At 41.5% G+C, this 44,545-nt stretch carries 38 protein-coding genes and 1 pseudogene; 14 read left to right on the top strand and 25 right to left on the bottom strand.

The annotated features are described in order from the left end of the window. Window positions 1-422, bottom strand: a pseudogene (locus VB654_RS00570) (FAD-binding oxidoreductase); the annotation flags it as partial. A 138-nt stretch (window positions 423-560) separates the two neighbouring features. Between VB654_RS00570 and VB654_RS00565 the strand changes: the two are divergent. Together VB654_RS00565 and VB654_RS00560 are read left to right on the top strand one after the other, a co-directional pair. Beyond that, the gene (locus tag VB654_RS00565; RefSeq protein WP_323211302.1) at window positions 561-1,247 is read left to right on the top strand and encodes a Uma2 family endonuclease; all 687 of its coding nucleotides are present in this window, start codon (window positions 561-563) and stop codon (window positions 1,245-1,247) included. Window positions 1,248-1,309: 62 nt separating this feature from the next. Continuing rightward, entirely contained in the window at window positions 1,310-2,017 is a 708-nt protein-coding gene (locus VB654_RS00560) for a Uma2 family endonuclease (RefSeq protein ID WP_323211301.1), read from the top strand. 31 nt (window positions 2,018-2,048) lie between these two features. Here VB654_RS00560 and miaA read toward each other — a convergent pair whose 3' ends face one another. Continuing rightward, window positions 2,049-2,948 (bottom strand): tRNA (adenosine(37)-N6)-dimethylallyltransferase MiaA, encoded by a 900-nt coding sequence (gene miaA, locus VB654_RS00555; protein WP_323211299.1) that lies wholly within the window; start codon window positions 2,946-2,948, stop codon window positions 2,049-2,051. A gap of 404 nt (window positions 2,949-3,352) precedes the next feature. Between miaA and gyrB the strand changes: the two genes are divergently transcribed. Together gyrB and rpoD are read left to right on the top strand one after the other, a co-directional pair. Then, window positions 3,353-5,290, top strand: coding sequence for a DNA topoisomerase (ATP-hydrolyzing) subunit B (gyrB, locus tag VB654_RS00550; RefSeq protein ID WP_323211297.1), 1,938 nt, complete (start codon window positions 3,353-3,355; stop codon window positions 5,288-5,290). A 1,871-nt stretch (window positions 5,291-7,161) separates the two neighbouring features. Then, a complete protein-coding gene (gene rpoD / locus VB654_RS00545) occupies window positions 7,162-8,334 on the top strand; it encodes an RNA polymerase sigma factor RpoD (protein WP_323211296.1) in 1,173 nt (390 codons plus the stop codon). 140 nt (window positions 8,335-8,474) lie between these two features. Here the strand turns inward: rpoD and VB654_RS00540 are convergent, their stop codons facing one another. From VB654_RS00540 to VB654_RS00505, 8 genes are all read right to left on the bottom strand, one after another. Then, window positions 8,475-8,654: a chlorophyll a/b-binding protein gene (locus VB654_RS00540; protein WP_323211294.1), complete on the bottom strand. Its 180-nt coding sequence runs from the start codon at window positions 8,652-8,654 to the stop codon at window positions 8,475-8,477. Window positions 8,655-9,069: 415 nt separating this feature from the next. Then, window positions 9,070-10,287, bottom strand: coding sequence for an ABC transporter permease (locus VB654_RS00535; RefSeq protein ID WP_323211293.1), 1,218 nt, complete (start codon window positions 10,285-10,287; stop codon window positions 9,070-9,072). 48 nt (window positions 10,288-10,335) lie between these two features. Continuing rightward, on the bottom strand, window positions 10,336-11,805 hold the full coding sequence (locus VB654_RS00530; RefSeq protein WP_323211292.1) for an efflux RND transporter periplasmic adaptor subunit: 1,470 nt from the start codon (window positions 11,803-11,805) through the stop codon (window positions 10,336-10,338). Between the two features lie 406 nt (window positions 11,806-12,211). Beyond that, a complete protein-coding gene (locus VB654_RS00525) occupies window positions 12,212-13,630 on the bottom strand; it encodes a TolC family protein (RefSeq protein WP_323211291.1) in 1,419 nt (472 codons plus the stop codon). A gap of 59 nt (window positions 13,631-13,689) precedes the next feature. After that, window positions 13,690-14,361, bottom strand: coding sequence for an ABC transporter ATP-binding protein (locus VB654_RS00520; protein ID WP_323211289.1), 672 nt, complete (start codon window positions 14,359-14,361; stop codon window positions 13,690-13,692). A gap of 118 nt (window positions 14,362-14,479) precedes the next feature. After that, a complete protein-coding gene (locus VB654_RS00515; protein ID WP_323211607.1) occupies window positions 14,480-15,688 on the bottom strand; it encodes an ABC transporter permease in 1,209 nt (402 codons plus the stop codon). A gap of 373 nt (window positions 15,689-16,061) precedes the next feature. Then, window positions 16,062-17,597 (bottom strand): efflux RND transporter periplasmic adaptor subunit, encoded by a 1,536-nt coding sequence (locus VB654_RS00510; protein WP_323211288.1) that lies wholly within the window; start codon window positions 17,595-17,597, stop codon window positions 16,062-16,064. 429 nt (window positions 17,598-18,026) lie between these two features. Beyond that, window positions 18,027-18,374 (bottom strand): hypothetical protein, encoded by a 348-nt coding sequence (locus VB654_RS00505; RefSeq protein WP_323211287.1) that lies wholly within the window; start codon window positions 18,372-18,374, stop codon window positions 18,027-18,029. Window positions 18,375-18,717: 343 nt separating this feature from the next. Here VB654_RS00505 and VB654_RS00500 point away from each other — a divergent pair, with 343 nt between their 5' ends. Then, window positions 18,718-19,560 (top strand): tetratricopeptide repeat protein, encoded by an 843-nt coding sequence (locus VB654_RS00500; protein WP_323211286.1) that lies wholly within the window; start codon window positions 18,718-18,720, stop codon window positions 19,558-19,560. 374 nt (window positions 19,561-19,934) lie between these two features. Here the strand turns inward: VB654_RS00500 and VB654_RS00495 are convergent, their stop codons facing one another. Continuing rightward, window positions 19,935-20,339 carry a response regulator gene (locus VB654_RS00495; protein ID WP_323211284.1) on the bottom strand — a complete coding sequence of 135 codons (405 nt, stop codon included), beginning with the start codon at window positions 20,337-20,339 and terminating at the stop codon, window positions 19,935-19,937. Between the two features lie 351 nt (window positions 20,340-20,690). Here VB654_RS00495 and gyrA point away from each other — a divergent pair, with 351 nt between their 5' ends. Together gyrA and pyrC are read left to right on the top strand one after the other, a co-directional pair. Further along, on the top strand, window positions 20,691-23,201 hold the full coding sequence (gene gyrA / locus VB654_RS00490; protein WP_323211283.1) for a DNA gyrase subunit A: 2,511 nt from the start codon (window positions 20,691-20,693) through the stop codon (window positions 23,199-23,201). Window positions 23,202-23,603: 402 nt separating this feature from the next. Next, the gene (pyrC, locus tag VB654_RS00480; RefSeq protein ID WP_323211281.1) at window positions 23,604-24,686 is read left to right on the top strand and encodes a dihydroorotase; all 1,083 of its coding nucleotides are present in this window, start codon (window positions 23,604-23,606) and stop codon (window positions 24,684-24,686) included. Between the two features lie 109 nt (window positions 24,687-24,795). On the opposite strand, the gene VB654_RS00475 is transcribed toward pyrC, so the two are convergent. From VB654_RS00475 to psaK (VB654_RS00465), 3 genes are all read right to left on the bottom strand, one after another. Further along, window positions 24,796-25,992 (bottom strand): site-2 protease family protein, encoded by a 1,197-nt coding sequence (locus VB654_RS00475; protein ID WP_323211279.1) that lies wholly within the window; start codon window positions 25,990-25,992, stop codon window positions 24,796-24,798. 193 nt (window positions 25,993-26,185) lie between these two features. Next, window positions 26,186-26,452 carry a photosystem I reaction center subunit PsaK gene (gene psaK / locus VB654_RS00470; protein WP_323211606.1) on the bottom strand — a complete coding sequence of 89 codons (267 nt, stop codon included), beginning with the start codon at window positions 26,450-26,452 and terminating at the stop codon, window positions 26,186-26,188. Between the two features lie 302 nt (window positions 26,453-26,754). Continuing rightward, a complete protein-coding gene (gene psaK / locus VB654_RS00465; RefSeq protein ID WP_323211277.1) occupies window positions 26,755-27,003 on the bottom strand; it encodes a photosystem I reaction center subunit PsaK in 249 nt (82 codons plus the stop codon). A 123-nt stretch (window positions 27,004-27,126) separates the two neighbouring features. Here psaK (VB654_RS00465) and VB654_RS00460 point away from each other — a divergent pair, with 123 nt between their 5' ends. Beyond that, window positions 27,127-27,756 carry a phosphoribosylanthranilate isomerase gene (locus VB654_RS00460; RefSeq protein WP_323211276.1) on the top strand — a complete coding sequence of 210 codons (630 nt, stop codon included), beginning with the start codon at window positions 27,127-27,129 and terminating at the stop codon, window positions 27,754-27,756. 99 nt (window positions 27,757-27,855) lie between these two features. Here VB654_RS00460 and folE read toward each other — a convergent pair whose 3' ends face one another. The 6 genes from folE to VB654_RS00430 all read right to left on the bottom strand — a co-directional run bounded on the left by folE (window position 27,856) and on the right by VB654_RS00430 (window position 33,003). Next, complete coding sequence (gene folE, locus VB654_RS00455; protein ID WP_323211275.1) at window positions 27,856-28,563, bottom strand: GTP cyclohydrolase I FolE; 708 nt, start codon at window positions 28,561-28,563, stop codon at window positions 27,856-27,858. Window positions 28,564-28,593: 30 nt separating this feature from the next. Beyond that, window positions 28,594-28,737, bottom strand: coding sequence for a hypothetical protein (locus tag VB654_RS00450; protein WP_323211273.1), 144 nt, complete (start codon window positions 28,735-28,737; stop codon window positions 28,594-28,596). Window positions 28,738-28,775: 38 nt separating this feature from the next. After that, window positions 28,776-29,498 carry an SDR family oxidoreductase gene (locus VB654_RS00445; RefSeq protein WP_323211272.1) on the bottom strand — a complete coding sequence of 241 codons (723 nt, stop codon included), beginning with the start codon at window positions 29,496-29,498 and terminating at the stop codon, window positions 28,776-28,778. Window positions 29,499-29,872: 374 nt separating this feature from the next. Then, window positions 29,873-30,853, bottom strand: coding sequence for an acetyl-CoA carboxylase carboxyltransferase subunit alpha (locus VB654_RS00440; RefSeq protein ID WP_323211271.1), 981 nt, complete (start codon window positions 30,851-30,853; stop codon window positions 29,873-29,875). An 89-nt stretch (window positions 30,854-30,942) separates the two neighbouring features. Next, on the bottom strand, window positions 30,943-31,980 hold the full coding sequence (locus VB654_RS00435; RefSeq protein ID WP_323211270.1) for a long-chain acyl-[acyl-carrier-protein] reductase: 1,038 nt from the start codon (window positions 31,978-31,980) through the stop codon (window positions 30,943-30,945). A 327-nt stretch (window positions 31,981-32,307) separates the two neighbouring features. After that, a complete protein-coding gene (locus VB654_RS00430; protein ID WP_323211269.1) occupies window positions 32,308-33,003 on the bottom strand; it encodes an aldehyde oxygenase (deformylating) in 696 nt (231 codons plus the stop codon). A 176-nt stretch (window positions 33,004-33,179) separates the two neighbouring features. Between VB654_RS00430 and VB654_RS00425 the strand changes: the two genes are divergently transcribed. Further along, entirely contained in the window at window positions 33,180-34,007 is an 828-nt protein-coding gene (locus tag VB654_RS00425) for a carbohydrate ABC transporter permease (protein WP_323211268.1), read from the top strand. A gap of 164 nt (window positions 34,008-34,171) precedes the next feature. Here VB654_RS00425 and VB654_RS00420 read toward each other — a convergent pair whose 3' ends face one another. The 4 genes from VB654_RS00420 to VB654_RS00405 all read right to left on the bottom strand — a co-directional run bounded on the left by VB654_RS00420 (window position 34,172) and on the right by VB654_RS00405 (window position 37,855). Further along, the gene (locus VB654_RS00420; protein WP_323211266.1) at window positions 34,172-35,203 is read right to left on the bottom strand and encodes a hypothetical protein; all 1,032 of its coding nucleotides are present in this window, start codon (window positions 35,201-35,203) and stop codon (window positions 34,172-34,174) included. A 259-nt stretch (window positions 35,204-35,462) separates the two neighbouring features. After that, window positions 35,463-35,939, bottom strand: a complete 477-nt coding sequence (locus tag VB654_RS00415) for a tetratricopeptide repeat protein (protein WP_323211265.1) — start codon at window positions 35,937-35,939, stop codon at window positions 35,463-35,465. 4 nt (window positions 35,940-35,943) lie between these two features. Next, window positions 35,944-36,882, bottom strand: coding sequence for a homogentisate phytyltransferase (locus VB654_RS00410; protein WP_323211264.1), 939 nt, complete (start codon window positions 36,880-36,882; stop codon window positions 35,944-35,946). Window positions 36,883-37,012: 130 nt separating this feature from the next. Beyond that, entirely contained in the window at window positions 37,013-37,855 is an 843-nt protein-coding gene (locus tag VB654_RS00405) for a methyltransferase domain-containing protein (protein WP_323211262.1), read from the bottom strand. Between the two features lie 222 nt (window positions 37,856-38,077). Here VB654_RS00405 and VB654_RS00400 point away from each other — a divergent pair, with 222 nt between their 5' ends. From VB654_RS00400 to VB654_RS00390, 3 genes are all read left to right on the top strand, one after another. Then, window positions 38,078-39,412 carry a TrkH family potassium uptake protein gene (locus VB654_RS00400; RefSeq protein ID WP_323211260.1) on the top strand — a complete coding sequence of 445 codons (1,335 nt, stop codon included), beginning with the start codon at window positions 38,078-38,080 and terminating at the stop codon, window positions 39,410-39,412. A 173-nt stretch (window positions 39,413-39,585) separates the two neighbouring features. Beyond that, the gene (locus tag VB654_RS00395) at window positions 39,586-40,281 is read left to right on the top strand and encodes a TrkA family potassium uptake protein (protein WP_323211259.1); all 696 of its coding nucleotides are present in this window, start codon (window positions 39,586-39,588) and stop codon (window positions 40,279-40,281) included. Between the two features lie 81 nt (window positions 40,282-40,362). Next, window positions 40,363-40,746 carry a DUF4346 domain-containing protein gene (locus VB654_RS00390; protein WP_323211257.1) on the top strand — a complete coding sequence of 128 codons (384 nt, stop codon included), beginning with the start codon at window positions 40,363-40,365 and terminating at the stop codon, window positions 40,744-40,746. 75 nt (window positions 40,747-40,821) lie between these two features. Here VB654_RS00390 and psb32 read toward each other — a convergent pair whose 3' ends face one another. Then, window positions 40,822-41,553 carry a photosystem II repair protein Psb32 gene (gene psb32, locus VB654_RS00385; RefSeq protein ID WP_323211255.1) on the bottom strand — a complete coding sequence of 244 codons (732 nt, stop codon included), beginning with the start codon at window positions 41,551-41,553 and terminating at the stop codon, window positions 40,822-40,824. A 517-nt stretch (window positions 41,554-42,070) separates the two neighbouring features. Here psb32 and VB654_RS00380 point away from each other — a divergent pair. Further along, window positions 42,071-43,441 (top strand): DNA cytosine methyltransferase, encoded by a 1,371-nt coding sequence (locus VB654_RS00380; protein ID WP_323211253.1) that lies wholly within the window; start codon window positions 42,071-42,073, stop codon window positions 43,439-43,441. A 14-nt stretch (window positions 43,442-43,455) separates the two neighbouring features. After that, window positions 43,456-44,295, top strand: a complete 840-nt coding sequence (locus tag VB654_RS00375; RefSeq protein WP_323211251.1) for a TdeIII family type II restriction endonuclease — start codon at window positions 43,456-43,458, stop codon at window positions 44,293-44,295. Window positions 44,296-44,545 lie beyond the last annotated feature (250 nt).

Below are 44,545 nucleotides of genomic sequence, written 5' to 3'. Positions count from 1 at the left end.
GGGTCTGGTGCATAATAAAATCCCGCCCCACTAACAGTTTGCGTTACCCAGCTATTAATGACTCCTGGCTGTACGACAATGCGCTGATTATCTAAATCAACGTTGAGAATTTGCCGCATTAAGGAAGTGACTATCAACACCGAATCTTCTGAAGGTAAAGCACCACCAGATAAACCAGTACCAGAACCACGGGCGATAAAGGTTACAGAGTACTTATTGCATATCTTCACCAGTTCGGCAATTTGTTCTGTAGTTCTGGGCAAAACTACCACAGCCGGACGTTGACGATAACTAGTTAAGCCATCGCACTCATAGGTGATGAGTTCTTCCCGACGTTGCACTACACCATTTTTTCCAACTACAGCCTCAAATGCTTTAATAATAGGTTTCCAGTTGTATTGCTTTTTCTCTTGGATAAGCATAGTTTTTTATAGTTAGAGGTAGATATATCACCATTGTGACAAGAATACTGCTTTAGGGGAAGGCATAGCTATGCTGACCGCAGCAACATCACAAATCAATTAACCTAGAAATAACGCTCTCAAATAGTGGATAAAATTATGGTTGAGCAAATTCTCATCGATACAGATGATTTTTATGTGCCAGATGCCAACCTACTAGTTACCGAAGATGATACACCTGTGGACAATTTCGCATCTGCCAAACAACAACGCTTATTAGTCGGTTCTCTTTTTAGTTCTTTACAAAATCAAACTTTTTTAGCTGAGGCTAATGTGGGTGTTTACTACACAGACCTTCAGCCCCCCATTGTACCAGACGTTTTTCTGAGCTTAGATGTCCAAATTCCAGAAAAGTGGTGGGAAAAACACAATCGTTGTTATATGGTTTGGCGTTTTGGTAAACCTCCAGAAGTGGTAATGGAAATTGTCTCTAATAAAGAAGGTGATGAATTAGGCAAAAAGTTAGAAATTTATGAACAAATGCGGGCGAGTTACTATATTGTCTATGACCCAAATCGGCAATTAGGAGAACAAGCATTACGAATTTATGAACTCAGGGGAAGGCGTTATTTTGAAACTTCAGAAACTTGGCTAGAACAAGTAGGTTTGGGTTTAACTCTGTGGTCAGGTGCATTTGAAGGTAGACAAGATAACTGGTTGCGCTGGTGCTACCAAGATGGAACTATTCTACCTACTGGAGATGAACGGGCTGAACAAGCCGAACAACGCGCCCAATTGTTAGCAGAAAGACTCAGGGCTATGGGCATAGATCCTGATACTGTTTAGAAACGGTATCTAACTTTAATCAATTAAGCTAGAAATAACGCTCTTAAATAGTGGATAAAATTATGGTTGAGCAAATTCTCATCGATACAGATGATTTTTATGTGCCAGATGCCAACCAGCTAGTTACCGAAGATGATACACCTGTGGACAATTTCGCATCTGAAAAACAACAACGCCTCTTGGTTGGCTCTCTTTACAGTTCTTTACAAAATCAGACTTTTTTAGCAGCCGCTAATGTGGGTGTTTATTATGCCTACAGAAAGCCTCCCATTGTCCCTGATGTTTTATTTAGCTTAGATGTCCAAATTCCTGAAAAATGGTGGGACAAGCAAAATCGTTGTTATATGGTTTGGGAGTTTGAAAAACCTCCAGAAGTTGTAATGGAAATTGTCTCTAATAAAGAAGGTGATGAATTAGGCAAAAAGTTAGAAATTTATGAGCAAATGCGGGCGAGTTACTATATTGTCTATGACCCCAATCAGCAATTAGGAGAACAGGTAATACGGATTTATGAACTCAGGGGAAGGCGTTATTTTGAAACTTCAGAAACTTGGCTAGAACAAGTAGGTTTGGGTTTAACTCTGTGGTCAGGGGAATTTGAAGGTAGACAAGATAATTGGTTGCGCTGGTGTTACCAAGATGGAACTATTTTACCTACTGGAGATGAACGGGCTGAACAAGAAAAGCAACGGGCTGAACAAGCTGAACAACGCGCCCAATTATTAGCAGAAAAACTCCGGGCTATGGGTGTAGATCCTGATACTGTTTAGAGGCTTTGTAGAGATGTTTTATCAAATGTCTCTACACATTCTTGGTAAATTCTTCCACTCGTCGCCAAACCTTTTCTAACAAATCAGGATCATCTGCATCAAACCACTCAATTTTGGGATATGCTTTAAACCAAGTTCGTTGTCGCTTGGCAAATTGTCGCGTATGCAAAACCGTTAATTCTTTGGCTGAATCCAAAGAAATTTCACCTGCTAAATATTGCCTGATTTCTTGATATCCTAAAGTGTTTAACAAAGGTAAATCAGCACCATATTTTTCACAAAGATACTCGACCTCAGCCACTAAACCATCCGCTATCATTTGTTCTGTGCGTTTGTGAATGCGTAGTCTTAATTTATCTACCTCACAATCTAAACCTATTTGCAAAATCGGATAATCTGGGGGGTTTTCTCCTTGCTGCTGGGAGATTGGGCAACCAGTAATATAAAATACTTCTAATGCTCGTAAAGTTCGCACAGTGTCATGAGAATGAATCTTCTGGGCTGCGATCGCATCAACTTGTTGTAGTATTCCATACAGCGTCGTTTGTCCTAAAGATTGCAGTTGCGATCGCAATTCCTGATTTGGTGCAACTCTAGGAATTTTCATCCCTTGTACAATAGAACGTATGTATAAACCCGTACCACCGACTAACAATAATGGTGCAACAGGAAGAGTCTGAATGAGATTTTGCGTTTGTTCCTGATAGTCTGCTACCGTCATGATATCTGTGGGATTGCAGATATCTATTAAATAATGTGGGACTAATCTTTGCTCTGCTAATGTTGGTTTAGCTGTACCAATATCAAATTCTCGGTACACCTGACGAGAATCGGCACTAAGAATGACAGAACTTAGCTGTGTAGCCAAATTCAATGCCAAGCCTGATTTACCGGTTGCCGTCGCCCCACAAATTACAATCAATTTAGTCATTAGTTATTGGTCATTGGTCATTGGTCAACACTTCCCACACTCTTGGCTCTCTCGTAAAGCTTTTGTGATAAAATCTTAAGGCTTTTATCTGGTTTTTGCTTAGGGGCAATTACACCCCTGCTATTAAGTTAATTTTTATGACAAGTATTTGATGCAGAAGTGTTGTTTAATTGAACTTTACTCTTCGGTTCTCTTATACAAAACAGATATAGTACCGAAGCAATCTATAAGAATTTGAAATTTTTAGGCAATCAATTCAAAAAACTTATGGGGTTACATCCCCTATATAAACTTCTCACAAAATTGCTCTACAGTCGCCAGTAAGCCTTTTGTGTTAGAATTTTGGTGTGTTTTGACTTTTTTGTTTTTGGGCGACTTTAAACCCACGCATCAGGAGAATTTTCATGACGAGCAGTTACAGTGCCGATCAGATTCAAGTTCTGGAAGGTCTGGAAGCCGTCCGCAAACGGCCAGGGATGTACATCGGGACTACCGGGCCGCGAGGACTCCACCATTTAGTCTATGAGGTGGTAGATAACTCTATTGATGAAGCTTTAGCGGGTCACTGTACTCACATAGAAGTGGATATCAATGCTGATGGTTCGGTGACTGTCACAGATGATGGTCGGGGTATTCCTACCGATACTCACTCACGGACTGGTAAATCGGCTTTAGAAACCGTGTTAACAGTACTACACGCCGGTGGTAAGTTTGGCGGTGGTGGTTATAAGGTTTCAGGAGGATTACACGGGGTCGGTCTTTCTGTGGTTAACGCCTTGTCAGATGTCCTGGAAGTAACAGTTTGGCGAGATAATAAGGTTCATGTCCAGCGCTATGAACGCGGTGTACCAGTGACTGAACTGCAAACCAAGCCGGAAAAAGGGAACAGAACTGGAACCTCTATCAAGTTCAAGCCAGATAGCCAAATTTTTATCAATAGCGTTGAGTTTGATTACATCACAATCGCGGGTCGCCTGCGGGAGTTGGCTTATCTGAATGCAGGTGTCAAAATTATCTTTGGCGACCACCGTTTAGAATTGCTGAAAAGCGATACACCCAGAATCGAAACCTACGAATATAAGGGTGGGATTAAAGAATATATCGCTTACATGAACCGTGAGAAGCAACCACTGCACGAAGAAATTATTTATGTGCATGGGGAACGCAATAATGTACAAGTGGAAGTTTCTTTACAATGGTGTACTGATGCTTACACAGATAACGTGCTGGGTTTTGCGAATAATATTCGTACCGTTGACGGTGGTACTCACCTCGAAGGTTTGAAGGCGGTTCTGACTCGGACTTTAAATGCGATCGCCCGTAAGCGCAATAAAATTAAAGAGCATGAATCTAACCTCAGTGGTGAACACGTCCGAGAAGGTTTAACAGCCGTCATTTCCGTTAAAGTCCCAGACCCAGAATTTGAAGGACAAACCAAAACCAAACTCGGTAATACTGAAGTTCGCGGTATTGTTGATTCCTTAGTGGGAGAGGTTCTCAGCGAATACTTAGAATTTCATCCAGGAATCGCTGACTCGATTTTAGATAAAGCTATTCAAGCTTTTAAAGCCGCAGAAGCCGCCCGTCACGCACGGGAGTTAGTCCGACGCAAATCTGTACTGGAATCTTCGCCATTACCCGGTAAGTTAGCAGATTGTAGTTCTCGTGACCCTGGTGAGTCAGAAATCTTTATTGTGGAAGGTGACTCCGCAGGTGGAAGTGCGAAACAAGGACGCGATCGCCGCACCCAAGCTATCCTCCCCCTCCGTGGTAAAATCCTCAACATCGAGAAGACCGACGACGCGAAAATCTACAAAAATAATGAAGTCCAATCCTTAATCACCGCCCTGGGCTTAGGCGTGAAAGGCGACGAATTCGACTCTACACAACTGCGTTATCACCGCATCGTGATTATGACTGACGCTGACGTAGATGGCGCGCATATTCGGACACTGTTGTTAACTTTCTTCTATCGATATCAGCGCGCACTGATTGAACAGGGTTTCATATATATTGCTTGTCCTCCACTATTTAAAGTAGAACGAGGAAAGAATCATGAATACTGCTATAGCGAACGTGAATTGCAACAGTACCTGGGGACACTTCCTAGCAATGCCAACTACAACATTCAACGCTTCAAAGGTTTGGGGGAAATGATGCCTCAACAACTCTGGGATACTACTATGAATCCAGAATCTCGGAAAATGAAGCAAGTAGAAATTGAAGATGCTGCCGAAGCTGATCGTATTTTTACCATTTTAATGGGCGATCGCGTTGCACCTAGACGTGAATTCATCGAAACCTATGGTTCTAAACTCAATTTCACAGACTTAGATATCTAATATCAAGCTAACAAATAGCTATCTTCTATTAGGGAACAGTAAACAGGAATTTAAATAACACACAAATCTAGATTTTGACCCCACCCCACCCCATACTTTTTGGTTAAGGAGTGTGAAAATGTTCCAAATCCTTTAAAGAGTTTTGGGGTGAGGTTCTGTCTTTTAGAGAACTGTTATGGAAATTTGAGAATGATAGTTTATTGCCTTTGGCTGATGAATTTTGCCAAAACATGAAGCCATTGACCCATCAAATTACTCACCAAAAATTGCTTCAATCCTTATCACATATTTAGAAAAAAAACAATATCCTCCCCGGTGTGATTTATGAGTAGGCAATTACAAAAATCGGGGAAATTTTCTTTGCGCTTTTTACTCAGCGTAATTTGTTTGATAAAATACATAAGAAAGAAATTGACATCACAATTAATTTTTGACTATGGACTAAACCACAAAAACAAATTCTTGTCAAGATTCATCCCAAATTGATCAAGTATTTACTAGTCATTAGTTGGGTGGGGCGCATACCTCGCCGCTTGTAGATTTGGTTAACTAATTACTCTGCATAGCAGGTTAATCAGTATTCTTGAGATATCGTCAGCGTATTAACACTTCAGTAAGAATTAAAAGCACCTTTCAACTTTTGGTTTAATTTCTCCCACAAGTTAGAGGAGCATTTGTTATGCTTGAATAGCAAAGCAAAATTTTGTCTACCAAGCAGAATTGGCTAAATTTCTTAAGGATTCAATATCACAGAATCACAACATCATCCTTAAGATAAAAGTATTATATTTAACCAGCTTCTTACTGAAAGCCACGCTGCAATTAGGTTCTAAAACGATAATCCGACCTTTCTATGCGCCAACTTTTCACTGCAAATACCTTCCAGTATTGCCGGGCAATGACTATTATTTTGCCTGTATCATCTAGAGATTGAACTTCAATAGGTTAATCTCTACAATTTTGACTGTTAAATTTCTGCTGAATTGATTAAAATATCTGTGTATACAATAAGAACAGTTTGTCAACTTTCATCAGGTTGAAATTTCAGCAGTGCGCTAATGTGTGAATAAGACCAATCAGTTGAGTCTCAATTGTTTGCCATTTGACCGATTCCAAAGCCTCAACTCCTTAGTTCAGGCCTTTGGCATAGGTAAGGTTAAATGTTTTGAGACAATCATCACCGTATGTATTTACCCTGTAGGAATCTCTATGCAACTCTTAAGATTGAGTCATTTATGAAGGAAATGTCAAAATGGGTGCATTAATATTTCTCGCTTAAGTTAACATTAACAAAACTAGTGCTAAGTAATTAATGTTGCACACCATACCTAAAAGTATGTCAGAGCGAGTGTACCTTCCTAGAATGTAAAGATAACGCCACTAGGATACCAAAAAGTTTGAAAAAATTTTAAGGGCATGACTAGCATTTCCAATGTCTTTTTGTTATTAGTGGCTTTACCTTGCACAATAGTTTCATGATTAATACACAAAAAGAGTGCAATTTTTGTGAAACAGGCTACAATCGGAAAAGTCTTTATCAGAAAATATGCCAACATTCATATTACAGTCATATCTTGCTTATATGGAGTGGTAGATTTTTGCAGTGGAGACAGGTCTTTGTACAAGACAAATTAGTTAAAAGTTGTATGTCATAGCAACACATACGATTTCTAACTAAAATGAGCAAGTCAGCAGTAACTGCGACTTTCTGCATACAGTCAAAAATCCTCTATACAGAGGAGCAATACTTCCGAAAAAATTTCTGGGAAATCAGCCTAAAACCCAATTTTCGGTAGTTAATTAGCTCATTTTAAAAGAGCAGTAAACACATCTTGAGTAATTGATTCTGCAAGGAGCATGAGGAACGCGGCATGAACCAGGCTAACAACGTACTCGAAAGCATTTATCAGCCTGACCTAGAAATAATAAATCAGCCTGAGCTCGAGTTAGAACTCTTAGTCGAAGAAGAAGAAGAAGAGGACTTGCTGATTAACGATGATGGCGAAGATGAGTTTTTAGAGCCTCAGTCTGATGAGGACGACACAAAGTCTGGAAAAGCCGCTAAATCACGTCGTCGGACACAAAGCAAGAAGAAGCACTACACCGAAGACTCGATTCGCCTTTATCTACAAGAAATTGGTCGGATTCGCCTATTGCGGGCAGACGAAGAAATCGAATTGGCGCGGAAAATCGCTGATTTGTTGGAGTTAGAACGGGTGCGGGATAGACTGCAAGAACAGTTAGAACGCGAACCTGAATATCGGGAATGGGCAGAAGCTGTACAAATCCCGTTACCAGCATTTCGTTATCGCCTGCACGTTGGTCGCAGGGCAAAAGATAAAATGGTGCAATCGAACCTGCGTCTTGTGGTGTCAATTGCCAAGAAATACATGAATCGTGGTTTATCCTTCCAAGACTTAATTCAGGAAGGTAGTCTCGGTTTGATTCGCGCCGCAGAAAAGTTTGACCACGAAAAAGGTTATAAGTTTTCTACTTATGCTACATGGTGGATTCGTCAAGCAATTACCCGTGCGATCGCTGATCAATCCCGGACTATCCGCCTCCCGGTTCATCTTTACGAAACCATTTCACGCATCAAGAAAACTACCAAATTGCTATCCCAAGAAATGGGACGCAAACCCACTGAAGAAGAAATCGCTACTCGGATGGAAATGACCATCGAGAAGTTACGGTTTATCGCTAAATCTGCCCAGCTACCCATTTCACTAGAAACACCCATCGGTAAAGAAGAAGATTCTCGTTTGGGTGATTTTATTGAGTCAGATGGTGAAACCCCAGAAGATCAGGTTTCTAAAAATCTGCTGCGGGAAGACTTGGAAAAAGTCCTTGATAGCCTCAGTCCTCGCGAACGTGATGTCCTCAGACTCCGCTATGGTTTAGATGATGGTCGCATGAAGACTCTGGAGGAAATTGGCCAAATTTTCAACGTCACCCGTGAACGAATTCGTCAAATTGAGGCGAAAGCACTCCGTAAATTACGTCACCCGAATCGCAACAGTGTGCTTAAGGAGTATATTCGGTAGTTGTTCGTTATTAGTCATCAGCTAGAACCCAATCTCTGATGACTAACTAAAAATGATCCACAATTAAAAACCTGGTAGTGAATTATCTCTGCCAGGTTTTTTTTTAAAATTTTTATTTAGTTAATTCTGTGTAATAAAACTTACAGAATGCCCCAAAAATGAAGGAAACCTTGTCCAGAAAATAATTCAATTAGCGCAGCTGCTAAAAAACCAATCATTGCCAAGCGACCGTTCCAGATTTCAGCTTGGGGTGTAAAGCCCCAGCGCCAAGCGTTGCGATCTTCGATTACAGGAGCATTAACGTTTGTTGCGTTTGTCATGGTTGGCACTCCAAACTAGATTTACGAAGTATTGTTGCCTTATGTAAACTAATATAACAAATATTTTCAAAAATGCAACGTTTATTTATAATTTTGTTGCTAAATATTGACTTGATTAGTTTTTGCTAGGCTTGAAAAACAAGCATCTATCCCAGGAAAGATTTACTTAAAGTTAAATCTTTTCCCAGCAATATAAATATACTTATTGATATAGATTATCAATTATCTTAGCATGAAGTTGGATATTTTAGGGCAAAAATCTAGATAATTTGGATTTGTTATGGGCAATCTAGATTTGATAGGTACATTAATTTATAGAAAACTTTAGCATTTACAACAGTTTTCATGTCATTAGGGGTTCCAGAATCAACAGAAACCCTTGATTAAAATAAGTAGAATTTTTATTTGGAAGTCCCTAAGCACTTCTCAGGGCTACAATCGGGTCAAGTTGAGCTGCACGTTGAGCAGGAACGACTCCAAAAAATAAACCAATTCCTCCAGAGATCCCAACGGCTGTCGCGATCGCCATGGGAGAAATTGCTGCTTCTAAGGGTGTTAATACTCCGACTAAAATAATACCGCTTACACCAACCGCAGTCCCGACTAAACCGCCGATGACGGAAACAATCACCGCTTCAATCATAAATTGCAGTAAGATATTCTGTTCGGTTGCGCCAATTGCCTTCCGTAGTCCGATTTCTTGGGTACGTTCGGTGACGGAAACCAGCATAATATTCATAATGCCAATCCCACCCACAAATAATGAGATACCCGCGATCGCAGTTAACATAATAGTTAATGCACCGGAAATTTGACCGACGGTTTCCAAAGCATCTTTTTGAGTATTGATGGTGAAATCGTCTTCCCCAGTAATTTTGTGCCGCAAACGCAGCAAGTTAGTAATTTGGAACTTTGCTGCATCCACACTCTCGGCATTGTTAGCTGAGATAGCAATATAAGTTAACTCTAAGCCGTAGGGAGAAGTTCGCCCCACAATTCTGTTAGCCATTGTCATCAGTGGAATTAATGCCGCTTCATCGTAATTCACACCTAAGTTTGAGCCTTTGCTTTCTAGTACTCCAATTACTTGAAAACTGGCATCTTTGATCCGCAACTTCTGACCGATAGGGTTACTATCACCAAATAATCTTGCTGCCAAGTCTGCGCCTACTACCACAACTTGGTTATTCCGCTTCATATCTACATCAGTAAAAAATCGCCCTGTCGCAGTTTCAAAGTCACGCACAGTCAAAAATGAGGGAGTTGTGCCAACAATATTCACATTACTGTTTTGATTGCTATAGGTGATTACCTGTCTGCTATTCAATTCTCCTGTGACTGCTGCTACCGTTGGGACTTGACTAGCGATCGCGTTGGCATCTTCCAACACTAAAGTTTTTGGTACATCTCTAGAGATACGTTGAGCTGCTTGATTGCCTGGAAGGACAAATAACACATTTGGCCCTAAAGATTCCAATTGTTGAGCAACAAACCTTTGTCCACCCTCGCCAATTCCAATCATGGCAATTACTGAAGCATTCCCAATGACAATCCCCAACATTGTCAAGGCGCTACGCAATTTATTAGACAGCAGGGTTTTTCCCGCCATTTGCATACTTTCTAGGAAATTCATACTAGTTCGTAGTTCGTAGTTCGTAATTTCAGAGATGAACTCAAGATTCTATGGGTTATTCTCCTCTCTGGCTTTTTTGTTGATGTAGTCTTGAGGTGGGTTAATAAACACGCGATCGCCTTGTTGGACTCCCTGTAGAATCTGGGTTTGGTTTTCAATTTGCGCCCCAATAGTGACTTTCTGAAACTGGGGTTGATTTTTTTTATCTACAACTAAGACACCAGTTTGTCCTTGTTCGGTGACAATTGCGACTGTGGGTAACACTAACGCGTCACTGAGGCGATCGCCTAAAAAAGTCAAATCCACATTTAAGCCAGAACGCAATTTTTCTATACCCGTATCCAGTGCTACCCGCACCTGAAAGGATGTTACACCTTGTTCCACCACTGCTTCGGGAGCAATCAAACGCACATTACCTTTAAATACTTGATCAGGATAGGCATCAGCGACAATTTCTACCTGCTGTCCTTGTTCAATTCTGCCAATATCCACTTCTGGGACTTGCGCCAGCACTTCTAAACCTCTTGCAACTGCCACAATAGAACTAGAAGTTGCCGATGCACTGGTAGAGGCAGAAGTTGTAGGAGTTACAAAAGCGCCAACGTTAGCATATTTCTGGGTAACAATTCCAGATAAAGGCGCACGAATCACAGTATCTTGTAGCCTCACTTCTGCCGCCTGAATTTGAGCTTCCGCCCCTTTCACTGCTGCTAGACGTTGAGCAATTTCCTCTGGACGACTGCCATTTTGTAACAATACCAATGCGGCGCGGGCTTCGGTTACAGCCGCTTCTCTAGCTGTTATTTCTTCATTCCGGCTACCAACTTTCAACAGCGAAAGTCGTTTTTTAGCTTCATCTAAACTCGCTTTTGCCCTTTGATCTTCACTAATATATTGTTCTAATTGGTCTTGAGAAGTTGCGCCTTGCTGGGTTAATTCTTGATAACGCTTGACCCGTGATTGGGTAAGATTTACCTGGGCTTGGGCTGAATTTACCTGGGCTTGGGCTTGGGCAATTTCCTGATCACGATTCCCCGCACGGGCTTGGTCTAATTGTGCCTCGGCTTGAGCTAAACGCGCCTGAGCTTGCGTTATTTCTTCAGGACGACTCCCCTCAAGGGCTTGATCTAATTGTGCCTGTGCTTGAGCTAAATTGGCACGTTGCTGGAGGATTTGCGCCCGGATATCACCCACATCCATTCGCGCCAAAACTTGATCTTGCTCAACGCGATCGCCCTGTTCTACATATAACTGTGCCAGCACACCAGGATTTTTGGGACTGATATTCACACTTTGAACCGGCACAACTTTGCCACTGGCAGTAATTCTTAAAGTTACATTTTGTGCCTCTACGGGAACAGTTAATTCATTAATATTTTGTTCACGAGTTCTCTGATTCACTAGGTTATGGGTAACAGTTGCACCCACAGCTAAAGAACCTACGACTATTAACCCAATCCCCCAGCGTAGTGGATATTTAACTTTGCCAATAAAAGGCAATTCTATTTGCGTAACCATAAATAGTAGCCTATGAATATCACTTGGCTCCAATAGCCTGATTCAGCCAGTACAGGAATTTAAAAACCGTGTGGACTAAATACTAATAGTTTTACACTTGCTTCAATAGATAAGTAGGAAAAATCAAACTACCTTAGAAAAGGTAAACACGCTGGAAATCTTGGCTAAAGACAAAGAACAAATGACCGAACAAAGGCAGAAATACAATTTTTGTCCTCTGCTATCAAAGTAACCAGCCCCTAAATTTATTTATGGGGATTCCCTTTTGCCCTCTGTCTTCGTACTTCTGCCTTATTCAGACCCCCACCAGTTAAGTTGATTTTTGCCCACTTACTTAATCTTTCTTTATATTAGCTTTTACTCTTTGTTTGTGCCTTCACCTGGGAGACTAATTTTGCCAGTCTGATTATCTGACATTCCTGAAAGTAACAGTCCTTTGTAAATTAGCTAAAGCCCGGTTGTAATTTAAAATTGCTGAGACTCGATTACCTTCAGCCCTTGTCAAATCGTTTTCGGCAAAAATCACATCTGTTTGAGTCCCTACGCCAGCTTCAAAGCGCAATCTGGCTAAACTTAGAGCTTCTTTAGCTTGATTTAAAGCCACCCCAGAAGTTTGGATATTATCCAAATTTGACTGTAATTGGGCATAGAATTGTTCCACATCAAAGCGAATTAGTTCCCGTTGACTCGCAAATTGGCTTTGTGCGATCGCAATATTAACTTTAGACTGGGCGGCTCTGGCCTTAGCTGCTCCACCATCAAATAAAGTTAAACTTCCTCTGATTCCCACAGAATAACCATCATTCAGGCTGAGTCCATCGTCAAATTGATCTAAAATGTTGTAATTACCATTTAAACTAACTTGCGGTCTTAGCTGTGAAATAGCTTGTCTTCGCTGTTGTTCTGAAATATTACGTTGAGCCAAAATCTGTTGTAATTCTGGACGGTTCTGAAACGCTTGGATAATAGATTCTTCCAAGGTTGGTTGCCAAAGTCCCGCAACTTGTACAGCTTCTGCGGCACTAATGTCGGCTGACTGTGCCAAATTCAACAAAGCTGCAAACCGACGACGAACAATTCGCTGTTGTGAAAAAGAGTTAGTCAGGCTTTGTTGAGCATTAGCCAAATTTACCTGAGATTGCAGCACATCGAACCGTGTACCCACTCCAGCTCGTTCTCTCGCTTGAGCATCCCGCAAACTAGCCTGGGAATTTGCCACAGCAGATTGATTAATTCTGACTTGTTCATCTGCTTCTTGCAAATCGTAATATTGAGTAGTGACATTCAGATCGATTGCTAAAGACTGGTTCTCTAGATTTAATTCATTGATTCGTACCTGTTCCTCAGCTGCGCGGATACTAGCTTGCCGATTACCAGACGTAAATAGGTCATAATTTATTTGTGCTTGACCGTTGAAAGAAGTGCTGGATTGGGATGCGTCATTAGTAAAACCATTACCACTGTTAGTCAAGCTAGTATTGACACCAACATTAGGAAGTAACACAGCTTGAGATTCTCGTAAGGCCGAGCGACTACGTTCTAGTTCTAAGATTGCTACCTGTAAACTTTGATTGTGGCGTTTTGCTAGTTCCAAAGCCTCAGCTAAAGTTATAGGTTGAGTGCGCTGAATTTTAACTTCTTCTGGTTGAGTGGGAAACAGGAGAGGATTAGGATTAGGGTTGAGAAACTCAGGAACTTGCACAGTATCAGCCTGGGCTTCTGGGGGAGTTTGAGCAGCGACACTCCTAGTTAGAGAGGGAACCAGAAAAGCAATTATCGCCACAGCAAACCCGATAGAATGTACATGAAATAAAGAAAAATTCATAGTTTTAGATGTAGCTATTAATTTGTTTTTTCCGTAATTATCAGAATTGTCGTACAAAATTAGCCTACAATCAAACCATCCTGAACACGAATAGTCCTTTTGGTTTGAGCAGCAATATCCGGCTCGTGAGTCACAATCACAATGGTGATTCCTTGCTGATTCAATTCCGTGAGCAAATTCATCACATCATAGGAAGTCTGAGTATCTAAAGCACCAGTTGGTTCGTCCGCTAAAACCAAAGCTGGACGATTCACCAAAGCACGAGCGATCGCAACTCGTTGTTGTTGTCCCCCAGAAAGTTGATTCGGACGGTTAGAGATGCGATCGCCTAGTCCCACCCTGTGTAATGCTGACAATGCTCTTTCACGGCGTTTCGACTTAGGTAAATTAGCATAAATCATTGGTAGCATGACGTTTTCTAGCGCTGTCGCCCTGGCCAATAAATTAAATTGTTGGAAAACAAAACCAATTCTTTGGTTACGGATATACGCTAATTCATCATCATCAAAAGTAGTCAAATTTCTGCCTTCAAAAATATAGTTTCCCGCCGTGGGGCGATCCAGACACCCGACAATATTCATTAGGGTAGATTTACCCGAACCCGAAGCACCCATAATAGAAACATATTCCCCTTCCTCAATAGAGAGTTGAATCCCCTTAAGTATAGGAACAGTAACTTCACCTAAATGGTAAGTCTTCGTAATAGACTCCATCCAAATCATCGTAGTCATATAAATTACAAATTACATTAGTGTTCACAAAACGTGCATCTTTAGCACTGAAAAAGCCTTACGAATTACGAATTACGAATTACGAATTACGAATTACGAATTACGAATTACGAATTATTTAATCACTTCTCAAAGCGGTAATTGGATCTAATTTAGAGGCATTGCGAGCAGGAATTACACCAGCGAGTAAGCCAACTCCTAAAGATAATCCGAAACCGGCGATGATTGATAGCACCGAGATCACAAAGGGAAATTTAAACACCGTTGCAGCACCAAAAGCTATCAAAATACCACTGCCCATGCCAATTACCCCTCCTAATGTAGAAATGACAATCGCTTCGGCTAAAAATTGATTGAGAATGGCTGAATTGGTGGCTCCCACTGCTTTACGAATGCCAATTTCTCTTGTGCGTTCCACAACGGAAACCAGCATAATATTAGCGATGCCAATACCACCAACAACTAAAGAAATTCCAGCGATCGCTACTATCATGACTGTAAATAAACCGACAATATTTGTAAACGTACTAACAATATCAGCTTGATTAGTCAATCGAAAATCATCGGGTTGTGGTGGATAGATATTGTGGCGTAGACGTAACAGATTAGTCACTTGAAACTGAGCCGCTTCTAACTTTTCCGGACTACCAGATTTAATTAAAATCCCATTGACAGAAATACCTGTGAGGGCATTGTTGCCGACAATTCGCCTCGACATACTGGTGAGAGGAATAAACACTTGATCATCTCGATCATTCGGTCCTTGAGACCCTTTAGCTTCCATCACCCCAATCACTTCATAAGGCTCACCCTGAATGCGGATTCTCTCACCGATGACATTGGCATTCTGTCCAAAGAGTGTTCTCTCGACTGTAGGCCCAATAATAGCCACCTGTGTAGCATTGTCTAATTCTTCTTGAGTAAAAAATCGTCCTTGCTGGGGAAAAGTATTTCTCGCTTCTGGGTAATTTAAATCTGTGCCAAAAACGGTTGTAGAAGTATTTTGTTGCCCATAGACAACTTGTGTATTGCGTTGGAGATAGGCAGAAACAACTTCAGCTGATGGGGCTTGTGTAGCGATCGCCTTAGCATCTTCCCAAGTTAAAGTACTACTAGAACCCAATCCTTGACGGACATTACCTCCTCTAGCAGTACCAGCCAAAACTTGAATTACATCAGTACCTAAAGCTTGGATTTGTTGCTCAACACCTCTTTGCACCCCTTGACCCACAGAAGTAATAGCAATCACCGAAGCAATCCCAATAATTACACCCAGCATAGTTAAACCTGTGCGTAACTTATTACTCCAAAGTGTTTCCACCGCCATCAACAAAATTTCTAGCAACGGCACAGAACGAGTATGTGAACTCTCTTCCCGTCCTTGGCGTACTCTTCGTACTAAAGCCCTGCGGGTATACGCTGCGCGCAGGCGGTTCGTCAAAAAACTAATCTTCACAATTCCCCTCAAATAGCCATATATTTTTTAAAACCAAAATTAGCAACTATTAGGTCTAGGTTAAAATCCCTACCTAAATCGACTTGATAACTAAGTAAGTCACTGTAAATAATTAAAAGTTTGTAGTCAGGACTAAAGTCCTGAATTAAGGGCTTTAGCCCTTACTACGAGCTAAATTACTATGTTTTTACATTACTTTACATAGTTAGCTTTATTCTCGCCAACTTACTTACTATTAACTGACTTAAAGACGACCGCCGCGATTTTGACCACCACCCCCCATACCAGGAAGAATACCCCCTCGTGGTGCTGATCTTGGGCGTGATCCTGGTGGGAAACTCAGTAAAACCTCCTCATTTCCTGATAATCCAGATTTCACTTGAGTAAAGTTATTCTCAGTCACACCAGTCTCAATGCGAGTAAAAACAGGTTCGCCATCAACTCCGGCGACAAACACACCCGTACCATTTTCTCTACGCATTACCGCAGCAGTAGGCACGACTAAAACATCTTCTACTTGATCAACTTGAAATTCTGCTTCCACATTCATTCCCGACCTCAGCAACCTTTGCGGGTCTACCAGTGATACTCTCACCTCAAAACTAGTAACGTTCTGCACCACTACAGCTTGAGCCGCAATTTGACTAACTTTTCCTCCAAAGGTTTGTCCTGGGTAAGCATCAGCCCGAATTGTTACTGGTTGACCAAGGCTAATTTGAGAAATATTGGTTTCAGCTAAACTTGTGACTACTTCATTGATAGAAGCCAAAGACAAAATTGAAGAAGAAGAAGCAGAAGATACATCACTACCAGCAGTGGTAGGAGTCACAAAAGCCCCTGGGTCAGCAAATTTTCTTGTCACTAAACCATCAAAAGGAGCGCGAATTATGGTGTCATTAATTTGAGCTTGAATGTTTTGTAGCGAACCACGAGCCGACATCACTTGAGCGCGGGCGGCATCAATATCTTCTTGTCGCGTTCCATCTCTCAAAAGTGATACAGCTTCCTCTCTTTGCCTAACTGTAGCTCTGAGTTGATCAATATCTTCAGGACGTGATCCGGCTTGTTGCAACGCCAATGCTTGTTGGGCTTCATTTACCTGAGACTGGGCGTTATCACGGTCTGCACGAATTTGGTTGAGACTCTGTAGGGAAATACCGCCGGCATTATATAATTGCTGGTTGCGCCGGAAATCATCTTCGGCTCTATTTAGATTTGTTTTGGCGCTATTTAAGCGGGCTTGGGCTTGGGCAATATCTTGAGGACGATTACCTGCTTCTGCCCTTCGGAGATTTGCTTGCACTTCTTCTAATTGTGCCTGCGCTTGGGCAATATCTTGAGGGCGATTACCTGCTTCTAACTTTTGCAGATTTGCTTGGGCTTGCGCCAGTTGTCCACGAGCTGAGATGAGTTGTCCTTGCAGGTTGGAATCATCCATATAAGCGACAATTTGCCCTTCTTTGAGGTTATCTCCTTCCTCCACCAACAATCTTTTTAATATTCCTGAATTTTTAGGGCTGAGGTTGATTGATCGTTCGGGCTTGATCGTACCGTTTGCAGAAACTGTGAGACTTAAACTCCGCCGTTCTACAGGCTGTGTCAGCACCCGCTCTCTTGCTTGTTGGCTGGGACGAACCGCTAATTGATAATAAACTGCATAGCCAACACCACCCACAAGTCCCAGGATAAGTAACCAAGACAGCCAATGCTTTCGACTCTTTTTATTCACTTTTATAATCACAGATGAAGAATCTACTGATTCTGATGTATCAATTTTCATATAGAGTTCCAATTAAAAAAATGGCTACCGAGCTAGTTCTGAATCACTAGAACTGTCCCCTAGTAGCCCTATACTTACAATTTTGTCAGTTTCTCAGTAAGTCGGCGTGCAAAAAGGCTGACTGTAGGGTAGTAATTAAATAATCTCAGTGTTTTGCTCTTATTAAGAGGGTTTATGTTATGCCATATATGGCAATTGATATAAATCATTATTAACTATAAACTCTCAATTTTATCCATGACCGCAGTCACTATTATTTTAAAAATGGTGTATGACTTTAGTCATACATTTACTAGTTTGCTTAAAAAATTAAATATTAATTTGAGTGATCGTCAAAAGTAATGTTATTAGTAAAATACCCTCCAGACAAATCATTGGAAGGGTATGTATTAAATAAAATTATGATCCAATATTGTCAGCATAAGATTATTAAATAATCAAGATGATTCCACTGGGCAGTCTATAGTAATTATTCTGCAATCTGACTGTGTTTCTTGCAGGTACAATTTGCTGGTTGGGAAGAAGAAAGTCACCGTTGGGAAGTCTATAGTAATCTTGACGATTACGTACTCTGATTAATCTATTAGCAGTAACAATTTGCCCATTGGGAAGTCTAATACTGCCATTAGAAAGTCTAACTACTCTTTCTTGTGTATTTTTAACTGGGGTAACGACTCTGGATCTACTTGGTCTTCTTCCTCTATTATCGTCAGGGTTTCCTTTTTGTTTTGCACTTGCAGGTGTAGATAAGAAAAGTTGTGAAACTGTTAGAGCCACAGTCAGGACCATGATAGGGCTAATTCGTTGCAACATAAAATTGACTCCATTACTGGTATAAAATTGCAGTTTCTCTGTGATGCAATCAGAAAATTTCTAATTGCTGGTATATATTATCTACCTAAAGTTGTCTTGACTATATATGACAAAAGTCACTAGTACTTCTACTTGGTAGTGTGACTCAAGTCATTAATATTTTTCCAAGTAGTAGAAATTACTGTGTACTTTATTTACTGAAAAAATCCTGTAATTCCCTTTTGATTTCAACTTTGCCTTTCTTCTCCAGCAGAGATCGTTTAAGCTAACTGGAAGATTCCTTGATTTGTGGCTAAGAGGCGGTAGTGTGCCTAAACATATTCGTTTGATTTCTTTTCTGGTTGTCTGTGGTTTGTGGAGTATGCCCAAGGCAGTTCACGCACAACTGATACCTCCTACTCTGCAACTAAATGCAGAAAATCTAGAAAACCAAGGGTTGGGACTAGCACAAGAAGCTGCTCAACTCGGACAATTTCAGCAGTTTGAGTTGGCTTTACCACGGGCTAAATTAGCTAGTCAACTGGCTCCTAATAATGATCGGGTCTGGTTTTTGTTAGGTGGTTTACATTTGCAAGCCAGAGATTTTGATGCGGCGATCGCGGCTCTGCAAAAAGCACAATCCATCAATCCCCAAAATCCTGACGTTGTGTTTGCTTTGGGTTCAGCTAATTTTCAACAGCAAAATTACCAAGCAGCAGCTACCTATTACCAAGAGGGTTTGCGATTAAAACCTGACAACCCAGAAGGCTTGTTTGATTTGGGTAATGCTTACTTTATGTTAGGTCGATTACCAGAAGCGATCGCTCAGTACAATAAATCTTTCTCTCTTGATCCAAAATTCTGGCCGGCGATTAATAACATTGGCTTAATCAATTACGAGCAGGGTGATATTGACAGTGCAATTAAGCAATGGCAAACTTCTGTTAACATCGACAAACAAGCCGCAGAACCTTTATTAGCCTTAGCAGTGGCAATGTATAATCAGGGCAAGCGTCAACAAGCTCTATCAATGGGAGAAGCCGCAGTCCGCATCGATCAGCGCTATGCCAATTTAGATTTCCTCAAAGAAAATCTCTGGGGTGAACGATTACTTTCTGATGCCAAAAGATTCTTAGAATTGCCACGCATTCAAGCGGCTCTAGAGCAATAGTAATTCGTAATTCGTAATGCCTCCTTTCACGGAGGAGCTTCGCTAACGTAATTCGTAATATTTCCTATGGCTACGCCACGCTGCGCTATCGGAAACGCTACGCGGTAAGTGCAGCTATGCCCGTCAGGGCTTTACGTAATTCGTAATTAGAATGAATTGTTGCCTTTTTTTTAGAAACGGCTAGGCGATGAAGTGGGTTTTGATGGCTTGCAGTCCTGATTCTACTGGGTTCTTACTCAGCACTCAGCACTCAGCACTTTCTTAACTTGACCACTTGCAGAACACAATATCTTATAGTACATATATACTATACACAGGAAGTATTCGCCCAAATTATTGAGTGGGCGATTATTCCTGAAAAAGATTATCAAATCTCAGTGAATATCTTTGGGGAGAAGTGCAATGATTTGTTCAACAAACTGCTGATGATCGACAACGGGCTTAGAGATGTAGCCATCAGCGCCGCTTTGCTTAAGAAAGTTCTCGCGATCGCCTTCCATTGCGTGTGCCGTCACTAGAATAACAGGTAAGTTCGCCGTTTTTGAATTGGATTTCAACATTTGTGTAATTTTGATTCCATCAACAGACTGACCTTGATAAACACTTCTTGACAGAGAAACATCCATTAAAATCAGGTCAGCTGCTCCTGAGTGGGCAATTTCCATGACTTCTTCCACATTTTCTGTATGTTTTACATTCAAACCACCTCGTTTGGTCAAAATTTTGGAAAAAACACGGGCATTAATCAAATCGTCTTCAACAATTAGGACAGTTTTCATGAGAATTTTATTTATAGAGCCGAGGGAGATGACAACCTACTAACAAAAACTGTTTTCTAGTACAGCATGGCGTAAATAAACAGATTATTCAAAATCAATGAAAAACTTATAGAATAAGCTTTCTGACTTTTGTTCGGTTGGATTGTAATCCGCCCCTCCTGATTTCCGCCTTGCAGTACTAGCTCATTTTAACGATCAAATTGTCACCCCGTTATCAAGGATAATACTACTGCTATTTATCCTTTGACCATCAAAATTGTGTTAGGAATCCCATTTCATCCGTTATGCTGTGTTTGCTGCGGTGTTCAATTCAAGCGACCTTTGTGTAATTAAATTTCAGGGAAAAAACTCATGGCAAAACAGTTAAACCTTCTCCCCACGGGACAGGTAATCACAACAGCCCTGCACACGGAGATGCAACGGTCTTATCTAGAATATGCCATGAGTGTGATTGTGGGGCGAGCCTTGCCTGACGTGCGTGATGGCTTAAAACCGGTGCATCGGCGGATTTTATATGCCATGCATGAACTAGGTTTAACGCCAGATAGACCCTATCGTAAGTGCGCCCGTGTAGTCGGAGATGTGCTGGGTAAATATCATCCTCACGGTGATCAATCAGTTTATGATGCTTTAGTTAGGTTAGTACAAGAATTTTCCTGCCGTTATCCCCTATTGGCAGGACATGGCAACTTTGGTAGCGTCGATAATGACCCACCAGCCGCGATGCGTTACACAGAAACGCGTCTTGCACCCATCAGTCATGAGGGAATGTTGGCAGAAATTGGTGATGAAACTGTAGAATTTATCGGTAACTTTGATAATTCCCAACAAGAACCCACCGTCCTCCCGGCTCAATTGCCTTTTCTCTTACTCAATGGCTGTTCTGGTATTGCTGTGGGTATGGCGACCAATATTCCCCCACACAATTTGGGCGAATTAGTTGATGGTTTAATTGCTTTAATTGACCAACCGGATTTGTCAGACCAAAAATTATGGGAAATCATTCCCGGCCCTGACTTTCCCACCGGGGGAGAAATTGTTGGTGATACAGGGATTCGGGAAGCATATACCAGTGGTAAGGGTAGCATTGTGCTGCGCGGAGTCGCCAATACAGAGGAAATTGCACCCACTAGAGGTAGTAAGCGCCGGACAGCAATTATTATCACTGAATTGCCTTATCAAGTGAATAAAGCTGGCTGGATTGAGAAGGTAGCCGATTTAGTCAATCAGGGGCGTTTGCATGGGATTTCTGACCTGCGGGACGAAAGCGATCGCGAAGGAATGCGGGTAGTAATTGAACTTAAACGTGATACTAACCCCCAAGAACTTCTGCAAAATTTGTATCACCAAACAGCTTTACAAAGTAACTTTGGGGCAATTCTTTTAGCTTTGGTAGATGGACAACCCCGCCAGTTAAGTTTGCGGCAGATGTTACAGGAGTTTTTGAAATTCCGTGAAGAAACACTCAACCGTCGCTACAGTTATGAGTTGGGTAAGGCAGAAAGTCGGCTGCATATAGTGTCCGGGTTGCTGAAGGCATTATCGCAACTAGATCAATTAATTGAAATTTTACGCGGAGCTGCTGATGGTACTACCGCCAAAATGAGCCTTTGTAGCCGTTTGGATTTGAGTGAGTCACAAGGAGATGCGATTTTAGCGATGCCATTACGCCGTCTCACTAGTTTAGAACGGCACAATTTGCAGCAAGAGTTTGAGCAACTCAGTGAACAAATTAGTTCATTGCAAATATTACTCAGCGATCGCCGAGAATTACTGAAAACACTGAAAAAAGATTTGCGATCGCTCAAGCGCAAATACAACAATCCCCGGCGGACTAAGCTTTTAGCTAGAAATAGTGAAGAGTTTGCCAAAGTCAAAGGAGTAGAAAAACTTCAAACCACAGCCGCCGAGATAGATTCCCAAAATCCCTTAGCTTCGGAACCAGCCGAAGATGTCGTTTTAGAATTTAGCCAACGGGGATATGTGCGTCGCCTCCAGCCATCAGGAAAAAAATCGAAAGTGGAAAATGGTCTACCAGATCATGACTTCATCATCCAAACCGATTTGACCGCCACAGATCAAGATTTGCTGGTAATTACTAGTAGTGGCAAAGTTTACCCGGTGAATGTAGGAGATATTCGCCCCACTACTGGACGTTCTCCACGGGGAACACCACTAATTACTATGCTCAGTAATACGGCTCAAAGCGCTCAAGAAGCCGTGGTGAGTCGCTTGATTCTACCAGAAAGTTTAGAAACTCAACAGTTGGTTCTTCTGACCAAGGAGGGACGAATTAAGCGCTTATCTTTGGAGGAATTTACAAATCTGACTCGTCGGGGAATTACAATTTTAAAGCTCAAAGATGATGATGAATTGTTATTTACCCAGTTAACTACTCCCAAAGAAAATCTGATTTTAGCCAGTTCGGGTGGCCGCTTGTTGAAGTTTGCCCCAGATGACCAACAACTCCCTGTTATGGGTCGGACGGCTATGGGGTTACAAGCATTACGTCTGCTCAAACATCAAAAAATGGTAGGCTGTGTAACTGCGACTGGGGACGATAACTTATTGCTGGTGACTGAAGAAGGATATGCTAAACGTCTACCTATGAGTAATTTAAAACGGGCTGATCGGGGTAATTTAGGCACACAATCGCTGAAATTTGCCAGCAAAACGGATCATTTAGCTGGTATGGTGAAGGCGATCGCCTCGGCTGAAGTGGCACTATTAACCAATAAAGAGCGTGTTGTGCGGATACCTGTGGAGACAGTGCCGAGATTAGGTAGAGATGTCCAGGGTGAAAGCGTTATTGACTTGAACCGCGATGAAAGAATTATTTCGGTGATGGAAGTCCGAATTTGAGCGAAGAAGCAGGGGGGAGTTAGAAATTCTTTTAAACTTCCACTTAGAGTGTTCCAACTAAAAAATGATCCAAATTTCTGCAACTAAAATGACCTTTCCTCTCCCCGCTCCCCGCTCCCCGCTCCCTGCCCCCTGCTCTCAAAACGACGGGATATTCTTAGGGTTTGCTGTTCGCGTAGCGTGCCGTTAGACATAAAAGTTTTGTCGTGGAGGCAGGGAACAGTTCAGGTGCTTTGGTGTTAACGATTGTCTAATCCAATATTTTATCAGTAGATTGCGTTTCCGGCTTTCAGATGTAATTGATTGTGGAAATAAACTTGCCAATTTTGACAGTTTTATTTGACGATAAGCTTGTATTAATAACAACAATATCTCCAGTGTCAAATACTGTTGTTCACTAAAATGTTTACAGATGATCATCCTGAACATGAGTTCCTGCCGTTTTATAATGAAAAGATGCAAAAGCTTACCATCACCCGACCTGACGATTGGCATCTGCATCTCCGCGACGGTGCAGCACTGAAAACGGTTCTGCCCTACACGGTGCGTCAGTTTGCCCGCGCGATCATCATGCCGAACTTGAAGCCCCCTATCCGCTCGGTGGCAGATGCGGCGGCCTATCGCGATCGCATCCTCGCCGCCATTCCAGAGGGGCAACAGTTTGAGCCATTGATGACCCTCTACCTCACCGACAACACCAGCCCCGACGAGATTCTCCGGGCGAAAGAATCCCAGTTTATCAAAGCGGTCAAGTACTACCCAGCCGGTGCAACGACCAACTCCGACTCCGGTGTGACGGATATTCGGAAGTGCGATCGCGTCTTTGAAGCGATGCAGCAGGTGGACATACCGTTATTACTGCACGGGGAAGTGACCGATAACGATGTTGATACATTTGATCGCGAGAAGGTATTTATCGAGCGACATTTAATCCCCCTCAAGCAGCGATTTCCCAACCTGCGGGTGGTGCTTGAGCATATCACCACCTCCGATGCGGTGCAGTATGTCCTGTCTGCCAACACCATCGCAGCCACAATTACGCCACAACATTTGTTGTTTAACCGTAATGCCATGTTCAAAGGCGGCCTTCGCCCCCATTTTTATTGCCTGCCCATTTTGAAACGGGAGGAGCATCGTCAGGCTTTGTTGCAAGCGGCAACATCGGGGAATCCGAAGTTTTTTCTAGGTACTGATAGCGCTCCCCATACCCGCACCAGCAAAGAAAGTTCCTGTGGCTGCGCGGGATGCTTTTCGGCTCTGCACGCCCTTGAGTTGTATGCCGCAGCATTTGAAAGCGTGAAAGCCCTGGATCAACTGGAGGCGTTCGCTAGCTTCTATGGCCCAGATTTTTATCAACTGCCGCGTAATACCGAGCGAATTACCTTGTCCAAAACGACTTGGCGCGTTCCTGATCAAGTTCCATTTATGGAATCTGGGCTTGTACCTTTGGGGGCGGGGCAGGAAATGACATGGCAAATGGTGTGACATTCGTATTGTGCATCAGCCCACCATCTCAAAAATATCTGTCAAGTCGAACTCACGTTAATTAACACCTGTTCCTGTTTCCCTCTGTCTCTTTTGAACTACAAACTTTTTAATTTGTAGCTGATTTCGCAATTGTCCCCAGTTGCAACCCTGGCGGATAACTACCTTCTTCTTTAATCCGCTTAATTTCCTCATCGGTAATGCGTAGATTTAACTTTTGGGCTAATTCCCGAACAATATCCCCTCGGTCAATTACACCCGCTACTGTACCAGCAGGTGAAAGGACAGTAATTCGAGGTAATTTCTCATTTTCTAGCTTGTTAATGACCTCAGCTAAAGAAATAGATTCAGGTACAGAGGGAATTTCTGTTAAAGGATGCACAATACTTTGTAGAGTTCGGTTTTCCCATTCGCTTCTTTCTACTAAGCGTAAATCGTCAATGGAAACCATACCCCGGTAACGCCCATCAGACACAGCAAAATAAACACTTGGCGCGTTGGTGTCCAATAGGTAGAAATCGGCAAAAGCCCGCAAAGTTTGGTCAGCATCGACTACGCGAAAATCACGGGTCATGGCATCGCTGGCTACTACTTTTAGTAATGTTTCTTGTAATGTGGTAACGCGGTCATAGCTGTTAGCATTACGTACAGCAAACCAACCGATTAAAGCAATCCATAAACCAGTAATTAACTCTCTGGTGAAGAAATCTACAGCTAATCCTAAAGCGATCGCACTATAACCTAAAATTTGCCCAGACCTCGCAGCCCAGTGTACAGCTTGAAAGCGGTTCCCTGAAATTTTCCAGAGGGCAGCTTTTAAAACTTGTCCCCCATCTAGTGGTAAACCGGGAATCAGGTTAAATAGGGCGACAACTAAATTAATTCTCGCCAAATCTGTAACCATTGCTGTGAGGGGGCTAGATGCGGGCGTGATATTAGTAGTTAGGCTAAATAGCAAAAACAGGGCAATACTTACTAAAGGTCCAGCGATGGCGACTTGAAAGGCTTTTCCCGGTGTTTTTGATTCTTCTTCAATAGCCGCAATCCCGCCAAACATAAACAGAGTAATTGAGTTAACTTTAATGCCTTGCGATCGCGCTGCCAAACTATGACCTAATTCGTGTAACAATACTGAACCAAACAGCAGCAGTGCCATCACCATTCCCGCACTCCAACCAATGGCAGTACCCCATTCCTGGTAAGCTATGCCAAAATTAAGCGTAGCCAGCCCTAAAATCACAAACCACAATGGGTCTAAAAATAGTGGTATTCCAAATAATGACCCAATTCTCCAATTTGATTGCATTATATTGTCCTAGTATTTGCAGAAATTAATTCTATAAATTGATATTTTTATCCATAAAAATTACATTTATCAGGTTTGCCGCTATAAATGGCACAATCCCCATCTCCAATCTAAAATAATCAGATGCCCTAACTTCTAGGTTGACATATTCCTGACCCCCAGTACAAATAGCTGAGGGTGGGGATTTCCGCCGTCAAATAATGCCGAGATTAGCCAATCCCAAAACAGCACCGATACCAATCAAATGACCAGCACTCATCGCCGCCAGGAATGAACCGACGCTAGGATTATTAAACAGTCCTGGAAAGGGTAAAGGCATTTTATTCCCAACATGGGGATAGCTAATGGTGCGGGGAATAATCAAAAGGCATAATAAACAACTGCCAATAATAATCAAAGTGCCAATCCAATTCCATGTAGTGCCGGTATTGGGAACAGTCACTTGGACTGCTAATAACATTGACGAGAATGAGATCATGGTTCTTGCTCCTGCATGAACAAACTGATTTAGCTGTCATTTCTTCACCATGTAAATACTCCGCTTGATGAAGTTACCGAATCCTCCCTCAAAGGGAAGGTTAGTTTCTCTGTCTTCTGTCGGAGTGATTACAACAAAATCTGATCATGCTAAATTCAATAGTTTCATTGCAGGGGAATAGGGATTGGGGATTAGGGACTGGGAATTGGGGAATCTGAATTTTCCCCCCTGCACCCTGCACCCTGCCCCCGTTCCTCTTCTCCCCACTCCCTAAGTTCTCAAACCTAGAGACGACCGATATTAGTCAGTCCTAAAACAATACCAATGCCGATTACATGACCGAAAGCCATCGCACCGATAAAGGCGGGAATGCTGATGGGCAGGATAGGCAACTTGGGGCCGACTTGAGGATACTGAATTTTGAGAGATAGCAAAAGAACTATCAAGCTGCTGACGCTAATAATGATCCCTACTGTGGGAGTCCATTCGGGTGTCACGGGAACAGATGCGGCGGCTAATAATGTTGAAAACAAACTGGTATCTCCTAAATGACAAAATTAATGTATTCCTCCAAGATTATAAAGTTCCACAGCAAACAACCGAAAATTATTAGGAAATTTTCGATCTTTTTTTAGTTACCAATATCTAAAATTTATATGCGGGTTAAAATTTGCGGCATTACTCAACCAAAACAGTCTGTAGCGATCGCCAATCTGGGCGCGACTGCATTAGGATTTATATGTGTCCCCACCTCACCCCGCTACGTTACCTCGCAGCAAATTCGGGCAGCAGTGGTGGAATTACCTAAAAATATTGACAGAATCGGAGTTTTTGCCAATACTAGCATTTCTGAAATTAGCCAAATAGTTATGGATTCTGGATTGACTGGTGTCCAGTTACATGGAGACGAATCACCGGAATTTTGCTCACTATTACGTCAAAGTCTCCCAAATGTAGAAATTCTCAAAGCTTTGAGAGTTCGCAGTCTTGAACATCTGAATCAAGCCTCGAATTACACCAAATATATAGATACATTACTACTTGATGCCTATCATCCCCAACAGTTGGGAGGTACAGGACAAACTTTAGATTGGCAAATGCTACAGCAGTTTAAACCCAGTTGTCCTTGGTTATTAGCTGGGGGACTAACACCAGATAATGTCGTAATTGCCTTAAATCAAGTCAAACCAGACGGGATAGATTTATCTAGCGGTGTAGAACTTCAACCAGGGGATAAGGATTTAAATAAAGTAGCACTGCTATTTGAGAAGTTAGGGAGTAGGTAGAGGCGGGTTTACAGAAGAGGCAGAGGGGCAGGGGGCTGGGTGCAGGGGAGAAAATTCAGATTCCCCAATTCCCATTCCCAAATCCCCATTCCCTATTCCCTAAAAGAATGACGGCTGATGACGGATTAAGTTAAAGAATTCTTCACGAGTTTTTTGTTGTTCGTCAAATGCGCCAACCATTGCACTGGTAACAGTCCAAGAACCGGGTTTTTGCACACCCCGCATTGCCATGCACATATGAGTAGCTTCCATTACCACTGCCACACCTTGAGGTTCAAGAATAGTCTGAATTGCGTCGGCTATTTGACGGGTTAATCTTTCCTGGACTTGTAAACGGCGAGAATACATTTCGACGATGCGGGCAAGTTTACTTAACCCGACAACTTTTTGGTTGGGGATATAAGCAACGTGTGCTTTACCCATAAAAGGTAACATATGGTGTTCGCAGAGGCTAAAGAAGTTAATATCCCGGACTAATACCATCTCGTTATGTCCTTCATCAAAGATGGCATCGTTCAGGAGTTTTTCTAGAGATTGGTTGTAGCCACTGGTGAGAAACTGCATGGCTTCTGCTACACGTTTGGGTGTTTTCAGCAGTCCTTCTCTTTCGGGATCTTCTCCAACTCCTACTATTAGCGCTCTTACACCATCCATCATTGATTCCATTTCTTCGCTTGATGGTTGGTGCAAATCTGGTTGTCGTCCGTTGTGGGTGTTGCGGTCGGGTTTGGGGCTGATAGCTTCTACTAAATCGGGGCTTAGAGGAGATTTTGCGCGATTGGAACCGTTGGAATTAGCAATAGTCATGATGTAATTACTTGATTAAGGTTTGAATTATTAACGGTGCTGATGGAGAATATCTATTTTCCGAGCGACGTTCCGCTCACACACATCAGGTGCATCAGAGTTAAATAAATACTCAGCATTCAGCACTTCTATACAGGCGGGTTTAGTAAAGATTTCGATGAACCACAGACTCATTACTTAAACCCACTCCTACCCACTCAGAACTCAGTCATCTAAAAAGTTCCAGCGCTGGATATGAGGGTCAATTCTTCAATGACAGCTTGCTGTGGTAGTAAGGCTGTGTAGAGAATTGATTGGGCAACAACTTCTGGCGTTAACATTTTGGAACGGTCAAAATCGGCATGGACGGTTTCTGTATCCCACAATTCAGTGTTAACGGAACCAGGGCAAATTGCGGTTACGCGAATACCATTGGCACGTTCTTCTTGTGCCAAGGTTTGAGTCAGAGCTAGTAAGCCGGCTTTACTAACGCAATAAGCTCCCCAACCGGGAAAAGCTTGTTTAGCAGCGACGGAGGCAACGTTAATAATCATGCCTTGTTTCGTTTGTCTCATTCCTGGCAATATGGCCATGCTGCACTCAAAGACGCTGGTAAGGTTCAAGTTTATGACTTGCTGCCAATCTTCTAAGGGGGTTTCGTTTAAGTTGCCTGTGTATGCTATGCCAGCATTATTTACTAAGATATCTATGCCCCCAAAGTCAAGGGCGATCGCTTGGATTTTGGTTTTTACTTGAGTTACATTAGCAAGATCAACAACATAAGCTTTGGCGGTTACTCCTGTATGCCTGGCTGCTTCTGCTACTGTCTCCAACTTATCCAAAGAACGGCTGACTAAGGCGACATCAATTCCCGCCTTGGCAAATGCTAAAGCCGTTGCTTTGCCAATTCCACTACTGGCCCCAGTAATTAGGGCGCGTCGTTGATCAAGACTCATGCTGTCTCCAATTTTTTTTGGCAGTTCTGAAAGCTTTTTTCCACCAGCCAATTACCCAAATCTTGCGGATTGGTTAAATTTAACTAACCTGAATTTCCGATGATTTCTGGTTGATAACTAACTGCTATTTTTTTCCGTCAGCGTGGGTATTTTTTCCCGTCAGGTGTGTTCCCAGTCAGGATAACAAATGTTTAACTGGGAAATTATGTCATAGATTTAAATGTGATTACTGAATAACAGGCAAATCACTGATCAAATCAAGTTGATTTGCTTAAAATACAAAAACCTATGGCCGTTGAGATTGTTAAAAATCTTTAAGTAGCCATAGGCATTATAACATTGCTGATGAGTAAAGCAGTTATTTTCTCGTAGTATCAGTGGGCAACTTCAGTAAAAACACCAATTTTGCGGAATTTTTCATAGCGTAGTTGCCGACGTTCTTGAGATGTTAACCGATTGAGTTTTTCTAAGTTATCTAACAGGCTTTGTTTCAGAGTTGTAGCGGCTTTTAGTGGGTCGGAATGAGCGCCACCAGTGGGTTCAGATAATATCTCGTCGATAATGCCTAAGTTTTTCAGGTCGTGGGAAATTATTTTGAGAGCCACAGCTGCTTGGGGAGATTTTGTAGCATCTTTCCACAGAATGGCGGCACAGGCTTCGGGGGTCGCGACAGTATAAACGGCGTGTTCAAACATCATGAGGCGATCGCCTACGCCAATACCTAAAGCGCCACCAGAACCACCTTCGCCAATGACTGTGCAGATAATTGGCACATCAAAGCAAAACATTTCCCGTAAATTGTAGGCGATCGCTTCCCCTTGTCCTTGATGTTCGGCTTCTATGCCTGCCCAAGCGCCAGGGGTGTCGATAAAAGTTAATATCGGCATTCCAAACTTATTGGCGTGTTCCATCAAGCGTAAAGCTTTACGATAACCACCAGGGGAAGCCATACCGAAGTTACGGGCGACATTATCTTTGGTGTCACGGCCTTTTTGATGACCTAACATTACCACTGGTTGCCCGCCCAAACGACCTACACCACCAACTAGGGCTGGATCATCACCACCGCAGCGATCGCCATGCAACTCCATCCATTCATCACTAATGGACTGAATGTAATCAAGAGTACTAGGGCGACGAGGATGACGAGCTACTTGCAGACGCTGAGACGGTGATAAATTACTGAAAATTTCCTCCCGTAGTTGCATAGCCCGTGTTTCTAGTTTGCGGATTTCACCAGAAACATCAACGCCATTTTCTTCTGCAAGTTGCCGAATCTGATCAATCCGGTTTGCCAGTTCTGCTAGTGGCTTTTCAAAATCTAACAGTAGTGGTTTGCGCTCGGTAGTTGCCATCGTACAAGTTAAGAGTGTTGAGTGTGGAGTTATTTAAGTTGGGGATGTAGGGCAGCATGAACTATGGGCTGTAATTTACTTATAAGTCACTAGTTTACAACTAAGGACTCAACTAGCAGGGGTCTAAATCCGTGTTTTATTGATGCTTGACCAATCTGCTCCATTTTGTCTACGGTAATCTGATTCCGCCCCCAAGAAAAGTTCGTGTATAACTTCTCAAATTCCAGCAGCATAGATTCGGCAAAACAAGCAAACAACTGGCGGGCTGGCACATCCATATTGACTATTTTCATAATTTTCCAGTCAATATCCAGGGAATGTTCCACAATCCCACCATTTAGCACATGAACACCAGGATATTGAATTTTAGTTGCTAAGTTTTTAGGATAGCCACCATCGATGAGCAAACAAGGCCGCTTCAAGACTTGAAAATCAATTTCCATGCTTTTGGGCATACTGGCAACCCAAACTACAATATCAGCTTCGGGTAGTGCTTCATCCAAAGCCATGATTTTTCCTCGCCCCAGTTCGTCTTGTAAGTCTTGAAGACGGTCATGATTGCGGGCGATGAGCAAAAGTTCCTTAACATCTGTTCTCGCATCTAGCCAGCGTGTAACGGCGCTGCCAATATCTCCAGTTGCCCCACATATAGCAACAGTCGCTTTCGACAAATCAATTCCTATTTGTTTTGACGCTTGTTCCACTTGCCGACAAATAATGTAAGCCGTGTGAGTATTACCTGTGGTGAAGCGTTCAAACTCTAGTTTGATATTGCGGACTTGGCTAAACTGCTCCAATTTAAAGTTCTCAAAAATAATTGAGGAGAATCCCCCTAAAGCAGTGATGTTGATGCCATGCTTTTGAGCATGAGCCATAGCGTTGAGAATTTTCCTTGTTGCTGCCTTGATGCGGCGATTAGCTAACATTTCCGGCAAAAAACAAGATTCTACATACCGTCCTTCAATTGTCTGACCAGTCACACTGGTAACTGTGATTTCATCGACAATTTGCGGCGGGGCGCTGCACCAAAAATCTAGCCCTTGATCGGCATATTCTGGATAACCTAATTCTTTGGCTACCGATTGAGCGTGTTCTAAACTAGTCAAATGTCCAATTAGACCAAACATGTATTGATGTATTAGGCGTATGCTTTGTCGAAAGCGTTGAATAAGTGGGCAAGAATTAAATACCAATTTGTAATTCGTAATTCGTAATTCGTAATTCGTAATTCGTAATTCGTAATTTAGAAAATCCGACCTATCCTGGTTTCCCGGTTGGTATCTGTCGGATTATCGCTTCAAATTGATATAACTCTGAGAAAAAGTAAACAAACCGTAAGATGCTATGGGGTCAAAACAGGCAGAACTCAGAACTCAGAACTCAGCACTCAGCACTCAGCACTCAGAACTCAGCACTCAGAACTCAGAACTCAGCACTCAGAACTCAGCACTCAATTAAGCGGCTGTGAGTCCGTATGCTGACATTTTCATGATGTCTCTGGTGGTGAAGCCGATGTTATTCAAGGTTTCACCGTATTGAATCATGAAGTCTTCGACCAAGGCTTCTTTTTCCATTGCTAAGACGTGGGCATCATCTTCGACTTCGTTGAGCATTCTCCAAACAATGGGTAGGTTTTGGCGATTGGCCGCTTCTAATTCTGCTTTGGATTCTGCAAAGTTTTCTTTTAACCAAACTTCGCCAAAGTTAAGGTGACTGTATTCATCTTTTACTACTCCCTCTGTGATTTTACGGGCAAAATCATCGGCGACGGGAATGTAGATGTTGTATGCTGCGATCGCAAAGCATTCAATAATCAAAGATTGAATCAGTAAGCAAGTCACTACCTGACCTTCCGCCGCCGCTTTTTGGAAGTTTTCGTGTAGTCCAGAGAAAAACTTCTGAGCAAATGGCATATCTGGTTTGACAGACAGATTCCGCCCACAAGCTTCAAAACCTTTTTTGTGGCGACTTTCCATTTTAGATAAACGAATCAGTTCATTTTTAAGCTCTGGGAGCATTTCTCCCAATGTGATGTAATTGTCGTGAGCTTCCTGTTCACCTTCAATCACAATCGCATTAATGCGGCTGTAGGCATCTTTGTATTTTTCGCTCTGAAAATCAATTTTTAATTCGGCTGCAAGTTGTTGCATTGTGTGTTTACTCCTGTAAACTTGAATTATTTGATACAAAAATTCGATTGTCCCTGTTTATTAAGGGTAATGATCGCTATGGTTTAATTTAACTTAACAAGTCACTATGTTATAGATTAGCTTTTGCTGGGGGCAATGCTCTAGTAATAGAACACAAATGCTTTAACGCTCAACTCATGTCCAAAATCAACTGGAATCTAAAATCTACCAATTTATTGAGATTAGGAGTGCTGGTATTGGGGGCATTTATTGTCCTATTACCGTTGCTCGTGGTCTTTATCACCTCTTTTGCACCTCCAGGGGCTATTTTAGAAGTTTCACCCAAAACTAAGTGGTCTTTAGTTAATTACCGTGATGCTTGGGAGCGAGGTAAATTTTTACTCGCGTTTGCTAATTCTACCTTAGTCGCGATCGCTGTGACGGCTTTTCAAATGGTCACTTCTGCTTTGGCTGGTTATGCCCTGGCTAGATTGAAGTTTCGCGGTAAACAAGCGCTGTTACTGGTTGTCTTGGCTACTTTGGTAATTCCCTTTCAATTATTGGTGATTCCCATCTTCCTAGTTTTAAAGTGGGGACACCTGATAAATACCTACGGGGCGCTGATTTTACCAACGGCTGTCAATGGCTTTGGTATTTTTTTGTTACGTCAGTATTTCCAGACAATTCCCGTAGAATTAGAAGAAGCCGCAACCATAGACGGAGCAAATCGGCTGCAAATTCTGTGGCGAGTCATGTTACCTTTAGCCCGTCCCGCCCTGGTGACGTTATTTCTATTTACTTTTATTGCTGAATGGAACGATTTATTTAAGCCTTTGGTATTTACGACACGACCGGAATTAAGAACAGTACAGTTAGCTTTAGCAGAATTTCAAGAACAATTTACGAATAATTGGCCTTTAATGATGGCTGCTGTCACCATAACGACTGTCCCGGTGATGGTGTTATTCCTTATCGGTCAACGTCAGTTTATACAGGGTATAGCCGCTACAGGGATTAAGAATTGAAGGGGTGCAGGGTGCAGGGTGCAGGGTGCAGGGTGAAGGGTGCAGGGTGCAGGGTGCAGGGTGCAGGGTGCAGGGTGCAGGGTGCAGGGTGCAGGGTGCAGGGTGCAGGGTGCAGGGGGGAAATTAACCCCAATACCCAATACCCAATACCCAATATCCAATAACTAATTCGTTTCCTGGATTTGCAAACGGATTGTGTGTTCAGTACCGCCACTGAGTTGTAATTCCATGACTTCACCACCGAGGGGTTCGATGCAAGTTAGGAGCGATCGCAGTTGGGGTGTACTTGCACCAGTATCAACATATAGCCGATCTGCTAAATTACCGATGCGTTTCCAAGTCATGTACAACTTAGCAATTGTTTGTTCTATCTGTGATGCTTGATTGACTAAATCAGCAGCTATACTCAGACAGCCAATCCTTTGGGCTTCTTCTAAGGCTGTTTCAATGTCAATATCCGCCTGTGTCAATGCTTGGACTTGGGCGGCTGATTTGAGATATTTAGCTAAATGACGCGCCTCTGAAGTTGCCTGTTTGAGAGTATCAACGTCAGGATTAGCCGCAATTTCGGTGTGAATCATCTTTTGGTGTGATTCTGGCAGTTTTTCCATTTCCTTCACCAGAGGGGCAATGTAGCGCGAGGGCAGGGAGTTGTCGGCTGCTTTTACCTTCACGGATTCTGGTAGTAACTCCGATGACATGGCTGTCCATTCGTCGGTGAGTTGGCGCACTTCTCTTCTGGTAATTTGGTCGCCTTTTTGCGCCGCTTCACTCACCATCTGTTGGACTTCTGGGACGGCTTTGGAGGTTTCAATAAATGCCCGTTTGCTAAAGTTATTTACTGAGCTTGGGTCAAGTTTTCCTTCTTCGAGGAGAGTATCAGCACTATTGGCTAGTTGAATCCAGGCGTAAGCTTGACTTTTACTAATTTCGTGTTCTTTCAACCACCGGAGAAATCCTGTACCCCTTCCGTCACCACCTCTTTTTTCTCGGTCACGAATAGCCCGTAAGATGCGCCCCCGCCAAATTTCGGTTTGCAGGTCAAAGCGATCGCATACCTGCCATGCTACATCCAGTTGTTCTTGAAAATCTGACTCTAAAATCTCTTCATCTTCTGGATCTGGTAGTTCAAAGCTGAGGTCTGCTGGTTGTTGCAAAGCCGCAGCTAGGTCGTTGATGGATTCGGTATCTTGCACAATGATAGCTAACTAGTGTATGCGATTTCCTTCGGCACTGCGCGGAGCGCAATCGGCTTATTATTACATATTTTTGTAACATATTAAACCTGATCCCCACCCTCATCTTAGTTAGGAGAGGGAGCAGGAAAAATAATTTGTTTTTGTCTTAAATAAATAGGAGATGTAGCAAAAGGGGAGCATATTGCTATATGTCCCTACTGTTAATTGATTTGGTAATTTTATCATGTCCTCAGCTACTTAATCCATTGCTATAAAGCTAGGCTTGATTGCCAGTTTTAGCAGTAATTTTATCTAATAAATGGCTGATTTGTGCTGCTCTTTGAGGTTGTCGTTGTTTTTGCAATAAGGCTTTGGCTTGTTCTAGATTATCTTTGGCTTGTTCTGGTTGGTTTTCTGCCATGAAAACATTTGCTATTCGCAGGTAAGCATCAGGATTTTTCGGACTGCTGCGAATTACTTCCTGGTATAATTCTGTTGCTTCTTTGACATTGCCTTTCTCTTTTAAAATATCTCCCAATAACAAGCGAACTACGTCATTAGTCGAGTTGTTAGAAATTACTTTGCGAAAAGCTAATTCAGCACCTTGATAATCTTTTTGTTCATAGAGTCTTACTCCTTTTTGGAAAGAGTTTAAAGTTACCAAAGTTTTCCAGGAGAAATAACCGAGAATTGTTAAAGCGATCGCAACTGGAATGATGGCGAAAATGTCTGTTTTGTGAAGATTTTCTAACATGGTTCTAACCTAAGAAACAGGCGATAGGGAACATAATATATTCGAGGTAGAAGAGTTTCCAGATAAATTGATAGAAATCAGCGATCGCGCTCTTATTTTCTAAGTCTACTGCTAAACTTCGCATCCACATTCCAGACAGCACTACTAAATGAGTAATTACTAAAAACATGGGGTTAATGTCTGGAAAATTCAGCACACCAATGAGCATGATTCCCAGATAGCAAACAGTTAGCACCCAAAGCGCTAAATTAAATACGGCTTGGGGTCCAAGTTGGATAGTGAAAGTTGTGATATTGTAAAGGCGATCGCCTTCCAGATCGGGGATATCTTTAAAGATAGCGATCGCAAAGGTAAACACTAAAATAAATATTGTCAGCACCCAAACCACAGGCGGAATAGCTGGAGTTTGTTTTAATGCCCAATTAAAGTGTAAAAATAGTCCCAAATTCACAATAGTTCCCCGCACTGAAAATATACACAGTGCTGCCCAAAAAGGAAATTGCTTCAAGCGAATGGGTGGTAAAGAATAAGCCGTACCAATAGCCAAACTCAAAGCTACCAATCCCAATAAAAAAGGTCCAGTTAGCCAAGCCACAACCAGCGCCAAAACGCCCATAGTGATCACAATTAACTGCCCTTGCTTCCGAGAAAATTCACCTGATGCTAGAGGTAAATGAGGCTTATTAACCTTGTCAATTTCAACATCTTCTAATTGATTTAAGCCCACAATATAAATATTGCCACATAAACAGGCAATCCAAGCACCCAGAAGAGGAATTAGTTGATCATTAGAGAAACTAGTCGCAGAAATAGCAACAGCAATTAAATACAAACTCCACACACTTAAACTCGTGCCAATAATCGTGTGCGGGCGGGAAAATTTCCAAAAAGCATAAAGCCAATTACTTTTAAAATTAGAAGACTGACCAGAAATTTGATTCATAAAAATTTGAGATGAACGAATAGGGAAAAGAGGAACGGGGATAGGGTGCAGAGGAGAAGAGAAACGGTTGTTAAGTAACCAGAAGTTTAAAGTAACTTCTAACTCCCCCTTGTTCCCTACTCCCCTGCCTCTATTTAGTTCCGCACAACAAAGCAAACCGAATTAATCCACGTTTATAGCCATCACTCATTAATCCCAGAGACAATGCACCTTGAATAGTTTCCCAACCAGAAGTGAGTAACCCGAAAAGCGCTTGCGGAGTGAAAGCCGAATCAATGACAAAATCCCAAAAAGGGGCGACAGCCGTTGACCAATCAGCAGTGCGGAGATTATTTAAAGGAAGTTGATGTGCGATCGCTTCGTATTCTGGTAACGAAATCACGTAGGGTAAACAATATACCCGATAAATATCTTGCAAATGCTTTTGTTCATCGGCCGTCAATGGTGAGACATCAGTGGGACGATGACACCAAGTGACAACAATTAGCTTCCCACCCGGCTTTAAAACTCGATAGCATTCCTGCAAAAACTTAGTTTTATCTGGCATATGTTCACCGCTTTCCAGCGACCAGACCAAATCAAAAGAATCGTCAGCAAAAGGCATTGCTTGAGCATCTGCGACTTGAAACCGACATCTACCACTCAAACCAGCATATTGGGCGCGTTCATTGGCTCTAGCGGCTTGCACTGGACTTAAAGTAATCCCCGTGGCTTCAGCTTTAAACTTACCTGCTAAGTAAAGAGAACTACCGCCAATACCACAACCCACATCCAGAATGTTTTCTGCTGTTTCTACCTCAGCCCATTTGAGTAGTTCTTCGATTAAATCAATTTGAGCTAGTCGGCGTTCTTTTTTTTGGCTACCATCTGCGCCGTAGTAGCCGTGGTGCATATGTTCCCCCCAAATCTGTTCCCACAGACCAGAGGAAGCATCATAAAATTGCTGTATTTGCTGGTATAGTGTTGCACTCATGAAGAAAGCAGTGTTAAAACAATGCCGAATTTAAATAAACATACTCGTAGGCTACCATGTGTGTTTTTAATTGAATAAGAGTGTTTTGGCTTTTAGGGGTGTTAAATCAGTGAACAGTCAACAGTGATCAAGGCATCAGGTGGGGGATTTCCACCCAATGAGGTTTCTTGACGGATAACTGATGTATCATCCCTAAAATAATTTGTAAGTATTTATCTTGTTATGACCGTTTCTCGCACAGTTTGCTTGGGATTTTTAGCTGTCATCACCGTGGGAACCCTCCTGCTGATGATGCCTTTCTCTACTAGCAGTGGGACTTGGAATGACCCCATTGTGGCGCTATTTACAGCCACCTCTGCTGTTTGCGTCACGGGGTTAGCTGTAGTTGATACGGGGACTGATTTTTCCTTTTGGGGTCAGTTGTGTATTCTGTTGTTAGCTCAAATTGGTGGCTTGGGGTACATGACAAGCACCACCTTTCTGATTATGCTTGTGGGGCGAAAATTTAACCTGCGGCAAAAAATTGCCATTCAGCAAACTTTAGACCGACCGGGAATGCAAGGTAGCGCTCAAGTTATCCGGTCAATTATTGCCACAACGATGATTTTTGAAATTACAGGCATTTTCTTACTTATTCCGGCATTTGTTCCCGATTTTGGCTGGAGTCAAGGACTTTGGCTGGCGATTTTTCATAGTATTTCCGCTTGGAATAATGCCGGGTTTAGTTTGTTCTCAGATAGTTTAATCGGATATCAGTCATCTTTGTTAGTAGTTTTCACGATTACAATGTTGATAATCTTTGGCGGCATTGGCTATCAGGTAATATTAGAAATCTATCTTTGGGTGCGCGATCGCCTGCTCAATAAAACCACAGCCTTCGTATTTTCTTTGGATTTTAAAGTAGCCTGTAGTACAACTTTAATACTTTTATTCATCGGGACATTCGCATTTTTGAGCATAGAGATAAAAAATCAAGAAACATTTGGTTTATTAACTCTACCTGCCCAGTTATTAGCAGCTTGGTTCCAATCAGTTACTACCAGAACTGCTGGTTTCAATAGCATTGATGTTAGCCAAATGACAACGGCTGGTCTATTTATTACTATTGCATTGATGTTTATTGGTGCAAGTCCTAGTGGAACAGGAGGAGGGATAAAAACCACAACATTGAGGGTTCTCACTAGTTGTACAAAATCAATTCTTCAAGGTAAAGAAGAAGTTTTATTATATGAACGCAAAATAGCAATATCTTTAATTTTAAAAGCCGTTGGTGTTTTAGTTGGTTCCGTGGCTATGGTGCTATTGTCTACAATTTTAATTTCCCTCACAGACCCAGAGTTAAATTTTATTCAACTTTTGTTTGAAGTTGTATCAGCCTTTGCTACGGTAGGACTTTCTACAGGTATCACTAGTAGCGTCTCAGTCCCAGCCAAACTGATTTTAATTGTCACAATGTATGTGGGAAGAGTCGGTGTTTTATTACTGATGGCTGCTGTATTGGGAGACCCTCGCCCCAGTAGAATTCACTATCCTGAAGAAAATTTACTTGTAGGTTAGCTGCTTAGGTAAAGATGGTGATGGAATGTTAATTAATGACTAATATTTTCAAGAGATGTTAGTAACGTCTACTGATAAAATATGAATAAATAGGCAAACAACTAAAACTTTTAACAAATTTTAGTGTCATCGTTTTTACCTATCCCCAGGTAGCGAAAATAAGGATAACAAATGTGAATCTGTCATCGATAGGCTTTTTTCGCAGTTTACGTAGAGATAACCACCAATTTGCTGTAATTGGGTTAGGTCGTTTTGGTAGATCGGTATGTTCAACGTTACACAAATTAGGTTATCAAGTACTGGCAACAGATGTTGATGAAAAGCTTGTATCAGATGCATTACATGAAGAGATGGTTGGTCACGCTTTACAGCTAGATTCAACTGAACCAGCTGCACTTAAAGAAGCAGGAATATTTGAATTTGATACGGTAATCATTGCTATTGGTAACTACATTCAAGAAAGTATTATCACTACTTTGAATGTGAAAGAGGGTGGTGTACCTCATGTAGTGGCTAAAGCTTCGAGTGAAGTTCACCGTAAGCTGTTAAAACGAGTGGGTGCAGATCATGTAGTGTTTCCCGAATTTGAAGCAGGTTGCGCCCTAGCGCGATCGCTCACTAAACCAGCTATTCTAGACCGATTTGACCTTGACCCAGAAAACAGTATTGTTGAAATGATTGTTCCTGATGAATTCCACGGTCGAACCATCTCCGAACTGCAACTGCGTAACCGCTATGGCTTGAATTTACTAGCCGTGAGTCAGGATGGCAAATTTCAAATCAATCCCGAACCCACTAAGCGTCTCGAACGGGGTACAGCAATGGTGGTGATTGGCCATAACAAAGATATTAATCGCTTGCCGATTTGAATTAGATAAATGGAAGATAGGAATTACACTTGATATAGGTGTAAAAAACCAGTAGAAACAAGTTTGCTTTTTTGAATGTTTATGGATTTAATACTTGACGATTTGGCGGCAATTGATAATAAACTTTCTCAACGTTATATTGAACTTGACCCCGGCGGATATTTCATTATCTATGTGGATCGAAACGTAGGGTTAATTTACGCCAAGCATTTCACAAATATCATTGATGACCAAGGTTTAGCCGTCGATCCCGAAACCGGCAAGGTCATCCCGGCTAAGGGTAAAGTGGAACGAACTCACACAACGGTTTTTAGTGGACGGACGGCTAAGGAACTTTGTGTAAAGATTTTTGAAGAAACTCAGCCCTGTCCCGTCACTTTTTTAGACCATGCGGCTTATTTAGGGCGCGAGTTTGTCCGGGCTGAAGTGGCTTTAGTATTAGGGCAAGAGTATATTCAAGATTGAATCAGTCAACAGTTATCAAAGCGTATAGAGGGAAACTTCAACCCAATTAACTCTTTTGATCATTAACTGATAAAGTTAGCCCTCAGATGATGGTTGGTTGATCTGGTAAACAAAGTAAGTAGCCATTGGGATCACTGTAGCGGCAATTAACAGTCCTACTACCCAAGCAGTAGCGTTACCTTTATCCGTGTCTTCGGCTTTGGTAAAAGTACCTTCTACCTGTACAGTTTCAGTAACTTCCGGTGGTCCTGGATCTGCTTCCCCAGAGAGGACAGCGACCAGGCGATCGCTTGCATCGACAAATGCTTGATTGTATTTGTTACCATTTCGTATGGGTATACCCATAGTTTCTGAAACCACACTTTCAGCGATAGCGTCAGTCAACAAGGGCTTAACTTCTTCACCAGTCACAATAGCAGTACCGTTAGTAACAGTATCCAATACCACCAATGTTTGATTAGCTTGTGCTGCTGCTGTAGGAAACCATTTTTCAAACAGTTCTTGAGAAAAACTTTCTGGCGTTTCACCATAATCAAGGCGACGAAGAGTCACAAATCTGACTTCGTTACCTGTTTTTTTTGCTAAGTCCTCAAAGGTACTGCTGATTTTACCTTCATTGACGCGACTAATAATGTCACTTTGATCTAAAACCCAGTTGTTTTCGGTCAAATTTGGGATTTGATATACACCTGTAGCTAATGCAGGTGAGACAAACACTGAAGCACCCAGAACTACCATCAGTAAGGGTACAATTAGCCGAAGTAGGTATTTTTTAAGACTAAATATTTCGCTAAGGATCTGTTTCATCGGATGATCTCTTTAAGACAGGCTTGCACCAAAAATACTACAGAACCAAGGTCAAAATCACCTGATTTACACATCTATTCAATTTTGGCTGTATTCAGCCGGTAAATCTGGTTAGCCTTAGTGATAAAAAATCTGCCGCCAGTTACTTCTCCTGTGTCTAAGCTACACGAGCAAATCAGCTAAATGTTTCTTCATTACTTGAAATAAAAGAAAAAAGAGTGTGGATTCAGCTTTGAAAATGCAATAGTGTTGAATTTCCAGATTAATTAAAGAATATGGCGAAACTTTTTACTAAATCAAATCTGAACACAGCAAAATATTTAAATTACTATAAATTTTTACGCCAATTCAATGCTGACTTGTGACTTCACTGTTTTGCGGAGTGGGAAAGCGCTGACTTGTCAGTTCGCTTGGAAAATAGCCCGAAGTTCACTCTAGGCGTTAGCTTTGGGAATTTTCTAACTAGATTTATACTATTATGGAATATATTTACTAACATTTCTATGTGACGCAGCCAATGCAAACAGGTATTTATGCACAACAACTAGACTTATTTCAATTATTCCAACCCAAAAACACCATAAATTGCATAACGAAATTTACATTTGTAGACCTATTTTCTGGGATAGGTGGCTTTAGGATTCCTCTGGAAGAATTAGGAGGAATTTGTTTAGGCTATTCAGAAATTAACAAAGAAGCAATTAAAGTATATCGACAAAATTTTATTCATAATATCAATGAAGAAGCTGATTTAGGAGATATTACAAATTTACATCAACTACCTTTTATGACAGATATTATAGTAGGTGGTGTTCCTTGTCAACCTTGGTCTATAGCGGGTAAAATGCAAGGCTTACAAGATCCCAGAGGACAACTATGGCTGGACGTTTTTAGAATTGTAAAACTTAACCAACCTAAAGCATTTATATTTGAGAATGTTAAAGGTTTAACAGAGCCAAGAAATAGAGAAAGTTTAGCATACATACTTAAAAATCTAACATCATCTGGCTATGTAGTTAAACATCAGGTACTCAATTCATACGATTTTGGTTTACCTCAAGATAGAGACAGAATATTTATTGTTGGTATTAGAAATGATATTGATAATTGTTGGGGGTTTAGCTTTCCTCAAAAAATAAATAAACGTCCCAAGCTTTATGATTTAATTCCTGGAGTGGAAAAGAGTAATTTACTTAAAAAGAAATTTCCTCCAGAAGTATTATTCACCGATGGTAAAATCCCAGCTTCTAGAGGTAGATTTCAAAAAATAGATGAATTGAATGATTTTTTTACTTTTGCTGATATTAGAGATGGACATACTACAATTCATTCTTGGGAATTAATTGAAACAAATCATAGAGAAAAGCTGATTTGCCAAACAATATTAAAAAACAGAAGGAAGAAAATTTATGGAGAAAAAGATGGTAATCCTTTAGGATTTGAAATTTTACAATGCTTGATTCCTCGTTTAGAGATAGAAGAAATCAATACTTTAGTTGAAAAACAAATTCTCTGTTTTATAGAGGGTAAGGGTTATGAATTTGTCAATTCTAAAATTTCATCTGGAATTAAGGGAATTTGTAAAATATTTCTACCTCATGCCGATGCAATCGGAACTTTAACCGCAACTGGAACCAGAGATTATGTAGCTACTATATCTATAGAATGTGAAGCCCCAGACCTCTATAAGCAAAAATTTATTCGACAAATTTATAACCAGAATAAATATAAACCTTTAACTGCACAAGATTACGCCAGATTACAAGGTTTTCCAGAAAATTTTCAAATAGCAGAAAATGAAACTACAGCCAAGCACCAGTTAGGCAATGCTGTTTCCGTTCCTGTAGTTTATCATTTAGCAAATGCTTTGTTAAAAATAATTTTATAGGTTTAACTGTGAATATGGTAGCTATTAATAAAAATACTCGTGCAGTAATTAAAGGCTATTTGGAGGGTTTTATTCAAGGTCTTATAGATGAGTATAAAGGACGTAATAGTTTAAGACCTACCACTGCAACCGAGTATTTATCAAGGTACTCATCTAATGGTGAATTAAAACCGTTTCAAGCTGCACTTATTCCGCCAGAATTAATCCGGATCAACCAATTTGAAAGAGGGTTGAGTACAAAGTTAGGTAATTCTTTTGAAGAATGCGCTCGCCTCATCGCTCTCCAACATCATCAAAAAGTTTACCGTGGTTATGATATTAACACTGAGGTAAGTAGTGCAGCTTTTGCAGAAGCTGAACTGCAAAAACAAAATTATGAATCTGCTGTAAAGGGGGAGAAAGAAAAACCATCTTTTGAGCAGATGGTCACAGCAGTTCTTAATGCTCGTCGTAACGATGATTTAGCCAAAAAAATTGTTCGTGTAGACCTTTATATTGTTGGCAAAGATGGGACGGAATTTTGTTTTGAAATTAAAGCTCCCAAACCCAATAAAGGACAATGTTTAGAAGTTTTGCAACGTTTATTGAGATTTCATTTACTGCTTGGTCTAAACCGTCCTCAATTGCAAGCTTACTATGCAATGCCGTATAATCCGTATGGTGTAAATAAAAGTGATTATAAATGGACTCATGCAAAAAGTTATTTACCTTTTGATGATGCGGTAGTTATCGGGAATGATTTTTGGAGTACTGTAGGAGGAAATACTGCTTATGAAGAACTGCTAGAAATTTATCTAGAGGTTGGAAGGGAGAAAGGTAAATATATGTTGGATAATTTAGCTTTTGGCTTTTAGCTGATGATCTTGTGAGAGTTGAGCAGGTAAAAACTGATTTGGAACTTTTGCTCACTCAATACACTGTTTAAAACTGGGGTGTGCAGCAAGATATGATTTTGGGCAAGTTTGGTGATCAGGATGAATTATTATCTTGGGCATCTAGCCAACTTAAAACCTGTTGATTTGGTTGTTTAGGGATAATTTCGGAAATCAAGCAAGTATCAAGGAGGTAGGTCATGGTATGAAGCTATCACGGGGTAGAGTGATA

This window comes from Nodularia sp. UHCC 0506 (genome assembly GCF_034931045.1).
GTDB lineage: Bacteria > Cyanobacteriota > Cyanobacteriia > Cyanobacteriales > Nostocaceae > Nodularia.
The sequence above is the reverse complement of the archived record's forward strand: the minus strand, read 5'-3'. Positions and strand labels throughout refer to the sequence as shown.

Coding starts and splice junctions, on each gene's coding strand:
- VB654_RS00380 (WP_323211253.1), top strand. CDS start 42,071: ATGCAAACAGGTATTTATGCACAACAACTAGACTTATTTCAATTATTC.
- pyrC (WP_323211281.1), top strand. CDS start 23,604: ATGTTTACAGATGATCATCCTGAACATGAGTTCCTGCCGTTTTATAAT.
- VB654_RS00510 (WP_323211288.1), bottom strand. CDS start 17,597: ATGAAAATTGATACATCAGAATCAGTAGATTCTTCATCTGTGATTATA.
- VB654_RS00540 (WP_323211294.1), bottom strand. CDS start 8,654: ATGACAAACGCAACAAACGTTAATGCTCCTGTAATCGAAGATCGCAAC.
- VB654_RS00400 (WP_323211260.1), top strand. CDS start 38,078: ATGACCGTTTCTCGCACAGTTTGCTTGGGATTTTTAGCTGTCATCACC.
- VB654_RS00450 (WP_323211273.1), bottom strand. CDS start 28,737: ATGAGTCTGTGGTTCATCGAAATCTTTACTAAACCCGCCTGTATAGAA.
- VB654_RS00430 (WP_323211269.1), bottom strand. CDS start 33,003: ATGCAACAACTTGCAGCCGAATTAAAAATTGATTTTCAGAGCGAAAAA.
- VB654_RS00565 (WP_323211302.1), top strand. CDS start 561: ATGGTTGAGCAAATTCTCATCGATACAGATGATTTTTATGTGCCAGAT.
- VB654_RS00530 (WP_323211292.1), bottom strand. CDS start 11,805: ATGGTTACGCAAATAGAATTGCCTTTTATTGGCAAAGTTAAATATCCA.
- VB654_RS00405 (WP_323211262.1), bottom strand. CDS start 37,855: ATGAGTGCAACACTATACCAGCAAATACAGCAATTTTATGATGCTTCC.
- VB654_RS00440 (WP_323211271.1), bottom strand. CDS start 30,853: ATGGCAACTACCGAGCGCAAACCACTACTGTTAGATTTTGAAAAGCCA.
- VB654_RS00535 (WP_323211293.1), bottom strand. CDS start 10,287: ATGAATTTCCTAGAAAGTATGCAAATGGCGGGAAAAACCCTGCTGTCT.
- VB654_RS00495 (WP_323211284.1), bottom strand. CDS start 20,339: ATGAAAACTGTCCTAATTGTTGAAGACGATTTGATTAATGCCCGTGTT.
- VB654_RS00390 (WP_323211257.1), top strand. CDS start 40,363: ATGGATTTAATACTTGACGATTTGGCGGCAATTGATAATAAACTTTCT.
- gyrA (WP_323211283.1), top strand. CDS start 20,691: ATGGCAAAACAGTTAAACCTTCTCCCCACGGGACAGGTAATCACAACA.
- VB654_RS00435 (WP_323211270.1), bottom strand. CDS start 31,980: ATGTTTGGTCTAATTGGACATTTGACTAGTTTAGAACACGCTCAATCG.
- folE (WP_323211275.1), bottom strand. CDS start 28,563: ATGACTATTGCTAATTCCAACGGTTCCAATCGCGCAAAATCTCCTCTA.
- miaA (WP_323211299.1), bottom strand. CDS start 2,948: ATGACTAAATTGATTGTAATTTGTGGGGCGACGGCAACCGGTAAATCA.
- rpoD (WP_323211296.1), top strand. CDS start 7,162: ATGAACCAGGCTAACAACGTACTCGAAAGCATTTATCAGCCTGACCTA.
- VB654_RS00520 (WP_323211289.1), bottom strand. CDS start 14,361: ATGACTACGATGATTTGGATGGAGTCTATTACGAAGACTTACCATTTA.
- VB654_RS00460 (WP_323211276.1), top strand. CDS start 27,127: ATGCGGGTTAAAATTTGCGGCATTACTCAACCAAAACAGTCTGTAGCG.
- psb32 (WP_323211255.1), bottom strand. CDS start 41,553: ATGAAACAGATCCTTAGCGAAATATTTAGTCTTAAAAAATACCTACTT.
- VB654_RS00475 (WP_323211279.1), bottom strand. CDS start 25,992: ATGCAATCAAATTGGAGAATTGGGTCATTATTTGGAATACCACTATTT.
- VB654_RS00515 (WP_323211607.1), bottom strand. CDS start 15,688: ATGGCGGTGGAAACACTTTGGAGTAATAAGTTACGCACAGGTTTAACT.
- psaK (WP_323211606.1), bottom strand. CDS start 26,452: ATGTTATTAGCAGTCCAAGTGACTGTTCCCAATACCGGCACTACATGG.
- VB654_RS00560 (WP_323211301.1), top strand. CDS start 1,310: ATGGTTGAGCAAATTCTCATCGATACAGATGATTTTTATGTGCCAGAT.
- VB654_RS00375 (WP_323211251.1), top strand. CDS start 43,456: ATGGTAGCTATTAATAAAAATACTCGTGCAGTAATTAAAGGCTATTTG.
- VB654_RS00415 (WP_323211265.1), bottom strand. CDS start 35,939: ATGTTAGAAAATCTTCACAAAACAGACATTTTCGCCATCATTCCAGTT.
- VB654_RS00425 (WP_323211268.1), top strand. CDS start 33,180: ATGTCCAAAATCAACTGGAATCTAAAATCTACCAATTTATTGAGATTA.
- VB654_RS00445 (WP_323211272.1), bottom strand. CDS start 29,498: ATGAGTCTTGATCAACGACGCGCCCTAATTACTGGGGCCAGTAGTGGA.
- gyrB (WP_323211297.1), top strand. CDS start 3,353: ATGACGAGCAGTTACAGTGCCGATCAGATTCAAGTTCTGGAAGGTCTG.
- VB654_RS00525 (WP_323211291.1), bottom strand. CDS start 13,630: ATGAATTTTTCTTTATTTCATGTACATTCTATCGGGTTTGCTGTGGCG.
- VB654_RS00410 (WP_323211264.1), bottom strand. CDS start 36,882: ATGAATCAAATTTCTGGTCAGTCTTCTAATTTTAAAAGTAATTGGCTT.